50 protein-coding genes and 1 pseudogene (1 of these 51 cut by a window edge) are annotated in these 47,911 nt (G+C 68.0%); 36 read left to right on the plus strand and 15 right to left on the minus strand.

Features of this window, described 5'->3' with window-relative positions:
• A protein-coding gene (gene acs, locus ACN0TP_RS14180; RefSeq protein WP_417219964.1) for an acetate--CoA ligase crosses the window boundary here: on the minus strand, window positions 1-739 show its 5' portion. Its footprint begins 1,244 nt before the window's first position; only the first 739 of its 1,983 coding nucleotides appear in the window; the start codon lies at window positions 737-739; its stop codon lies beyond the left edge, outside the window.
• A 249-nt stretch (window positions 740-988) separates the two neighbouring features.
• Here acs and ACN0TP_RS14185 point away from each other — a divergent pair, with 249 nt between their 5' ends.
• From ACN0TP_RS14185 to ACN0TP_RS14195, 3 genes are read left to right on the plus strand one after another with little or no spacing between them, the layout of a single operon-like run.
• Window positions 989-2,224: a hypothetical protein gene (locus tag ACN0TP_RS14185; RefSeq protein ID WP_417219966.1), complete on the plus strand. Its 1,236-nt coding sequence runs from the start codon at window positions 989-991 to the stop codon at window positions 2,222-2,224.
• 23 nt (window positions 2,225-2,247) lie between these two features.
• Window positions 2,248-3,042, plus strand: coding sequence for an endonuclease III (gene nth, locus ACN0TP_RS14190; protein WP_417219968.1), 795 nt, complete (start codon window positions 2,248-2,250; stop codon window positions 3,040-3,042).
• Entirely contained in the window at window positions 3,039-3,767 is a 729-nt protein-coding gene (locus ACN0TP_RS14195; protein WP_417219969.1) for an NUDIX hydrolase, read from the plus strand. Before nth ends, ACN0TP_RS14195 begins: the two co-directional genes overlap by 4 nt.
• A gap of 6 nt (window positions 3,768-3,773) precedes the next feature.
• Here the strand turns inward: ACN0TP_RS14195 and ACN0TP_RS14200 are convergent, their stop codons facing one another.
• Entirely contained in the window at window positions 3,774-5,486 is a 1,713-nt protein-coding gene (locus tag ACN0TP_RS14200) for a bifunctional 3'-5' exonuclease/DNA polymerase (RefSeq protein WP_417219970.1), read from the minus strand.
• A gap of 131 nt (window positions 5,487-5,617) precedes the next feature.
• On the opposite strand from ACN0TP_RS14200, the gene ssd reads away from it, so the two are divergent.
• From ssd to ACN0TP_RS14235, 7 genes are all read left to right on the plus strand, one after another.
• Window positions 5,618-6,739: a septum site-determining protein Ssd gene (ssd, locus tag ACN0TP_RS14205; RefSeq protein ID WP_417219972.1), complete on the plus strand. Its 1,122-nt coding sequence runs from the start codon at window positions 5,618-5,620 to the stop codon at window positions 6,737-6,739.
• On the plus strand, window positions 6,736-7,998 hold the full coding sequence (locus ACN0TP_RS14210) for a TadA family conjugal transfer-associated ATPase (protein WP_417219973.1): 1,263 nt from the start codon (window positions 6,736-6,738) through the stop codon (window positions 7,996-7,998). The genes ssd and ACN0TP_RS14210 overlap by 4 nt, the downstream gene beginning before the upstream one ends.
• Window positions 7,986-8,825, plus strand: a complete 840-nt coding sequence (locus tag ACN0TP_RS14215) for a type II secretion system F family protein (RefSeq protein ID WP_417219975.1) — start codon at window positions 7,986-7,988, stop codon at window positions 8,823-8,825. Before ACN0TP_RS14210 ends, ACN0TP_RS14215 begins: the two co-directional genes overlap by 13 nt.
• Window positions 8,822-9,373 carry a type II secretion system F family protein gene (locus ACN0TP_RS14220; RefSeq protein WP_417219976.1) on the plus strand — a complete coding sequence of 184 codons (552 nt, stop codon included), beginning with the start codon at window positions 8,822-8,824 and terminating at the stop codon, window positions 9,371-9,373. Before ACN0TP_RS14215 ends, ACN0TP_RS14220 begins: the two co-directional genes overlap by 4 nt.
• Window positions 9,374-9,520: 147 nt before the next feature.
• On the plus strand, window positions 9,521-9,736 hold the full coding sequence (locus ACN0TP_RS14225) for a DUF4244 domain-containing protein (RefSeq protein WP_417219978.1): 216 nt from the start codon (window positions 9,521-9,523) through the stop codon (window positions 9,734-9,736).
• Between the two features lie 10 nt (window positions 9,737-9,746).
• Window positions 9,747-10,127, plus strand: a complete 381-nt coding sequence (locus ACN0TP_RS14230; RefSeq protein WP_417219979.1) for a TadE family type IV pilus minor pilin — start codon at window positions 9,747-9,749, stop codon at window positions 10,125-10,127.
• On the plus strand, window positions 10,117-10,551 hold the full coding sequence (locus tag ACN0TP_RS14235; RefSeq protein ID WP_417219980.1) for an Rv3654c family TadE-like protein: 435 nt from the start codon (window positions 10,117-10,119) through the stop codon (window positions 10,549-10,551). The genes ACN0TP_RS14230 and ACN0TP_RS14235 overlap by 11 nt, the downstream gene beginning before the upstream one ends.
• Here ACN0TP_RS14235 and ACN0TP_RS14240 read toward each other — a convergent pair.
• Window positions 10,548-12,878 carry a DEAD/DEAH box helicase gene (locus ACN0TP_RS14240; protein ID WP_417219982.1) on the minus strand — a complete coding sequence of 777 codons (2,331 nt, stop codon included), beginning with the start codon at window positions 12,876-12,878 and terminating at the stop codon, window positions 10,548-10,550. The genes ACN0TP_RS14235 and ACN0TP_RS14240 overlap by 4 nt on opposite strands.
• A gap of 40 nt (window positions 12,879-12,918) precedes the next feature.
• Window positions 12,919-13,584 carry a GNAT family N-acetyltransferase gene (locus tag ACN0TP_RS14245; RefSeq protein ID WP_417219984.1) on the minus strand — a complete coding sequence of 222 codons (666 nt, stop codon included), beginning with the start codon at window positions 13,582-13,584 and terminating at the stop codon, window positions 12,919-12,921.
• 220 nt (window positions 13,585-13,804) lie between these two features.
• On the opposite strand from ACN0TP_RS14245, the gene ACN0TP_RS14250 reads away from it, so the two are divergent.
• Window positions 13,805-14,731, plus strand: a complete 927-nt coding sequence (locus tag ACN0TP_RS14250; protein ID WP_417219986.1) for a rhodanese-related sulfurtransferase — start codon at window positions 13,805-13,807, stop codon at window positions 14,729-14,731.
• Here ACN0TP_RS14250 and ACN0TP_RS14255 read toward each other — a convergent pair.
• Complete coding sequence (locus ACN0TP_RS14255; protein ID WP_417219987.1) at window positions 14,686-15,249, minus strand: GNAT family N-acetyltransferase; 564 nt, start codon at window positions 15,247-15,249, stop codon at window positions 14,686-14,688. The two genes, ACN0TP_RS14250 and ACN0TP_RS14255, sit on opposite strands and share 46 nt — an antisense overlap.
• Between ACN0TP_RS14255 and ACN0TP_RS14260 the strand changes: the two genes are divergently transcribed.
• From ACN0TP_RS14260 to proC, 6 genes are all read left to right on the plus strand, one after another.
• On the plus strand, window positions 15,248-16,978 hold the full coding sequence (locus tag ACN0TP_RS14260; protein WP_417220039.1) for a methyltransferase: 1,731 nt from the start codon (window positions 15,248-15,250) through the stop codon (window positions 16,976-16,978). The genes ACN0TP_RS14255 and ACN0TP_RS14260 overlap by 2 nt on opposite strands.
• A gap of 11 nt (window positions 16,979-16,989) precedes the next feature.
• The gene (locus tag ACN0TP_RS14265) at window positions 16,990-17,631 is read left to right on the plus strand and encodes an ArsR/SmtB family transcription factor (RefSeq protein ID WP_417219989.1); all 642 of its coding nucleotides are present in this window, start codon (window positions 16,990-16,992) and stop codon (window positions 17,629-17,631) included.
• A 130-nt stretch (window positions 17,632-17,761) separates the two neighbouring features.
• Entirely contained in the window at window positions 17,762-20,503 is a 2,742-nt protein-coding gene (gene topA, locus ACN0TP_RS14270; protein ID WP_417219991.1) for a type I DNA topoisomerase, read from the plus strand.
• A gap of 17 nt (window positions 20,504-20,520) precedes the next feature.
• The gene (locus tag ACN0TP_RS14275; protein ID WP_417219992.1) at window positions 20,521-21,540 is read left to right on the plus strand and encodes a Ppx/GppA family phosphatase; all 1,020 of its coding nucleotides are present in this window, start codon (window positions 20,521-20,523) and stop codon (window positions 21,538-21,540) included.
• A 17-nt stretch (window positions 21,541-21,557) separates the two neighbouring features.
• Window positions 21,558-22,385, plus strand: a complete 828-nt coding sequence (locus ACN0TP_RS14280) for a sugar phosphate isomerase/epimerase family protein (protein ID WP_417219993.1) — start codon at window positions 21,558-21,560, stop codon at window positions 22,383-22,385.
• Between the two features lie 33 nt (window positions 22,386-22,418).
• On the plus strand, window positions 22,419-23,288 hold the full coding sequence (gene proC / locus ACN0TP_RS14285) for a pyrroline-5-carboxylate reductase (RefSeq protein ID WP_417219995.1): 870 nt from the start codon (window positions 22,419-22,421) through the stop codon (window positions 23,286-23,288).
• A gap of 29 nt (window positions 23,289-23,317) precedes the next feature.
• Here the strand turns inward: proC and ACN0TP_RS14290 are convergent, their stop codons facing one another.
• Both ACN0TP_RS14290 and ACN0TP_RS14295 read right to left on the minus strand, forming a co-directional pair.
• The gene (locus tag ACN0TP_RS14290) at window positions 23,318-23,989 is read right to left on the minus strand and encodes a potassium channel family protein (RefSeq protein WP_417219997.1); all 672 of its coding nucleotides are present in this window, start codon (window positions 23,987-23,989) and stop codon (window positions 23,318-23,320) included.
• Window positions 23,982-25,376: a TrkH family potassium uptake protein gene (locus ACN0TP_RS14295; protein WP_417220040.1), complete on the minus strand. Its 1,395-nt coding sequence runs from the start codon at window positions 25,374-25,376 to the stop codon at window positions 23,982-23,984. The genes ACN0TP_RS14290 and ACN0TP_RS14295 overlap by 8 nt, the downstream gene beginning before the upstream one ends.
• A gap of 176 nt (window positions 25,377-25,552) precedes the next feature.
• On the opposite strand from ACN0TP_RS14295, the gene ACN0TP_RS14300 reads away from it, so the two are divergent.
• From ACN0TP_RS14300 to ACN0TP_RS14330, 7 genes are all read left to right on the plus strand, one after another.
• On the plus strand, window positions 25,553-26,749 hold the full coding sequence (locus ACN0TP_RS14300; RefSeq protein ID WP_417220041.1) for an acetoin utilization protein AcuC: 1,197 nt from the start codon (window positions 25,553-25,555) through the stop codon (window positions 26,747-26,749).
• A gap of 56 nt (window positions 26,750-26,805) precedes the next feature.
• On the plus strand, window positions 26,806-27,417 hold the full coding sequence (locus ACN0TP_RS14305) for an ArsR/SmtB family transcription factor (protein WP_417219998.1): 612 nt from the start codon (window positions 26,806-26,808) through the stop codon (window positions 27,415-27,417).
• Between the two features lie 156 nt (window positions 27,418-27,573).
• Window positions 27,574-28,914, plus strand: a complete 1,341-nt coding sequence (gdhA, locus tag ACN0TP_RS14310) for an NADP-specific glutamate dehydrogenase (RefSeq protein ID WP_417220000.1) — start codon at window positions 27,574-27,576, stop codon at window positions 28,912-28,914.
• 85 nt (window positions 28,915-28,999) lie between these two features.
• Window positions 29,000-29,548, plus strand: a complete 549-nt coding sequence (locus ACN0TP_RS14315) for a flavin reductase family protein (protein WP_417220002.1) — start codon at window positions 29,000-29,002, stop codon at window positions 29,546-29,548.
• Between the two features lie 299 nt (window positions 29,549-29,847).
• Entirely contained in the window at window positions 29,848-30,933 is a 1,086-nt protein-coding gene (locus tag ACN0TP_RS14320) for a 3-deoxy-7-phosphoheptulonate synthase (protein WP_417220004.1), read from the plus strand.
• A gap of 135 nt (window positions 30,934-31,068) precedes the next feature.
• Window positions 31,069-31,281 (plus strand): helix-turn-helix domain-containing protein, encoded by a 213-nt coding sequence (locus tag ACN0TP_RS14325; protein ID WP_417220006.1) that lies wholly within the window; start codon window positions 31,069-31,071, stop codon window positions 31,279-31,281.
• A 127-nt stretch (window positions 31,282-31,408) separates the two neighbouring features.
• Window positions 31,409-31,507, plus strand: coding sequence for a 30S ribosomal protein bS22 (locus ACN0TP_RS14330; RefSeq protein ID WP_003792170.1), 99 nt, complete (start codon window positions 31,409-31,411; stop codon window positions 31,505-31,507).
• A gap of 110 nt (window positions 31,508-31,617) precedes the next feature.
• Here ACN0TP_RS14330 and ACN0TP_RS14335 read toward each other — a convergent pair whose 3' ends face one another.
• Window positions 31,618-32,436, minus strand: coding sequence for an HAD family hydrolase (locus ACN0TP_RS14335; RefSeq protein WP_417220008.1), 819 nt, complete (start codon window positions 32,434-32,436; stop codon window positions 31,618-31,620).
• Window positions 32,437-32,523: 87 nt separating this feature from the next.
• Here ACN0TP_RS14335 and ACN0TP_RS14340 point away from each other — a divergent pair, with 87 nt between their 5' ends.
• Both ACN0TP_RS14340 and ACN0TP_RS14345 read left to right on the plus strand, forming a co-directional pair.
• On the plus strand, window positions 32,524-32,778 hold the full coding sequence (locus ACN0TP_RS14340) for a glutaredoxin family protein (protein ID WP_417220010.1): 255 nt from the start codon (window positions 32,524-32,526) through the stop codon (window positions 32,776-32,778).
• On the plus strand, window positions 32,778-33,425 hold the full coding sequence (locus ACN0TP_RS14345; RefSeq protein ID WP_417220011.1) for a redox-sensing transcriptional repressor Rex: 648 nt from the start codon (window positions 32,778-32,780) through the stop codon (window positions 33,423-33,425). The genes ACN0TP_RS14340 and ACN0TP_RS14345 overlap by 1 nt, the downstream gene beginning before the upstream one ends.
• 22 nt (window positions 33,426-33,447) lie before the next feature.
• Here the strand turns inward: ACN0TP_RS14345 and ACN0TP_RS14350 are convergent, their stop codons facing one another.
• Window positions 33,448-34,257, minus strand: coding sequence for a hypothetical protein (locus ACN0TP_RS14350; RefSeq protein ID WP_417220012.1), 810 nt, complete (start codon window positions 34,255-34,257; stop codon window positions 33,448-33,450).
• Between the two features lie 171 nt (window positions 34,258-34,428).
• Between ACN0TP_RS14350 and ACN0TP_RS14355 the strand changes: the two genes are divergently transcribed.
• The 6 genes from ACN0TP_RS14355 (at window position 34,429) to ACN0TP_RS14380 (ending at window position 39,625) form a co-directional block, all read left to right on the plus strand.
• The gene (locus ACN0TP_RS14355; protein ID WP_417220014.1) at window positions 34,429-35,091 is read left to right on the plus strand and encodes a histidine phosphatase family protein; all 663 of its coding nucleotides are present in this window, start codon (window positions 34,429-34,431) and stop codon (window positions 35,089-35,091) included.
• A gap of 4 nt (window positions 35,092-35,095) precedes the next feature.
• The gene (locus tag ACN0TP_RS14360) at window positions 35,096-35,719 is read left to right on the plus strand and encodes a TlpA family protein disulfide reductase (protein WP_417220016.1); all 624 of its coding nucleotides are present in this window, start codon (window positions 35,096-35,098) and stop codon (window positions 35,717-35,719) included.
• Entirely contained in the window at window positions 35,719-36,510 is a 792-nt protein-coding gene (locus ACN0TP_RS14365; RefSeq protein WP_417220043.1) for a cytochrome c biogenesis CcdA family protein, read from the plus strand. The genes ACN0TP_RS14360 and ACN0TP_RS14365 overlap by 1 nt, the downstream gene beginning before the upstream one ends.
• Complete coding sequence (gene resB, locus ACN0TP_RS14370; protein ID WP_417220017.1) at window positions 36,510-38,183, plus strand: cytochrome c biogenesis protein ResB; 1,674 nt, start codon at window positions 36,510-36,512, stop codon at window positions 38,181-38,183. Before ACN0TP_RS14365 ends, resB begins: the two co-directional genes overlap by 1 nt.
• A 17-nt stretch (window positions 38,184-38,200) precedes the next feature.
• On the plus strand, window positions 38,201-39,241 hold the full coding sequence (gene ccsB, locus ACN0TP_RS14375) for a c-type cytochrome biogenesis protein CcsB (RefSeq protein WP_417220019.1): 1,041 nt from the start codon (window positions 38,201-38,203) through the stop codon (window positions 39,239-39,241).
• A 138-nt stretch (window positions 39,242-39,379) separates the two neighbouring features.
• Window positions 39,380-39,625: a hypothetical protein gene (locus ACN0TP_RS14380; protein WP_417220020.1), complete on the plus strand. Its 246-nt coding sequence runs from the start codon at window positions 39,380-39,382 to the stop codon at window positions 39,623-39,625.
• Window positions 39,626-39,640: 15 nt separating this feature from the next.
• Here ACN0TP_RS14380 and ACN0TP_RS14385 read toward each other — a convergent pair whose 3' ends face one another.
• Window positions 39,641-40,066, minus strand: coding sequence for a PLD nuclease N-terminal domain-containing protein (locus ACN0TP_RS14385; RefSeq protein WP_417220022.1), 426 nt, complete (start codon window positions 40,064-40,066; stop codon window positions 39,641-39,643).
• A 54-nt stretch (window positions 40,067-40,120) separates the two neighbouring features.
• Between ACN0TP_RS14385 and ACN0TP_RS14390 the strand changes: the two genes are divergently transcribed.
• Window positions 40,121-40,390, plus strand: coding sequence for a DUF4229 domain-containing protein (locus ACN0TP_RS14390; RefSeq protein ID WP_417220024.1), 270 nt, complete (start codon window positions 40,121-40,123; stop codon window positions 40,388-40,390).
• A 12-nt stretch (window positions 40,391-40,402) separates the two neighbouring features.
• Here the strand turns inward: ACN0TP_RS14390 and ACN0TP_RS14395 are convergent, their stop codons facing one another.
• The 3 genes from ACN0TP_RS14395 to ACN0TP_RS14405 are packed head-to-tail and all read right to left on the minus strand — an operon-like array spanning window position 40,403 to window position 43,423.
• Window positions 40,403-41,299 (minus strand): 1,4-dihydroxy-2-naphthoate polyprenyltransferase, encoded by an 897-nt coding sequence (locus tag ACN0TP_RS14395; protein WP_417220026.1) that lies wholly within the window; start codon window positions 41,297-41,299, stop codon window positions 40,403-40,405.
• 43 nt (window positions 41,300-41,342) lie between these two features.
• On the minus strand, window positions 41,343-42,461 hold the full coding sequence (locus ACN0TP_RS14400) for an AMP-binding protein (RefSeq protein WP_417220027.1): 1,119 nt from the start codon (window positions 42,459-42,461) through the stop codon (window positions 41,343-41,345).
• Window positions 42,462-42,469: 8 nt separating this feature from the next.
• A complete protein-coding gene (locus ACN0TP_RS14405; RefSeq protein ID WP_417220029.1) occupies window positions 42,470-43,423 on the minus strand; it encodes a 1,4-dihydroxy-2-naphthoyl-CoA synthase in 954 nt (317 codons plus the stop codon).
• Window positions 43,424-43,563: 140 nt separating this feature from the next.
• On the opposite strand from ACN0TP_RS14405, the gene ACN0TP_RS14410 reads away from it, so the two are divergent.
• Window positions 43,564-45,000 carry an amino acid permease gene (locus tag ACN0TP_RS14410; protein WP_417220031.1) on the plus strand — a complete coding sequence of 479 codons (1,437 nt, stop codon included), beginning with the start codon at window positions 43,564-43,566 and terminating at the stop codon, window positions 44,998-45,000.
• Here ACN0TP_RS14410 and ACN0TP_RS14415 read toward each other — a convergent pair.
• Complete coding sequence (locus ACN0TP_RS14415; RefSeq protein WP_417220033.1) at window positions 44,991-45,500, minus strand: PaaI family thioesterase; 510 nt, start codon at window positions 45,498-45,500, stop codon at window positions 44,991-44,993. The genes ACN0TP_RS14410 and ACN0TP_RS14415 overlap by 10 nt on opposite strands.
• Window positions 45,501-45,531: 31 nt before the next feature.
• On the opposite strand from ACN0TP_RS14415, the gene ACN0TP_RS14420 reads away from it, so the two are divergent.
• Both ACN0TP_RS14420 and ACN0TP_RS14425 read left to right on the plus strand, forming a co-directional pair.
• Window positions 45,532-46,068, plus strand: a complete 537-nt coding sequence (locus tag ACN0TP_RS14420; RefSeq protein WP_417220035.1) for an SRPBCC family protein — start codon at window positions 45,532-45,534, stop codon at window positions 46,066-46,068.
• Window positions 46,069-46,353: 285 nt separating this feature from the next.
• Window positions 46,354-47,829: an RNA-directed DNA polymerase gene (locus ACN0TP_RS14425; RefSeq protein ID WP_417220036.1), complete on the plus strand. Its 1,476-nt coding sequence runs from the start codon at window positions 46,354-46,356 to the stop codon at window positions 47,827-47,829.
• Here the strand turns inward: ACN0TP_RS14425 and ACN0TP_RS14430 are convergent.
• A pseudogene (locus tag ACN0TP_RS14430) lies at window positions 47,826-47,911 on the minus strand (ATP-binding protein); the annotation flags it as partial. The gene ACN0TP_RS14425 and the pseudogene ACN0TP_RS14430 sit on opposite strands and share 4 nt — an antisense overlap.

The following is a 47,911-nucleotide window of genomic DNA, read 5'->3' on the forward strand; positions in this document are numbered from 1 at the left end:
CGGCGACCACGTCCTCCCACCACAGATCCAACCCGTCGGTCCAGGCGACGTCCTCGCCGTTGCGCTTGACCACCAGCACGTTCTGCACGGATCCGGCGCAGTTGGCGACGGCCTCGTCGACAGCCGGCTTCAGCGGGCTGGGCTTGCCGCGGCGCCAGGTGCCGTCAGCGGTGACGACCAGCTTGGCCTCGGCGTCGTCGATGCGGCTGCGCAGGGCATCGGCGGAGAACCCGCCGAAGACCACCGAGTGGATGGCACCGATGCGGGCGCACGCCAGCATGGTGATGACCGCCTCGGGGATCATCGGCAGGTAGACGGCCACGCGGTCGCCCTTGGACACGCCCAGGGAGCCGAACGCGTTGGCCGCGCGCTTGACCTCCTCGGTCAGCTGCGCGTACGTGTAGGTGCGGGTGTCGCCCGGCTCGCCCTCGAAGTGGATGGCCACCCGGTCGCCGTGGCCGGCCTCGACGTGGCGGTCCAGTGCGTTGTAGGCGGCGTTGACCTTGCCCCCGACGAACCACTTCGCCACCGGCGCCTGCGACCAGTCCAGGGTCTGTGTGAAGTCGGCGTCCCAGGTCAGGACCTCGCGGGCCCGATCGGCCCAGTAGCCCAACCGGTCATCGGCGGCCCGCTGGTAGAGGTCAGCCTGCGCCACAGCCTGGGCGGCGAAACCGGCGCTGGGGGCGAAGCTGCGGTCCTCATGGGACAGGTTGTCGAGGGTGGAGTGCTTGTCCGACACGATGTCGATCCTTTCGGAGCGGGTTATGGGGTGCTGTGAGTCAGGCTACAACCGATCACCGCTCGACGTGTCCTCGGTCACCCTGCAAGACGCCGACCGCGCCGATTCTGCGGTGAACGGTTGGTTCCCGGGGGACCGGGGGCAAAAAACCTGGCCGAATCTGCCTCCGGGTTCCGCCGGTCCTCTATAGGCTGGGAACCGAAGCAGATTGCAGCCCGTCATCCCGAGGTGGCGGCGAAAGGAGTCATCGTGGCCACATCCTCCGCCGATCCGTCGGGGACAGCCCCGTCCCTGGCCGGCCCGTTCACGTTGCGCGAGGTCGTGGTGATGGCCGGCGCCGTCCTGCTGCTGATCGGATCCGTGCTGCCCTTCCAGGTCGCCGGCGGTTCCTACGCCAACGTCTGGACGTTCCATACGACGGCGTTCAACCAGTTCGTGACCCTGGCCCTGCCGCTGGTCATCGGCGTGGCCTTCGCCTGGCGCCGGCTGGCCGGCCGCACGCAGGTCACCGCAGGGTCGCTCACGCTGGACCAGCTGGCCTCGGTGGTGTCGCTGCTGGGCATCCTGTATTTCTTCATCTCCTCGGTCATGTCGATGAACCCCGCCTTCCTGCTGGGCCTGCTCGGTTCCCTGGTCATGGCCGGGGGAACCGCGGCGGCCCCGTACATCCCGGGCTTCGTCCTGGACTTCGCCCCCGGGAAGGGTGCCCTGCTGACCCGCCCGATCCGCCCGAGCGCACCCCGTACGCCCCGCGCGGCCGACGCAGCGACGTCGGTACCGTCGGAGAACCACGCACACGGGTACACCGCATCGTCACAGGACGGCGCGGCAGAGACCGCGTCGCCCACCGTCGCCACCGGCCTGGCCGCCAGCCACAGCACGACGCCGGAACCCACCCCAGGTGCCTGGCCGCGCCCCGGTGCCCCGGCGGAATCCTCCGCCGCAGCGAACGCGGAAGCTGCTGCCGCGCCCACCGCGGAACCCGTCGCGGAGGCTGCTACGGAGCCTGCTACGAAGCCCGCTGCCGAGTCCGCTACGGACTCCGCTGCCCAACCGACTGCCGAACCCGTGGCAGGGACCGCCGCCGACGACGCACCCGCCGCCGACGATGCCCACGCCCCCGCAACCACCGTCGGGAACACCGTCGAACCGCAGGCCGCCCGTCCGGCGGAGGAGACCGCACAGGTCTCCGACCCCGAATCGTCCAACCCGGGAGCGGAACCGCAGGCATCGGACGCGGAACCGGAGGAGTATTCCTTCACGGCCACCAGCTCCGGCACCCAGGGGCCGGCGCAGCAGGCCTTCTGGTTCGCGGTGCCCGATCGCCGCACTGCGGTCAGCGAGAGCACCGGCCGCAATGCCTTCGTCCTCGAACCGGGCGAATGGATCCTGGCCCTGGAGGACCGCGGCTACGAGTTCCTCGTCCAGGACTCCGACGGCACCGTCGGCGTCCTGCGCGACCTCGGCCGGATCGAACGGGCCTGAGCATGCCGTCACCGGGTCCCGCCATGCCCCGTCCGCGGGGCGGGGAAACCGTCATCGGGCTCAAGCGCAGGGCCCGCAAGATCAACCGGATCCTCGGCGAGGCCTACCCCTATGCCGTCCCGGAACTGGACTTCACGAACGCCTTCGAGCTGCTCGTGGCCACCATCCTCTCGGCGCAAACCACCGATGTGCGGGTCAATGCGATCACCCCTGCACTGTTCGCCGCCTACCCGACACCCCAGGCGCTGGCCGAAGCCGACCTGGAAGCCGTGCAGGAACTCATCCGCTCCACCGGCTTCTTCCGCGCCAAGGCCAACAACATCGTCGCCATGGCCCGGGCCATCGTCGACGAGCACGACGGCGTGGTCCCCGGGCGGCTCCAGGACCTGGTCACCCTGCCCGGGGTGGGGCGCAAGACGGCCAACGTGGTGCTCGGCAATGCGTTCGGGGTCCCCGGGATCACCGTGGACACCCACTTCCTGCGGCTCTCCCGCAGGTTCGGGTGGACCGAGGAGACCGACCCGGTGAAGGTCGAACACGCGGTCGGTGCCCTGTTTGAGAAGCGCGACTGGACCATGCTCTCCCACCGGGTGGTCTTCCACGGACGCCGGGTCTGCCACGCGAAGAAGCCGGCCTGCGGTGCCTGCCCCGTCGCCACCTGGTGCCCGTCCTACGGGGAGGGGGAAACCGACCCGGAGAAGGCGGCGAAACTGCTCAAGTACGAGCTTGCCCCCGGTCGCGAGGACCTGCTGGAGTCGATGCGCGCGGGCAGGACCCGACGGGAACTGCGCGCCCTGGGACACGGGCTGGGAGCATGAGCACCTCCGGTTCGCGGGCGCACCCCACGCTGGACGCCCGCCGCGACCTGCTCGCGGTCATCGAACGCCACCGCCCCCTGGTGGAAGCCGGAGACGACGGCATCAGCAAGGTGCCCGCCTCCTGGATGTTCGAGGGCATGGACCAGGCCACCGCCCGCCGTGCAGCGGTGCTGGTGCTCTTCGGCCGGCTCGACGACGTCGACGCGGCGGCGGATGCCACCACCGTCCCCGCCGACCTGGACCTGCTCTTCGTTGAACGCGCTGCCACCCTGCGCCAGCATGCCGGGCAGATCGCCTTCCCGGGCGGGACCATCGACGCCACGGACGCCTCGGCGGTCGCCGCTGCCCTGCGGGAGGCAGAAGAGGAGACCGGGCTCGATCCGGCCGGCGTGGAGGTCCTGGGCGAACTGCCGGCCGCCGAACTGCCCGTCACCAACTTCGTCGTCACCCCGGTGATCGGCTGGTGGGCACGACCCAGCGACGTCTTCGCCGTCGATCCCGGTGAATCGGCAGCCGTCTTCCGTGCCCCCGTGGCCGACCTGGTGGATCCGGCCAACCGGTTCCAGGTCGAGATCCGCCGCGAGGGCCACACCCACCGCTCCCCGGCCTTCGACATCGATGGCCGGACCATCTGGGGTTTCACCGGCATCGTGCTGGCCCGGCTGCTCGATGACCTGGGCTGGAGCCGCCCGTGGGACCACACCAGGGTCGGGCCCCGCCCCTGACCCGGGCTATTTCGCGTCGGCGTAGGAGCGGACGGTCACGACGCCGACCGGGAACTGCACCGGGATGCGCCCGAACATCAGCACCGCGGCCCGTTCCGCTGCCTCCTGCACCATCACCGACACCCGCTCGGCTGCCTCGGCGGGCACGTGCAGCATCACCTCGTCGTGCAGGAAGAAGACCAATTCGCCGTCGTCCCGTCCGGCCGCCTTCGCCGCCCGCAAACGCAACCGGATCTCCGCCAACCAGCACAACGCCCATTCGGCTGCGGTTCCCTGGACCACGAAATTGCGGGTGAACCGGCCCCGCGTCCGGGCAGCGCCATCGGCCCGGCGCTGTTCCTCCGCCGAGGTCGCCCGCTGGCCGGCGAGCCACCGTTGCGACGCCGCCGGGGAGCAACGGCCCAGCCAGGTGCCCACCACGCCGCCGGCCTCCCCGGTGCGGGCCGCCCGTTCCAGGACGCCGATCACCGCCGGGAACGTGCGCGTCAGCTGCGGCATGAGCCGCCCGGCCTCCCCGGTCGTGGAACCGTACATGGCCCCGAGCATCGCGATCTTCGCATGGGCCCGGTCGCCACCGAACCCCAGATCGGCGATGCCCTGGTAGAGGTCCTGGCCACGGGCGGCGTCGGCCAGTGCCGTATCGCGGCCCAGGGCCGCCAGGATCCGCGGTTCCAGCTGGGCGGCATCGGCGACGACCAACACGTTCCCGTCATCGGGGCGGACCGCGTCGCGGATGGTGTGCGGGATCTGCAGCGCCCCGCCTCCGCGGGAGGCCCACCGGCCGGTGACCACGCCACCGACCACGTATTCGGGCCGGAAACGGCCCCCGTGCACCCACGCTTCCAGCCAGGCCCAGCCGTTGGCTGTGTGCAGCCGGGAGAGCTTCTTGTAGCGCTGGAGCACCTCCAGTGCGGGGTGCGAATACTCCCGCAGTTCCCACTGGCCGGTGCTCTTGGCGTCCACGCCGACCCGGTGCAGGGCGCGCAGCAGCTCCTGCGGGGAATCCGGGTTCAGCTGGGGCGCACCCAGGGCGGTGCGCAGTTCGGCGGCCAGCTCCTCGAGCCGGGCCGGACGTGTTCCCGGGGCCGTGCGCGGGCCCAGCTCGGCGGCCAGCAGCGCCTCGTGCACGTCGGGGCGCCACGGGATGCCGTGGTGGCGCATCTCGGCGGCGACCAGTGCACCGGCCGACTCGGCTGCGAGCAACAGCTGCAGCCGACGCCCCGCAGCGGTGGCCGGGACGGCCCGGCGTTGTTCGAGGAACTCGGCGGCCACCGCCTCCACCGAGGTCTTCTCGTCCGCCGGCTCCGCGAACAACGCATCCTGGTTTTCCGGCACGCGGGCCGGCGGCAGGCCCACCGCGGGATCGATGTCGTCCCGGTCATCGCCGTCGGCGCGCAGCCCGGCGGTGTATGCGGTGTCGGCGGCAGCCGTGGCGTGGCGCAGGATCGTGCGTGACAAGGCCAGGTCGCAGGCACGCTCCACGGTGCACCCGGCGGCCAGCAGCCGCGGATACCAGTCGGCGGTCCGCGCCCAGACCCAGCGCGTCCGGCGGGCCTCCAGATCCCGCACGAACCCGGCCACCTGGTCCCGGAACAACACCACGGGCGGGCCCTGCGGCGCACCGGCCTCGTCCAGCAACTGCACGACGGCGGAAGCCGCCCCCTGTTCGGGAGCCGCCTGGGCGGTGGAGTGGGTGGCGATGACTGCGTAACCGGGCACGTGCCCATTCTTGCAGGGCGCTGACCCCGGCGTTCCCCTCACACCCCACGCGTGGTGGGCGCACGGGCCTCCCCGTCCACAGCGGCGGGCCGCCCGCCACCACTGCGCCGGCGCCAGCGGAGGGTGGTGACATGAACGAGTCGCCCGCCTACCTTCCAGCACCGCCGGCACCGGCATCCGGCGACGGTGCGGCCACCACCTGCCTGCTGGTCACCCGTGACGACGGACTCGCGGACCACGTCGCCCTCATTGCCGCGGCGTGCGGGGTGGTGTTGGCCGTTGAACGCCGCCCACCGGACCGCTGGCCCGCCGGATGCACCCTGGCCCTGCTGGGCCCGGACGCCGTCCTGGACGCGTCGGCAGCGGGACCGCGCGTCCCCGTGGTCCTCGTCGGATTTGCGTCGGACCGGGACGGCCTGTGGCGCGTCGCGGCCCGGCAACCCGGAGTCCGTGTGGCGATCCTGCCGGAGGCCTCCGCCTGGCTGGGGGAGTTCCTGGGGGAGCGGGAACTGCACGCGGGGCACGGGCGCCTCACGGTCTTCGCCGGGGGCACCGGTGGCACCGGAACGACCACGCTGGCCGTGTTGACTGCCCTGTACGCGGGCCGGAAGGGGACGCGCAGCCTGGTCGTCGACGCCGACCCCCACAGCCGGGGCATCTGGGCCCTGCTGGGCCGCCCGGCCGCCGGCGGCGTGGGCTGGGAGGACCTGATGCGCTCCCGCGGCCAGATCGCCCCCGGGCACCTGGCAGGGATCCTTCCCCAGGTGGGCGGCACATCGGTGCTGACCTGGACGCACGGGCAACCGGCGCCGGTACGCGGGGCGATCCTCCACGAGGTGATCGCAGCAGCACGCAGGAGCTTCGATGCCGTCGTGGTCGATGCCGGGAGGAGCGCTGGGCTGGGGGAGACGCTGGTGCAGCTGGCCGACTCGGTGCTCGTGGTCGCCTCGGCGGCCGTCCCCGGCTCCCCGCAGGCCTTCACCCCCGTGGGACCCGATGCGGGAACCACCTGGCGGATCGTGGTGACAGGAAGCCTGCCGGCCGGCATGGACGCGCCACGGGTGGCCGCCGCCGCCGGGCTGGAACTTCTCGCCTACGTACCGCCCACCCCCGCACTTGCGACCGCATCGGCCGAAGGCCGCCTGGGTTCAGTACTGACGCGTCCGCGCATCCGCCGCCGGGTCGAACCACTGCTCGGATGGAGTCTTCCCGCGGAGCGGCCCGCGTCCGGATACGAGGAGCTGGCATCATGAACGGGCAGCTGCCCGGCGCCCCGGACGCTTCGATCCGGCCCAGCGGCCGCCGCCGGTGGGAACCGGACCCGCCAGGTCACGGCAACGGCCCGGGCGGCGGACTGGACGAACGCGTGCTGGACGAGGTGCGACGGCGCGCGGTGAACGGGGAGGGCCCCCTGACCGGGGCCGACCTGGCCGGCGCCGTCCGGGCCTCGGGACTGGTGGTCGGCAGCGGCAGCGCGGCCCAGGTGATCCGGGCGCTCCAGGAGGACCTGCATGGACTGGGACCGCTGCAGGCGGTTGCCGACGAGCCGGGGACGACCGACGTGCTCGTCGATGCCCAGGGGCTGGTGTGGAGGGACGGGGACGACGGCCTGGCACCGACCTCCGTGCGCTTCACCGAACCCGAGCAGATCAGGACCCTCGCCGTCCGCCTGGCCGCCTCGGGCGGTCGTCGCCTGGACGGTGCCCAGCCGTTCGCCGACGTGGTCGTGGGACCGTACCGGATCCACGCAGTCCTGCCTCCGATTTCGGCGGGAGGACCGTTGATCTCCGTGCGCATCCGCGCGGGAAAATCCGCCGGCCTGGGATCCGTCCTGGCGGGCGGGGCCGCCAACCCCTGGCACGCTGTGTTGCGTTCGGTGATCCGGGCCCGGATGAACTTCCTGATCAGCGGCGGCACCGGCAGTGGAAAGACCACGCTGCTCGGTGCGCTGCTGGGCGAAGCCGCTCCCACGGAACGGCTGCTCATTGTCGAGGACGCCCGCGAACTCGAGCCGGCCCACCCCCACGTGGTCAGCCTGCAATGCCGCACGGGCAACATCGAGGGCGCCGGCGAGGTGGGGATGACCGACCTGGTCCGCCAGGCACTGCGCATGCGACCCGACCGGCTGGTGGTCGGCGAATGCCGCGGCGCCGAAGTCGCCGACTTCCTGACCGCGATGAACACCGGACACGACGGTGCAGGTGGCACGGTCCACGCGAGTTCGGCCGACGCGGTCCCGGCCCGGCTGGCTGCCCTGGCCTCGTTGGCCGGCATGTCCGGGCCGGCGCTCGCCGTCCAGGCCTCCAGTGCGCTGGATCTGGTGATCCACATGGGACGGCACGGAGGGCGGCGGGCGCCGCGCGAACTGGGGCGGCTGGTGGCTGACGGCCGGGGATTTCTCGCAGTATCGCCGGTCATGGGTATGGACGATGAGTTGCGCCTGCACCCCGGTCCGTCGGCGGAATGGTTCGCCCGCGTCCTGGCAGAACGGTCCATCCCGTGTCCGTGGTGATCCTGATGGCTGCGGCGTTCGCCGGCATCGCGTCCTGGCTGGTTCCGGCAGGCCACCGGTGGCCCCGGGAACGACCGGCCCCGGCCGCGGCACGCAACGGTGGGTCCAGCCGCCGGTGGTCCCTTCGGCCCGGCGGCCACCGGCCCGGTCGCCTCGACGTGGACGCCCACGTGGCGGCCTTCCGGCACCTGGGTGCGTTGTTGCGTTCGGGCCGTCAGCCGGCAGAATCCTGGGCACTGCTCGAAACGACCTGGGCCGGGCGCCTGGCCTCGGCGGGGGCCGACGGAGACGACCACGGATCTCCGCGGCGCCGAGGCGCCGGCGGGGAGGCGGGGGCGACGGCCGCGGCGAACGACATCGTGGAGGCCTGCCGGGCTGCACTGGTCGCCCACGAAACCGGTTCCGGCCCGTCAGCTGGCATTGAACGCCACGTGCGTTCCGCTCCCGGCTACGGGCACGCCTGGGAACGCTTGTGCTGGTGCATCCGGCTCTCCGAATCCACCGGTGCCCCGCTCGGTGACCTGTTGAATCGGTTGGCCGGTCAACTGGAGTCGGAACAGGACGCCCGCCGGGCCCTGGAGGCGACCCTGGCTGGCCCGCGCATGACCCAAAAGCTGCTGGCCTGGTTGCCGGCCCTGGGGATCGGACTGGCCCAGCTCATGGGTGCGGATCCGTTCACCCTGCTCACCACGACAACCACCGGCAGGGTCTGCCTGGCCATGGGCGCTGCCCTGTGGTGGGCCAACGCGCTGTGGTGCCGGCGCCTTCTGGGGACCGCCGGGCCGGCCCGACGGGTCAGCGCCGCACGGTCGCGGGCCGTGGCATGACCATTGCCATCGCAGCGCTGCTCGCCGGCCTGGCCGCCTGGTGCTGCATCACCCCACGAGCCAACAGGCACCCTCCCGCGGGCCGCCCATCGCCGGACACGGGTGCCCTGCCGAGGCCGGATCCGCCGGCCGCCGCCGACGTCCCGCTGCTGCTCGAATTGGCGGCCACCCTGCTCGATTCGGGATTGCCGGTGGACGGCGTCCTGGCGACGCTGGCCAGGGACGTCGAACCGTGCCGCGGGCTGGGGCACGTCGTGCGGTCCCTGGAACTGGGCGTGGGATGGCAACGGGCCTGGCAAACGTCTCCACCCACGCTGCGGCGACTCGGTGAATCCCTCGCCTTCGCCCAGCTCACCGGGGCAGCGACCGCGGATCTGCTGCGCGCGGCGGCGGAACAGGAGCGTCGTGCCGAGGCCCGCCGGGCAGAAAAGCGGGCAGCGGAACTGGGGGTGAAGCTGGTCATTCCACTGGGCATCTGTGCCCTGCCGGCGTTCATTTGCCTGGGAATTGTCCCCGTGGTGATGGCCCTGCTGCCAGCCGCCGGGTAGGTTCCCGCTCGCGCACCGACCCCTCACAGGCCCTGGGGAGGCGGTGTTGTCCAGAAGCCGACGTCGCCGGGCCCGACGGCGGACCCGGCACCTCAGAGTGGAAACAGGCCCCGCCGGGGCCGCTATGGATGAAAGGCAGGACAGAAGATGAACGGGAAAGAAGCGGGCAGCCGGGACACGACGGCCGGCCGGGAGCCTGACGGCGACCCGGTGGATCCGGGCGAGGAGGGCATCGCCACCGCAGAATTCGCCATCGTTGCCCTGGCGGCCGTCGGATTTGCCGGTTTGCTGGTCAGCATCCTGAGCAGCGGCGACGTGCGGGAGCTGCTCATGGGCCTGGTGCGTCAAGCGCTGTCCTTTTAGGACCGGGACCATGTCGGACGGAACCGAACACGGCAGCAGCACGGCGGAATTCGCCGTGCTGCTGCCGGCCGTGGCAGCCCTGCTGGCGGTGGCACTGGGAGCCGGAGTCTGCGGAACCACGCAGGTGCGCCTGGAACAGGCGGCCCGGGCCACGGCCCGCGAACTGGCCAGGGGAGAGACGACTGCCTCGGCGCTCGAAACCGGACACCGGCTGGCGGGGGAAACGGCAAGCATCAAGATCGGCAGCGCCGGCCCGTATCGCCGGGTGGAAGTGAGCACGCAGTTTGCGCTGCCGTGGTTCGGAGGCCCCGAGCTGTTGAAGCTGTCGGCGCGTGCCGAGGCCAAACCCGAAGGACCAGGCGGAGGGGTGGCGGGTCCTGGTGGACGATGAGGCTCTCGCATCGAGGCGTCCGGGGTTCGCCCCGTGGGCGGCACAAGCCGGCTCGGGAACCGTTCTCGTCGTGGCGTTGGTCGCTGCGGCGGTCTTCGGGCTCATGGCCGTCCTTGCCGTCACCGCGGCTGCGTCCGCAGCGGGTCGGGCCGCCAGCGCCGCCGACCTGGCGGCCCTGGCGGCGGCCGATGCCGCCCGTGGCCTGACCGGGGGTGAGCCATGCACGGTGGCCGCGGAAGTTGCGGCCCGCAATGAGGCACGGCTCATCGACTGTGGCAGATCGGGGCCCGGCGGTGCCATCGTCGACGTCTGGACCTCGGTCGATACCGGGCCGGGAACGATCTGGCTGTCCCGCCTGGGGCTCGATGCCAGCGGCAGGGCACGAGCCGGACCGCCGCAGGGGACCTGGCAGCCGGGCGGTTAGGCTGCTGCGGCCGGGGCATGACGCAACATCAGCCCCAAGAGGGTGACGGCGCCGGCCTTGTCCAAGGGGTTGTTCCGGTTGCCGCATTTGGGGGATTGGACGCAGGAGGGGCAACCGGTGTCGCACTCGCAGGCCATGATCGCCTCGCGGGTCGCGTTGAGCCAGGTGGTGACGCGTTCGAAGGCACGTTCAACGAATCCTGCACCGCCCGGGTAGCCGTCATACACGAAAATGGTCGGCATCCCGGTGTCCATATGTAGTGCGGTGGATACACCGCCGATGTCCCAGCGGTCGCTGGAGGCCACCAATGGAAGCATGCCAATGGATGCATGTTCCGCTGCGTGCAGGGCGCCCGGGACGGCATCCGGCAGCAGGCCGGCGGCGGCCATCTCGCGCTCCGGCACGGTGAACCAGATGGCCTTGGTGAACAAGTCCCGGGCCTCCAGTTCCAGGGGCTCCTCGCCCAGCACCTCGTTGCTGGCCACCGCCTTGCGTTGGAAGGAGACGACCTGGGTGGTGACCTTGACGTCCCCGAAATGCACGCGGATGGGACCCCAATCGCGGGTGTGCTGCGCCTCGAGCACCTCGATCGTGGTGATGTCCCGGGCCTGCGTGTAGTAGTCGGGGGTTGCCCGGTTCACCAACACGCAATGGTCCTGCTCGTTGAGCTCCTCGACCACGTACGTCGAACCCTGGTGCACGTAAACGGCACCGGTGTGGGCCTGGTACTGGGTCTGCGGGGAATCCATCGTGCCCAGCAAGGCGCCGGTCTGTGCGTCGATGATGTTCATCGGCCCGCCGCCATCTGCCCGCAGGTTCACCATCGATGCTGCATTTTCGGGATGCGTCCAGAACCAACCCGAGGGACGGCGGCGCAGGTATCCGCGTTCAACGAGCGAGTCGAGCAGCTCGGCGGCGGTGGGCCCGAAAAGCTGGACCTCCTCGAGGCGCAGTGGCTGTTCGGCGGCCGCAGCACACAGGTGCGGACCCAGGACGTAGGGATTGGACGGATCGAAGACCGTGGCCTCCACCGAGGTGTCGAAGATCGCCTCCGGGTGGTGGACCAGATACGTATCCAGCGGATCGTCGCTGGCCACGAAGGCAGCGAGGGCGTCCTGGCCGGCGCGCCCGGCGCGACCGATCTGCTGGAAGAACGAGGCCCGGGTTCCCGGCCAGCCGGCCACCAGCACGGTATCCAGGCCCGCGACGTCGATCCCCAGTTCCAGTGCCGATGTCGAGGCGATGCCCAAGAGCTCTCCATCGCGCAGCTGGCGTTCCAGGACCCGCCGTTCCTCGGGCAGATAGCCGGAGCGGTAGGCGGCAATCCGGCCGGGAAGGCCCGGATGGACCTCGTCGACCAGGCGGCGGGCGATCGTGGAGATGGTTTCGGCCCCTCGCCTGGACTTGATGAAGGCAATGGTCCGGACGTGGGCGCTGACCAGGTGCGCCAGCAGATCAGCGGTTTCGGCGATGACCGTCCGGCGTACCGGTGCCCCGTTTTCCCCGCGTGAATCGGTCAGCGGCGGTTCCCACAGGGCGACCACTGTCTGGCCATGGGGTGAGAAATCCGTGGTCACTTCCATGGCCTCGGCGCCAATGAGCTGCCCAAAGGACCTGCCCGGTTCCGAACTGGTGGCCGAAGCGCCGATGAACACCGGGTTGGCCCCGTAGTGCTCACAGATCCTTCGCAGGCGCCGGATCAGGTTGGCAACATGGGAGCCGAAGACACCCCGGTAGCTGTGGGCCTCGTCCACGATGACGTAGGTGAGCCGCCGGAAGAAGCGGGCCCAGGCGGGGTGGTTGGGCAGGATGCCGAAGTGGAGCATGTCCGGATTCGTCAAGACGAAGTTCGCATGGTCGCGGATCCACCGGCGCTCACCGGGGTCGGTGTCCCCGTCATAGGTGGCGACCTTCAGCGTGGGCAGGCGCAATCCGTTCAACGCCGATTGCTGGTCCGCTGCCAACGCCTTGGTGGGGGCGAGGTAGAGCACGACGGCGCCGCTGGCCTCCAGGGTCACGGTGGGATCCAGTGCTGCCCGGTGGACAGCATCCAAGGTCGGCAACTGATAGGCCAGTGACTTTCCCGAAGCCGTGCCGGTTGCCACGATGGTGTGGTGTCCGTCGTGGGCCTGCCGGGCCGCCTGCACCTGGTGCAGCCATGGCCTGTCAGCACCGGAACGGGCGAAGGCCTCGACCACCTCGGGATGGGCCCACTCGGGCCACGGGCCGTGCACGGCCGCCCGGGCCGGTACGACGCGGACGTGCGTCAGCGGCTCCGGGGAGACGCCATGCCCCAGCTGGGCGATGAGTGGATGGTTTTCGGTCACCTCATCATGGTCGCATCAACGACCGACATCGTGGCTCCGGTTAGTCCCGCTGGCCCTCGAGCGTCACGATCGTGCCGATCGGGGTCCACCCGAGGAACTGGTAGAGCGCCTGGCCGTCGACCGAGGCAACCAGCAGGCCCTCCTCGACGTCGTGCTCCATGGCCAGCGACACCAGGGCGCGCATGACCAGGCTGCCCAGGCCCTTGCGACGGAAGTCCGGGGCGGTGATGATCCGGTCGAAGACCGCGAACTCCTCGACCACTGCAACATGTCCGCTGGCCGCGACCACCTCGGGGTCCTCTTCGAGATGGATGGAAACGTAGGAGTGCTTGCCGTCGCGCTCGATCTCGATGGTGAATCCCTCGGCCGGGCGGGGGGACTCGACATCCTGGCCGGCCATGTCGGCGACCATCAGCGCCTCCTCGGCGGCGACGACGCTCAGGCCAGCGGCCCGTGCCGCCTCGCTGACGGATTGGGAGTCGCCGGTGACGGCGGTGAGCCGACGTGCCGGATGCTTGTTCAGGGTCTCCCCGACGGCCACGAGTTCCTCGGCTGTCGGTTCATGGATGATGTATTCCCAGTCGCCACTGGTGTCATGGCGCAACGCTGCATGGACGCGCCCTTCCTGGCGGCTTTCATAGCCACGGGCGCCCACCCAGCCGGTGACCCAGGTGCCAATCAGATTGTCGTTCGCAGTCGATCCCATGTCCCAGACACTACCCGGTACGGGGGTGGTGGGGGGAGGCGGGGACGTAACTGTTGCCATTCGGTAGTGAATTGTTAACATCCTTCCCGGGCTTCGGGTCGGAGCGGTGAAATCCCGTCATGTGGCGCTCTGCCGGGCCCCCGGAGCGGGGACGACGACCCGGGACGGGTCGCCCGGCGACGGCTCGGTCATGACCATGTCGGCACATTACGATGAAGGGATGGCCCAGCACCGTATTGTCCTTTTCTACGCCTTCGCTCCGCTTGCCGACCCGGAGGCAATCCGCCTCTGGCAGCGTTCGCTGCTTGAGCAATGGGGACTACGCGGCAGGATCCTGATCTCCAAGGACGGGATCAACGGGACCGCGGGTGGCGAGATCCGCGCGGTGAAGCAATATGTGAAGGCGACCCGGGAGTATCCGGCGTTCCATCGCATGGACATCAAGTGGAGCGACGGGTCGGCCGAGGATTTCCCGAGGATCTCGGTGAAGGTCCGCGATGAGATCGTCTCCTTCGGTGCCCCGGGCGAGCTCACCGTGACCGAGGAGGGTGTCCAGGGCGGAGGAAGGCATCTGAGCCCCGAGCAGGTCCACGAACTGGTTGATTCCCGGCGGTCGGCGGGCGAGGAAGTGGTGTTCTTCGACGGGCGGAACGCCTTCGAGGCGCAGATCGGCAAGTTCAAGGGGGCCGTCGTCCCAGCGGTGGAGACCACGCATGACTTCATCCGCGAACTGGACTCGGGCAAGTACGACGACCTCAAGGACAAGCCGGTGGTCACCTACTGCACGGGAGGCATCCGGTGCGAGGTGCTCTCGGCCTTGATGGTCAACCGGGGTTTCCGCGAGGTCTACCAGCTCAAGGGCGGCATCGCCCGGTACGGGGAAAAGTATGGTGATGCCGGGTTGTGGGAGGGCTCGCTGTACGTCTTCGATCGGCGCATGCACCTGGAGTTCACGCCGAACGCGGTGACCGTCGGCCGCTGTGTGGGATGCGAGGCACCCACCAACAAATTCGAGAACTGCGCCAACCTGTCATGCCGCAAATTGAGGCTGTTCTGCCCCACGTGTGCCGCAGACGACGCCTTGCGCCTCTGCCCCGACTGCTATGCCTCCGGCCACCAGCCGGTGGAGGCGTCGACCACCGCCTGATCCGCTTCCTCGACGGCGAAGACCTCGAAGCCCCGGGCCCGGTAGTTGGCCAGTGCAGCCGGCCCGTCCAGCGAACACGTATGGACCCACACGCGGTGGACCGGGGCAAAACCCTGCCACCGGGTGTGCAGGTCCCAGGCCCGTGTCGTTCCCTCCGCCAGCAGCAGGCCGCCGAATCCACGCCCCAGCTGCTCGGGGAAGAGCCCGAAATAGACGATCTCCACCACGCCCTCGGGCGAACCGGCGAGCTCGAGGTATCCGGCCGGAGCCCCGTTGGTCCAGAGCACCCATGTTTCGCTGCCCGGGCGTGTGATGATGTCGGCCCATTCGCGTCGTGTCAGCGGCAACCGGTCGGCCCAGTTCCACACGCTTCCCACCGACCGGTACAGGAATTTGCTGAATTCCGGGGTGATGGCGTCGACGCGCTCGATGCGGCACCCCGCGGGCAGGGTTGCGCGGGAGGGACGTAGCTCATCGACTGATCGCATGTGCAGCGATGTCGTGGTGACCTGGGGCATGGCAGCTCCTGCAAGTGGGGGTGAATGCACCGGAAGCCTATCGGCCATTAGGATCGGCACCGTGAATACTACGGACCCCTTCGCCGTCATTGACCACGCCCCGCGCAGCGATGACCAGGGGTTGCTCGACGCCCTGGCCGCTGACCTGGACACGGCCGACTACCACCATGAGGCCGTGACGGCACTGCTGGGCGACGCTGCACACCAGGCGCTCGGGCGCGACCAGACGGTGCCGGCCATCCTGGCCACCGACGAGCTCATCGCCCGCGGTGAAGCGACCCCGCTGGTCCACCTCGTGCGGCTCTGGCTGCTGGGTCTGGGCGTGGACAGCGGGGGCCTGGCCCTCGCCTTTCCGCAACTGGGCCTGGACGGAGCCCGCCACCTGGGGTTGATCGAGCCCGATGGCCGGCAATTCCGCGCCGCCGTGGACCTGCGACCGCATGCCAGCGACTCGGAGGTGGAGATCTGGGTCGCCAGCGATCTGGGGGCCCACCAGCGACCCGGCGTTCTGGCACATGACCACGTGCTGGGGATCGGGCGGGCCTCCTTGACGTTGGCCCAAACCGTGATCCGCCGACCCGTGGACCGTGCCCTGGACCTGGGGACGGGCTGCGGCATCCAGACCTTCCACCTGCTCTCCCATGCCCGCACCGTCGTGGCCACCGACATCTCCGAACGGGCGTTGGCCTTCACCCGATTCAACCTCCTGCTCAACCACAGGGGCCTCGAACTGGATCCTGGCCGGCTGTGGGACCGGGTCCAACTCCGGCTGGGCTCGTTGCTGGAACCGGTCGAGGGTGAACGCTTCGACCTGGTCGTCTCCAACCCGCCCTTCGTGATCACACCCCGGCATGCCGGTGAGCAGGCGGCCGACCAGTACACCTACCGTGACGGAGGCATGGCCGGGGACGCGCTCATCGAGTCCCTGGTCCGTGGACTGCCCGGCGTTCTTGCCCCCGGTGGGACGGCACAGATGCTGGGCAACTGGGAAATCCGGGCCGTCGGGCAGGACACCGCCGACGGCGTCATCGACCACGACATGGTGGATAACTCAACCAGTGACAATACGACCCCTGCCTGGGCTTCGCGGCCCAGGAGCTGGGTCCCGGAGCAGACGGAGGCCTGGTTCATCCAGCGCGACCAGACCGAGCCGGAGGTCTACGCCGAAACGTGGCTGCGCGACGCCTCCCAGGGCAGGGACCGTGCCGCCTATGCCTCAGCCTACGCGGACTACCTCGCCGATTTCGCCGCGCGGGACGTGGAAGCCATCGGCTTCGGCATGCTCTGGCTGCGCCGCCCCGCCAAGCCGGGGCAATTGACCTTCGGCACCCGCTTCGAGGAGATCACCTACCCCCTGGAACAGCCCATCGGCCCGCACCTTGCGGCGCAAATCGATGCCACCGACGCGCTGGCCGGTCGGGACGCGGGGGAGTTGTTGCTGCAGATCGCCGAAGACGTCACCGAGGAGAGGCACCAGCGTCCGGGGGCGGAACACCCCGGGGTGATCCTCCTGCGCCAGGGCGCCGGACTGCGCAGGACCACCATGCTGTCCTCTGCGGAGGCCGGATTCGTTTCCGCCTGTGACGGCGAATACTCCGTGGGCGTCCTGGCGCGGGCCGTCGCCTCCCTGGTTGACGGCGACTCCGAGGAGACCGTGGAGAACCTACTGGCCAGTGTTGGCCGACTCGTTACACAGGGGTTCCTCACGGAAATGCGAAACAAAGGCTAAAGTTTTTCCACATGACGCAGAACACATCCGTGGGACGCCCTCCGGACGACAAGGGCATCCGACGCCACACCGACAACCCCGTGGTCATCAGCGATCCCCAGGCGATCCGGGCCCTGGCCCACGAGGCACGCCTGGAGGTCCTGGAGGAACTCTTCGCATCGCAGACGACCCGCACGGCCACCGAGCTGGCCTCGCGGTGCAATCTCACCCCCAGTGCGATGAGCTACCACCTGCGGGCGCTGGAAAAATACGGCTACGTCGAACGCGCCGCCAGCGAAGGCGATGGCCGTGAGCGACGGTGGAAAGCCGCAGGCGACCAGCTGGTGGTCGGGTCCCTCACCGATTCCATCGCCGCGAAGAATGCCTTCCTCAATGTCCAGCTCAACGCCTTCCGTGAACGGCTCACCGCGGAGATCAACCGTCGTGACGCCGAACGCAAGGCGGGAATCGACCCCGCCCCGGGGCGTGCCCCGGTGCTGACCACTGGCATGGTCTTCCTGCGCAAGGAACTGCAGGATGAGTTCGCCAAACGCGTGTACGCCCTGGTCGATGAATACGAGGCGATGGCCGTTCCGGAGGAACGAAGCGTCGAGGGTGAACGCGTCTACTACATGCTCTCCTTCCTCCCGGAAAAGCCGGGCCCCAAAAGCTGAAACGCCGGAGGCGGCGTTGGCCACATCTGACGTCGCGGCTTGCGGTGGGTGTCCCCGAACGGGCTAACCTAGTGCAAGAATGAGCAGGCGCGCCCCGTTTGGCGTGCCGTCAGCTGCAAATAGGAGTGTTGTGCCCCCGAAGGCCAAGGAAAAAACCGGCAAGAAACTCGTCATCGTCGAGTCACCGGCCAAGAGCAAGTCGATCGCCAAATACCTGGGCGATGGCTTCGTCGTGGACGCATCCGTCGGCCACATCCGGGATCTTCCGCAGCCCTCTGAGCTGCCGGCCGAACTGAAGAAATCACCGGTGGGCAAGTTCGCCGTCGACCTGGACAACGACTTCGAGCCCTACTACGTCGTGTACCCGGACAAGAAGAAAAAGGTCTCCGAGCTCAAGGCCGAGCTCAAGGATGCCGACGAACTCTACCTGGCCACCGATGCGGACCGCGAAGGCGAAGCCATCGCGTGGCACCTGCTCCAGGTCCTCAAGCCCAAGGTCCCGGTCTACCGCCTGGCGTTCACCGAGATCACCAAGGAAGGCATCGCCCGGGCCATGGAGAACATCCGTGACCTGGACACCGACCTGGTTGATGCCCAGGAAACCCGACGCGTGCTGGACCGCTTGTATGGCTACGAGATCTCCCCGGTGCTCTGGCGCAAGGTCGCCCGTGGCCTCTCGGCGGGCCGGGTGCAGTCAGTTGCCACCCGCCTGGTGGTCGAGCGCGAACGTGAACGCATGGCCTTCCGTTCCGCCTCCTACTGGGACCTGGCCGGCGAATTCGCCACCGGAGCGGGGGAGTCCTTCCGCGCCAAGCTCGTCGGCGTCGATGGCGGACGGGTTGCCTCGGGACGCGACTTCGATGACCGCGGAGGCCTGAAGACCCCCAAGTCGGGCACCGCCGTCGTGCATCTCGACGAGGCCTCGGCCACCTCGCTGGCCACCGGCCTGCAGGACAGCACCTTCGCCGTCACCAGCGTCGACACCAAGCCCTACACCCGCCGCCCCGCGGCACCGTTCACGACCTCGACGCTGCAGCAGGAGGCCTCCCGCAAGCTGCGCTGGTCCTCGAAGTCGACCATGCAGGTGGCGCAGCGGCTGTATGAAAACGGCTACATCACCTATATGCGTACCGACTCGGTCTTCCTCTCCAACGAGGCGGTCAACGCCGCCCGGAAGCAGGCAGCCGAGCTGTACGGCCAGGATTCGGTGCCCGCGAAGCCGCGCGTCTACAAGTCCAAGTCCGACAGCGCGCAGGAGGCCCACGAGGCCATCCGCCCCGCCGGCGATGCCTTCCGGCGCCCCCGCGACGTGAAATCCCAGCTCGGTGGTGACGAGTTCCGGCTCTACGAACTGATCTGGAAGCGCACCGTCGCCTCGCAGATGGCCGACGCCAAGGGCTCGACCGCCTCCGTCCGGCTGGCCGGGGAGGCCACCGACGGCCGCCGGGCCGAATTCTCCGCCTCCGGCACCGTGATCACCTTCCGCGGGTTCATGGCCGCCTACGAGGAGGGCAAGGACACCTCGGCGCAGGAGGAAGCGGAGAACGACGCCGAACGCCGCCTGCCGCAGCTGGCCCCAGGCGATGCCCTGAACGCCGCCGACATCACCGCCAGCGGCCACGAGACCTCCCCGCCGCCGCGCTACACCGAGGCCTCGATCGTCGCCGAACTCGAAGAACGCGAAATCGGCCGTCCCTCGACCTTTGCGCCGACGATCTCCACGATCATGGACCGCGGCTACGTCACCAAGCGCGGCGGCGCCCTGGTCCCGAGTTGGATCGCGTTCTCCGTGATCCGGCTGCTCGAGGAGCACTTCGCGAAGTATGTGGACTACGGGTTCACCGCGCGGCTCGAAGACGACCTGGACGAGATCGCCAAGGGACACAAGGGCCGCTCGGCCTGGTTGAAGGACTTCTACTTCGGCGCCACCGAGGGAAGCGGCCTGCAGGGCATCGTGGAGAACCTCGGGGACATCGACGCCCGGGCGATCAACTCCATCGACATCGCCCCGGGCATCGTGTTGCGCGTGGGCAAGTTCGGACCGTACCTGGAACGGCCCCTGCCCGCAGACGCCCCCGAGGGCAGCGAACCCGAACGGGCCAACGTCCCCGAGGACCTGGCACCGGATGAGCTCACCGCCGAGAAGGCCATCGAGCTGATGGAGAACTCCGGGCCCTCCGAACGCTCCCTGGGAACCGACCCGGAATCCGGGCGGGAGATCGTGGCCAAGGACGGCCGGTATGGGCCCTACGTCACCGAGGTCATCGTCGAGCCCACCGAGGCCGAATTGGCGGCCCAGCCGGTCGAGTACTACAAGAACGGCAAGCCCAAGCCGCCGAAGAAGCCCGCCAAGGTCAAGCCGCGCACCGGTTCGCTGTTCAAGTCGATGTCGCTGGAAACCGTGACGCTCGAGGACGCGCTGAAGCTCATCTCGCTGCCGCGCGTGCTCGGCACGGACGCCGAAGGCGTGGAGATCACCGTGCAGAACGGGCGCTTCGGGCCGTACCTGAAAAAGGGCACCGATTCGCGTTCGATCGGCAGCGAGGAGGAGATCTTCACCATCACGCTGGAGCAGGCGCTGGAGATCTACTCGCAGCCCAAGCAGCGCGGTGGCCGCGCCGCGACGCCGCCGCTGGCCGAGTTCGGTCCGGACCCGGTCTCCGAGAAGCCGATCGTGGTCAAGGAGGGGCGCTTCGGTGAATACATCACCGACGGCATCACCAACATCACGGTTCCCCGCGGGACCAGCATCGAGGAGCTCACCCGTGAGCGCGCCGTCGAACTGCTGGCCGAAAAGCGCGCCAAGGGGCCCGTGAAGCGTGGGGCCCGCAAGGCCCCGGCCAAGCGGCCCGCCGCCAAGAAGAAGAAGTAGCGCAGGCGGAGGCCACGATGCGACTGGGCGTCCTCGACATCGGCTCGAACACGGTGCACCTGCTGCTCATCGACGCCTACCCGGGGGCACGGCCGACGGCTTTCGCCTCGCACAAGCGGCCGTTGTCCCTGGTGGCCTACCTCGACGAGGACGGGGCGATCAACGAGGAGGGGCAGCGCGAGCTGCTCGAATTCGTCCATGAGGCCTCGCTCTTCGCGACCCGGCACCGGGCCGAGGACCTGCTGGCGTTCTGCACCTCGGCGATCCGCAATGCCACCAACGGCCCGGAGGTGATCGAGCGGGTCGAGGCCGAAACCGGAACCCGGCTGACCGAGCTGTCCGGGGAGCAGGAAGCCGGGATGACCTACTACGCGGTGCGCCGCTGGTTCGGCTGGAGCTCCGAGCGGATCCTGGACCTGGACATCGGCGGCGGTTCGTTCGAGATGGCCTACGGCACCGATGAGTTCCCCGAAGTGGCACTGTCCGTCCCCCTGGGCGCCGGCCGGCTGACGCGGGACTGGTTGCCGGGTGATCCACCGCGCACCGCGGACGTGAAGGCGCTGAAGGCGTATGTGAAACAGACCCTGGCCGAGCCGTTGGCTGCCATCGCCGACCGTCCGCGTCCGACCTTGGTCACCGCCACCTCCAAGACCTTCAGGTCGCTGGCCCGGATCACCGGAGCCGCCCCCAGCGCCGACGGCATCCACGTCAAACGGGTCCTGCGGCTGGAGGACCTGAAACTCTGGGGCCGCCGCCTGGAGGCCATGACGGAACAGGAACGCAGCGAATTGCCGGGCGTCTCGGAGATCCGTGCCCGGCAGATGCTGGCCGGTGCGATCGTCGCGACGACGGCGATGAACGTGCTCGGCATCAAATCCGTGCGCATCTGCCCCTGGGCACTGCGGGAGGGGCTGATCCTGCGCCGCTTTGACCACCTGATCTTTGACGGGCCGTTACCTCTGGGGAGTAGCGTGGGAGTAGGCCAGGTGGAACTGGGCCAGCTGCCAGGGTTGCCCGCGCGGGAGGCCATCGAATGAGAAGAGGGAGCCAGGCAATGTCCAAGGATTCGATCCAGGTTGGATTGTCCAGTGCATCGGTGTTCCCCTTGAATGTCCACGATGCCTTCGCGGTCTCACGGGACATCGGGTACGACGGCGTCGAGGTCCTGGTCACCGGCAACCACCTCTCGCAGGATCCCCGCAAGCTCACCGAACTCAGCTCCCGTTACGACCAGCCGATCCTGGCGATCCACGCCCCCACCCTGCTGCTGACCCAACAGGTCTGGGGCGGAGCCTGGTCGAAGATCGAGAAATCCGCGGCCATGGCCCGTGACGTGGGCTGCGAGGTCGTGGTCGTCCACCCGCCGTTCCGCTGGCAGGGCAGCTACGCCACCGGCTTCGCCGACGGCGTCAAGCGCATCATGGATGACTACGGCGTGCGCATCGCCGTGGAGAACATGTACCCGTGGCGGGCCCGTGGCCGGGAGACGAAGATGTACCTGCCGCACTGGGACCCCGTGCCCCAGCCCTACGAGTTCGTGACCTGGGACTTCTCCCATGCGGCCATCGCCAATGTGGACTCCTTGAAGTCGGTGAGGCAGCTCGGCGACCGGCTCAGCCACGTGCATCTGTGCGATGGACTGGACAACGGCAAGGACGAGCACCTGGTCCCCGGCCGGGGCACCCAGCCGGTGGTCGCCTCCATGGAACACCTGCGGGACAGCGGATGGGACGGGCACGTCGTCGTGGAGGTCTCCACCCGCAAGGCCAAGGGGGCCGGCGAACGCGAGGAATGGCTGGCCGAAACACTGCGTTTTGCCCGCGAGCACCTCGCTCCGGCCTCGGCGGACACCAGCACCGACGTGACGACTCACGCCAGCTGAGCGCCCCGCGCCCCGGCATGCAAAAATGGGGCCATGTCATCTTCGAACACACCCAGCACCGACGCCCGTACCGTCCGGAACCTGGCCTTCATCGGCACCGGCAACATGAACGGGGCGATCCTGCGCGGGATCCTCGCCAGCGGGTTCGACGCCGGGAACATCACCGCCACCGTACGCGGGACGGACAAGGCCGCGGCCCTGGCAGCCGACACCGGGGTCAGGACCCTGGCCACCCACGATGACGCCGCAGCGAACAGCCACGCCGTCGCGGAGGCGGACGTCGTCTTCCTGGGCGTCAAGCCGGTGGGCATCCAGGATGCCTGCCGTGACATCGCGGCCGCCCTGAAACCGGAAGCAGTCGTCGTCAGCGTGGCCGCCGCGGTGACCACCGCCATGATCGAGGCGGTGCTGCCCGCCGGGCAGCCCGTCGTGCGTTCGATGCCCAACACGCCGCTGACCGTCGGCAAGGGGGTCGTGGCGCTGTCCGGGGGGACCTCCGCCAGCGAGGCCGACGTCGCCGCAGTCGTCGCGCTCTTCTCCGGCGCCGGCCTGGTCCGGGTGGTTCCCGAGGAACAGCTCGATGCCGTCTCGGCCGTCAGCGGGTCGGGTCCGGCCTACGCGTTCTACCTGGCCGAGGCCATGGCCCGGGCGGGCGAGGAACTGGGGCTGGATGCCGAGCTGTCCCGCGACCTGGCCCGTGCCACGGTGGCCGGCGCCGGCGCCATGTTGGACGATCCGGCGGCGGACCCCTCGCAGTTGCGCACGGCGGTCACCAGCCCGAACGGCACCACCCAGGCCGCGCTCGAGGGCTTCGACGCCGCCGGCATCCCGGCGGGCATCGCCTCCGGTGCCCGGGCGGCAGCGGACCGTGCGGCCGAGATCACCCGGGAACTGGCCGGCTGATCCGCGCCCGGCCGCTGGCCGTCTGCGGATCAGGGGCGGGCAGCGAAGCGCTCCAGCAGGTCGACGTGCCCGGAGACGATCAGCACGTCGCGGCGGGTCACCTTGGTGTCCGGTTGGGCGTAGGTGAAGTCCTCGCCCGGTGACTTCACGCCCACGATCGTCACGCCGTACTTGGACCTGACCTGTGACTCGCCCAACGTGAAGCCCTGGGTCTCCTTCGGCGGGTACATCTTCACGATGGCGAACCCGTCGTCGAACTCGATGAAGTCCAGCATGCGTCCGCCCACCAGGTGCGCCGCCCGGACGCCGGCGTCGGCCTCCGGGTAGACCACGTGGTTGGCGCCGATGCGTGAGAGGATCTTGCCGTGCGAGGGGGTGATCGCCTCGACCCAGAGGTGCTCCACGCCCAGGTCGACCAGGTTGACGGTGATCAGCACCGAGGACTCGATCGAGGTGCCCACCCCGACGACGGCCGAGGTGAAGTCCTGGGCGCCGAGCTGGCGCAGCGCATCGACGTTGGTGGCATCGGCCTCCACGACGTGGGTCAGCGAACCGGCCCACTTCTGCACCAGGTCCTGGTTGCGTTCGATGGCCAGGACCTCCCGGCCCTGCCGCACCAGCTGCTCCGCGACGGCGGCACCAAAACGGCCCAACCCGATGACCAGGACGGGGGCGTTGTGCTCCGATTTGTTCTCAGCCAATGATCGGCCTCTCTTCCGGGTAGTGGTAGAGCTGGTTGCGGTGGCGCAGGCTCAATGCCGTGGCCAGTGTAATCGTGCCCACCCGGCCGGCAAACATGAGGGCCGAGAGCACATACTTGCCCTCCGGCGGCAGCTCACCGGCCAACCCGGTGCTCAACCCGACAGTGGCGAACGCGGAAATCGAGTCGAAGAGCACGCGGTCCAGCGGCTGTCCGCTGATGCCCAGCAGCAACCCGGTGGCAACACTGACCAGGGTGGCACCGAGGACGACGACGGAAATCGCCACCCGCATGGTGCTTTCGGGGATGCGTCGGCCGAAGGCCCGGATGTCCGAATCGCCGCGCGCCTCGGCGACGATCGCCAGGAACATGACGGCAATCGTGGTGACCTTGATGCCGCCGGCAGTCGACGCCGAGCCGCCACCGGCGAACATGAGGGCATCGGTGAGCAGCATGGTGGGGGTTTCCAGTTGGTTCTGGTCCACGAGGTTGAAGCCGGTGGAGCGGGTCATCACCGAGGCGAAGAACGAATGGATGAGCTTGTCCCCCAGGCCCATGCCGCCGATGGTCGCCCGGTTGTTCCACTCCATGGCGCCCCAGCCGACGCTGCCCAGGAAGAGCAGGATGCCGGAGACGACGATCGTCAGCTTCGTGTGCAGGTTCCATTTGCGGTACCTGCCGCGATGGACGATGAGCACCATCAGGACCGGGAAGCCCAGGGAGCCGATGATCGCGCCGGTCATCAGGGGGATCAGCACCCACAGGTCGGTCTCGTAGGGGACCAGGCCGTCGGAATGCGGGGTGAACCCGGCACTGTTGAACGCGGAGACGGCATAGAAGATGCCGTGCCAGATCGCCCGGCCCACCGGTTCGCCCAGGACGAAGAAGCGTGGGGCCAACGCCAGGGCGAGCAGCGCCTCGATGGCCACCGAGGTGGTGATCACGATGCGCAGCAGCGTGCCGACCTCGCCGAGCCGCCCCACGTTCTGGATGTTCATGGCCTCCTGGGCGCGCAGCTTGCCGCGCACCCCGAGCCGCTTGCTCACCGCCAGCGACAGCACGGAGGCCAGCGTCAGGATCCCCAAGCCACCCATGAAGACGCCGACGATGATGACCACCTGGCCGAACAGCGACCAGTGCGTCGCCGTCGACACCACGGTCAGGCCCGTGACGCAGACGGCAGAGGTGGCGGTGAACAGGGCATCGTGCAGCGGGGTGAATTCACCGCTGGCGGAGGCGGCCGGCAAGGACAAGATGGTCGTGAACAAGGCAATGACCAGCGCGAAGACGACGATGGCCAGGCGTGCCGGCGACGTCGCGGCAACGGCATCCACGAAGTCGCGCGACCCCTGGAGGAAACGCGGCACGGCGTTCGCCCACGTCAGCATCGTGGGTTGCGGTGGGGACGACATGGTCTGCGGCGGCTCCGGGAAGGGTGGAATCCGGGCGTTTCCCGGCACTGTCCACAGTAAAGCACCCGGTGCAGCCTGCACCGGGCAGCAACCGCCGGTGCGACGCCGATCACAGCTCTGGACACCGGATCGCGTAACCTGAGCCGGTGAGCATGAGTACAGCGCCGTCACCACCCACCGAGGTCGTCTGGAGCGAGGACCTGATGTCCTATCGCTTCAGCGACAGCCATCCCATGCACCCTTCGCGTCTTGACCTGACCATGCGGATGATCGAGGGGCTGGGGATCCTCGAACGGGACAACCTCTCGCTGGTTGCTCCGGGCGTCGCCAGCGACGACGAGTTGGCGGCCGTCCACGATCGCGACTACATCGCGGCCGTCCGGCATGCCGGGGAGCACCCCGGTGAGGTCAACGAGGAACGCGGCCTGGGCACCGAGGACGACCCCGCCTTCGCCGACATCCATGTCGCCAGTGCCCGCCTGGCCGGTGGATCCCTCCAGGCCGCCGACTCGATCCTGGCCGGTAGCGCGCTGCATGTGGTCAACTTCGCCGGCGGCATGCACCATGCGGCGCGCGGCAGGGCCAGTGGCTTCTGCATCTACAACGACGCCGCCCTGGCCATCCAGCGGCTGCTGGACGGGGGCACCCAACGCGTGGTGTACATCGACGTCGATGCCCACCACGGCGACGGCACCCAGTCGATCTTCTGGGACGACCCGCGCGTCCTGACCATTTCGCTGCACGAATCGGGCATGTCGTTGTTCCCGGGAACCGGCTTCGCCAACGAGATCGGGGGGCCCCGCGCGCTGGGCAGCTCGGTGAACGTGGCGGTACCCGCAGGGACCACCGATGCCGGATGGCTCCGTGCCTTCCACGCGGTGGTCCCGCAACTGGTCGCCGCCTTCGGACCGGAGGTCGTCGTCAGCCAGCATGGTTGTGACGGCCACCGGGGCGACGATCTGTCCAACCTGCGCCTGAGCGTGGACGGGCAGCGACAGAACGCCCTGGACATCGCCGACCTGGCCCAGCGGCATTGCCAGGGGCGGTGGATCGCGACCGGTGGCGGCGGGTACAACCTCATCGACGTCGTTCCCCGCACCTGGAGCCACCTGGTGGCCATCGCCGGCGGACAACCGGTTCCGCTGCGGACCGAAGTCCCCGGCGCCTGGTTGGACTACGTCCTTGAGCGCTACGGCGTCCAGGGACCGCAGCTGATGAACGACGGCGCTGACCTGTGGTGGCGATCCTGGGAAGTCGGATACGACCCGGCCGACGCCATTGACCGCACGATCATGGCCACCCGCAAGGAGGTCTTCCCGCTCTACGGCCTGGACCCCTGGTTCGATTGACCCGGACGCCGCGTGGTGGCGATGCCCCGGATGGCATATGCGGATAGGGTGATGAAATGACTTCCGACGACGTCTTCTCCGTTCTGTCAGATCCCACGCGGCGCAGGATCCTCGACGCCTTGCGGGAGGGGGAGAACTCGGTCGGCGACCTGGTGCAGACCCTGGAGGTCTCCCAGCCGACCGTCTCCAAGCACCTGAAGGTGCTGCGCGAGGCAGGGGTGCTGCGGATGCGGGCCGACGGGCAGCGCCGGATCTACGCCGTCGAACCGGGATCGCTGCAGACGGCGGCGAGCTGGCTCGCCGGGTTCCCGCGGGGAACCGCTGCCGAGAACGGGACGGTGGATTCCGGGCGCGCAGGATACAAGACCATGACCCCCGCGGGCAAGACCCCCGCGGTGGCCGCGCAGGCCCCCGCTCCCGCAGAGGATGCGACGGCCCGCGCCCTGGAGGCAGCGGCGTCCTACCGTGCCATGCAGCAAGCCCAGCGGGAGACGGTGGCGGCCTCGGCCGCCGGCACCGCGGACCGGGAAGCGCCCGTCATTCCGGGAAACACCAACACCTCCCAGCAGCTGGGCCGGACGGTGGGGCGCACCGTCGAACAGGTGACCGGACGGGCCCAGGACCTGTTGGAGCGGCTCCAGAAACCGAAGTTCGGGCGGCGCCGCTAGGGCCCCGGCGTGACCTGATCCACGTTACGGGCGGTCGGGGGCATCTTTACGACCGGTTGGGTCCGGCGGGGTGGGACGTGCAATTCTTCTATCCGGAGCGCCGACGCTCACCCGCTGGGTGCCGTCGCGCCCAGCTCACGTTCAAAGGAGTACCGCTTGGATCAGCATCTGCTCGATATCCGCGAAGACGTTTTCCACCGCAACCAGGGGGAATCCGAATTCCACCAGGCCGTGACCGAGGTCTTCGAAAGCCTTGATGCCGTCATCGGCAAGCACCCCGAATACGCCGACGCGGCCATCCTGCAGCGCATGTGCGAACCGGAGCGCCAGATCATCTTCCGCGTCCCGTGGGTCGATGACGCCGGGAAGGTCCAGATCAACCGCGGTTTCCGCGTGGAATTCAACTCCGCACTGGGCCCCTACAAGGGTGGACTGCGCTTCCACCCCTCGGTGTACCTGGGCATCGTGAAGTTCCTGGGCTTCGAACAGGTCTTCAAGAACGCGCTGACCGGCATGCCGATCGGCGGCGGCAAGGGCGGGTCCGACTTCGACCCGCGCGGCAAGTCCGACGCCGAGGTCATGCGCTTCTGCCAGTCGTTCATGACCGAGCTGTACCGCCACATCGGTGAATACACCGACGTCCCCGCCGGTGACATCGGCGTCGGCGGCCGCGAGATCGGCTACCTCTTCGGCCAGTACAAGCGGATCACCAACCGCTACGAATCCGGAGTGCTCACCGGCAAGGGGATGGGTTGGGGCGGCTCGCTGCTGCGCCCCGAGGCCACCGGCTACGGCGCGGTGCTCTTCGCCCAGGAAATGCTCAAGACCCGCGGGGCCAGCTTCGACGGCCAGCGCGTTGTCGTCTCAGGTTCGGGCAACGTGGCCATCAACGCGATCGCCAAGGCGCAGACCCTCGGGGCGAAGGTCGTCGCGGCGTCGGACTCCGGCGGATACATCGTCGACGAGGCCGGCATCGACGTGGAACTGCTGCGCGAGATCAAGGAGGTCGAACGCGGCCGCATCAGCGACTACGTCGAACGCCGCGGCAGCAAGGTCGACTATGTCGAGTCCGGCAGCGTCTGGGACGTCGACGCCACCGTCGCCCTGCCCAGCGCCACCCAGAACGAACTCGATGCCACCGCAGCCAAGCGGCTGGTGGAATACGGGATCGTGGCCGTCGCCGAGGGCGCGAACATGCCCTGCACCGCCGACGCCACCCAGATCTTCCAGGACGCCGGCGTGCTGTTCGGCCCCGGCAAGGCAGCCAACGCCGGCGGCGTGGCCACCTCGGCGCTGGAGATGCAGCAGAACGCCAGCCGCGATTCGTGGAGCTTCGGACACACCGAACGCCGCCTCGAGGAGATCATGGTCGGCATCCACACCACCTGTGCGACGACGGCCGACGCGTACGGCAAGCCCGGCAACTACGTGGCCGGCGCCAACATCGCGGCGTTCACCAAGGTCGCGGACGCGATGCTCGCCCTGGGCGTCATCTAAGGAGCACCGCCCCGGACGGCACCACGATGAAGGGCCACCCCGCCGACGCTGCGGGGTGGCCCTCGATGTCTGCCACAGTAGTGGCATGGAGAATCCAGAACCGCTGCCTGGCCACCGGATCGACCCCGGGGCCGTGGACCAGGAAGACATCGACGCCTACCGGCTGTTGGCCGGGGACATCGCCGCGGGCACCGCGGTGGTCGCCACCCGCCACCACGGGCACGACATCGCCGCGACGGTAACCGGCTTCCTCGACGTCTCCTACGACCCGCCGACGATGCTCGTCAGCCTCTACGCAGACGGCCGTATCGCCGAGGCGGTGGAAGCCGCCGGGACCTGGACCTTGTCGCTGCTCACCGGCGGGCAGGAAGGCACGGCGAACTGGCTCGCCAGCCCCGGGAACCCGGTCCACGGGCTGCTCAACCAGGTCCATTTCAGCCGCTCACCGGTCTCCGGTTCCGCGGTCATCGACGGGGCCATCGCGTGGTTTGAACTCAGGACGACGGCGGTGCACCCGGTGGCCACGCATCTGGTCGTGGCCGGTGAGGTCGTGGCCATGGGCGGCACCGGGGACCCACACGCCGAGAACGACCCCCTGGTGCATTTCTCCCGGGAGTACCGCCACCTGCGCTAGGCGCCGGTGGAGGCACCGGCGTCGTTCCGCGTCATATTCGGCACCGGACGCGGGCCGGCGTCCGGGCCGGCGTTAGGCTGGATGCATGACAACCCGTTGGTATGCGTATTTTGCGTCGGCTCTGGAGGAGCCCACGGCACGCTGATTGCGCATACCCACCTCCAGAGTCGACAGGGCCGGAACCCAGGTTCCAGGCCCTTTGCCATTGAAACGGCGGCCCTGGACGGTGTGGTCACACTCCGGTAGCGAACCCGGGGCCGCAGTGGAAGGGCACGACGCCACCACCGAAAGGCCCCGAGATGACCACCACCGGCCAGGAAACCGCAACCGCAGCGAACACCGACGAGCACATCGTCGGCTACTCGCCGCTGCCCACCCCCGCCGAGCTGCGCACCGAACTGCCCGCCGGCCCCGACGCGCAATACACCGTGGCCCGGGCCCGCGGGGAAGTCCGTGCCGTGCTCTCGGGCCTGGACGAACGGCTGCTGGTCATCGTTGGCCCGTGTTCCATCCACGATCCGGTGGCCGGGCTGGAGTACGCCCGCGCCCTGGCTCGTGCCGCGGCCCGTCACCGCGGGGAACTACTGGTGGTGATGCGGACCTACTTCGAGAAGCCGCGGACCACCCTGGGCTGGAAGGGGCTGGTCAACGATCCGGGGCTGGATGGCAGCCACGACATGGAGACCGGGCTGCGGACGGCCCGGCGCTTCCTGCTCGACGTCGCGGCGCTGGGCCTGCCGGCGGCCACCGAGTTCCTGGAGCCGGTCACCCCACAGTACCTGGGGGACCTGGTGTCCTGGGGTGCGATCGGCGCCCGAACCGCTGAAAGCCAGATCCACCGGCAGCTGGTCTCCGGGCTCTCGATGCCCGTCGGGTTCAAGAACGGAACCGACGGGGGCCTGCAGGTCGCCCTGGATGCCTGTGCCGCGTCGGCCTCCGGGCAGGCATTCCTGGGGATGGACCCACTGGGCCGTGCCAGCATGGTGCGCACGGACGGCAACCCGGACGTGCACCTGGTGCTGCGCGGAGGGGCGGCGGGGCCGAACTACTCGGATGCCGACATCGCGGCGGCCGGCCGGGCGGCGACCTCCGCCGGAATCAACCCCCACCTGGTGGTCGACGCAAGCCACGCGAACTCCGGCAAATCCCACGAACGCCAGGCGGTGGTCCTCCACGAGCTGGCCGCGAGCATCGCGGCGGGGCAGGACGCGGTGGCCGGGATCATGGCCGAGAGCTTCCTGGTGCCCGGCGCGCAGAAGATCGTTGCCGGGGCGCCCCTGGTGTACGGACAGTCCGTGACGGACGCGTGCATGGGATGGGACGCCACGCAGGCGGCGCTGGAGACCCTGGCCGCCGCCGTGGTGGCGCGCAACACGGCCAGATGACGGCGGGGAGTGCCCCGGGTTTCCCAATCTTCACACCAGCCACTAGGGTGGGGTGCTAGATGGTACTGCGCGCGGGTCGATCCGGGCGATGCCTCGCTGGGGTGTTCCTTTCAGCCAGTTCAGGAGAAATTGCCGATGGCAGACGCTAAGAACTTTTCGAACGCGCGTTTCATGACGGTGGCCGAGGTCGCCGAGATGATGCGTGTCTCGAAAATGACCGTGTACCGGTTGGTGCACGCTGGCGACCTTCCGGCAGTGCGTTTCGGCCGTTCCTACCGAGTGCCGGAAACCGCAGTCGAAGCCTACCTGAACACGGCACGCGTGGACGGGGCATCGGAGACCGCGTGAAAGCGTGGTCCGCACCGGTCCCTTGGGCAAGGTAACCTGTTAAGGAACATTTAACGTCCGCGATGGTTGCCGCCTGCTCCCCGCGTGGCCGTCAGCAGTAATCAATCACCAGTCTGTGAGGAACCAAATGGGCTCAGTTATCAAGAAGCGCCGCAAGCGGATGGCCAAGAAGAAGCACCGCAAACTGCTTCGCAAGACGCGTCACCAGCGTCGCAACAAGAAGTAGCCACGCTGCGGGACCAGTTCCCGCGTGACGGCGAACGACGGCGGGACCACCTTCGGGTGGTCCCGCCGTCGTCATGTCCGGGGGAGTTGGCCGCGAAGGGGCGGCCGCGTTCAGCCGTGGAAGCGCCGCTTCATCATCTTCAGGCCCCGCCACAGCCCGTACACGGCACCCGAGTAGGTGGCCGTCCGCAGTCCGATCGTCGCGGCCCGGCGGCCACGGCGGAAGTCGTAGACCGGCCAGTGGTGGGCCAGCGCATGGCGTCGCAACCTGACGTCGGGGTTGATCGCCACGGGATGGCCGACGGCCGTGAGCAGCGGGATGTCGTTGTGGGAATCGCTATAGGCCCAGCTGGCCGACAGGTCCAGTCCTTCCCGTGCGGCCAGTTCCCCGACGGCGGCCGCCTTGGCCGGCCCATGGAGGATCTCACCGACGAGCCGGCCGGTGTAGACGCCCTCGTGCTGGTCGACCACCGTACCGAGCGCACCCGAGAGACCCAGCTTCGAGGCGATCACATCCGCGACCTCCAGGGGCGTCGCCGTGACCAGCCACACGGGGCGGCCGGCATCCAGGTGGGCCTGGGCCAGTGCACGGGTCCCCGGCCAGATGCGGCTGGCAATGAACTCGTCGTAGATCTCGTCACCCAGCGCCGTCATGTCATCGACCAGGATGCCGGCGGCCAGGGCCAACGCCTGGTCCCTGACCCGATGGACCGAGGCCAGGTTCTCCCCGCGGACCAGGAAACTGGCCTGCTGCGCGCCAATCCAGAGCGCATGGCGGAGGCTGAAGGCGCCCCGGCTGTACATCTTGCGGGCGACGGCGAACAAACTCGCTCCCCGCATCATCGTGTTGTCGACGTCGAAGAAGGCCGCGGCACGGCCGGAGGGACGCGGCGCTTCGGGCGCTGCGGCTGATCCGGACTGCTCTGGCATCTGGTCAGTGTATCCGGTGGGCCCACCGCATCGGGCCCCGCCGGTCATCAGGTGGGTCCGCGCCTGACAGGGCGGTAGGTTTGGAGCATGGAATCTTCGGAAAGGGAACCGCGCGTCCGGTTGTTGACCAGGACCGGGTGCCATCTCTGTGCGGCAGCACGCCACACCGTGGAGACCGTGGCAGGCCGACATGGCGTGGCCTGGGCCGAGGAACTCATCGACGATGATCCGGAGCTGGTCCGCCGCTATGGCGAAGAGGTGCCGGTGCTGCTGGTCGACGGGGTCCAGCGCGACTTCTGGGTGATAGATCCGCAGCGGCTCGAGAAGCTGATCGGCACCTGATGCCCGGCGAAAAGATCCTCCCGGAAGCCACGCTGGGACGCATGACGTTGTATTTGCGGGCCTTGGAATCCCTGCGTGCCGCGGGGCAGGCCACGGTGTCCTCCGACGTGCTCTCGGCGGCCGCCGGAGTGAACCCCGCGATCCTGCGCAAGGACCTGTCCCTGGTGGGGACCTTCGGCACCCGCGGCGTCGGCTACCGGGTGGAGGTGCTCGCCGAACGCATCTCCACGACGCTGGGCCTTGACCGTGATTGGCGCGTGGGCATCCTCGGGGCCGGCAACCTCGGCCGGGCCCTGGCCGGGTATGCCGGCTTCCAGGGTGGTGGTTTCACTGTGTGTGCCATCTTCGACATCGCGGAATCGACGCTCGGGCGACGTCTCGGGGACCTGGTCGTCCGCCACGTGGACGAACTCGCCGCGGCCATCGGTGAGCTGGGCATCAACGTGGCCATCCTGGCGGTGCCAGGTGGCGCAGCCCAGGAACTCGCCGACCGGGTGGTGGACGCCGGGATCACCAACATCCTCAGCTTTGCCCCGGTGGTCCTGCAGGTCCCGGCCGGGGTCCGCGTGCGGAAGGTGGACATGGCCCGCGAACTGCAGATCCTGGCCTACCACGCAGCCTTGGGCGTCGACCGGGCCGGGGACTGAACCGCCCGGTCGACCGCCCCGGCTACTGGCGGAATCCGCCGTGCTTATGCAGGGCCACGGCCCCGATGAACTCTGACGACGGGCGGAGCCAGGCGCACACGATGCCGGCGACTCCCAAGGCGATGGCCAGGAAAGCCAGCGGGTCGAAGGCGGACAGCAGGCCCACCAGGGAGATGACCGCCAGGACGGTTCCGGTGATGCGCGCCCCATTGCTGCCCTTGCGGATGAAGGCCGCAATCAGGGCGTAGATGCCCGCGCCGATGATCATGATGAACAGGACGGCGATCTTCATCGGCCCGATGAGCGATGCCATGTCCAGTCCGGCGTCACGCAGTTCCTTGTCCATGGCAGGATCCTGGGTGCTCATCGCCTGGTTGACGGCATCGAGGATGACCGAATCGGGTACCAGCACCAGAACGAGTCCCTGGATCAGCGTGATCAGACCGGCGGCCATGATCAGCCAGAACGCTGCAGTCACCGTCCCCGGACGGGCCGGTCGTGGGCCGGCGGCGCCTCCGGGCGCACCCGGTCCGCCGAACGGCTGTTGCGGATAGCCGTAGTGCTGCTGTTGCGGAAATCCCTGGCCCAGCGGCGGAAGATTCGGCTGCCCCGGCTGCCCGTACCCCGAAGGAGCTCCGGGCCCCGGCTGCCCGTAGGCACCGTAGGCAGGTTGCGTCGGACCGGGCTGGTTGGCCGGCGATCCAGCGCCCGACCCGTGCTGGGGCTCGGGCAGCCGCTGGCCGAACTTCGGGGGATCCGGAACCGGGGGAGTGCCCTCTCCGTGCTCTGGACGGGGTTCCTGGCCGGGGTCCCGTGGAGTGGGGGTGCTCATGAGATGTCCTCCGTTGATGTTGCTGATGTAGGGCTTGACCCCAACACTAATGTGCCCACCCCGGGCGGTGGCATCATCACGAAGGCTGAATTCCCCCGGTTCGGCGGCCACGGTGAGTGGAATCACCGCCCGGTTTTAGGCGTGGAAGCAAAGGTTTGAGAGACTGGGGGCATGTCTGCTGCCACCGTCCACCTGCTCCGCCACGGCGAGGTCCACAACCCGGACAAGGTGCTCTACGGCAGGCTCCCGGAATTCCACTTGTCCGAGCTCGGCCACACCATGGCCGAACGGGCCGCCGCATACTTCACGGCCCAACGCGACGCCGGTGCCAACATCGTGCACCTGGTCGCCTCGCCGTTGGTCCGTGCCCAGGAGACGGCCGCCCCGACTGCTGCGGCACTCGGCCTGGAGATCTCGACGGATGAACGGATCATCGAGGCGGAAAACCACTTCCAGGGCCTATCCGGCGTCAAGGGCCACCTGGCCCAGCCACGCCACTGGCCATACCTGCTCAATCCACTGCGGCCGTCCTGGGGGGAGCCCTACCGGGCCCAGGTCGAACGCATGATGGCCGCGGTGAAAGACCACCGCGACCGGGCCGTTTCACTCGGCGGCCCCGGAGCCCAAGCCGTGCTGGTCAGCCACCAGCTGCCCATTTGGGTAACGCGCTTGGCCGCCGAAAACAAGCACCTGTGGCACGATCCCCGGCGGCGACAATGCACGCTGGCGTCGATCACCAGCCTGGATTTTGAGGGGGAACGGCTCGTCGCCGTTCGTTACACCCAACCCTGCGCTGACCTGCTGGCCAACGCGGCAAACATCCCCGGAGCCTAACCACATGCCGTCCCACCCCGTTTCACCCCTGCCCGAGCGCCGCCAGGTATTGCGTGCTGCCGCCCTGCTCGCAGCGGTCATCCCCTTGGCAGCGTGCTCGAAGGCCGACGATCCGCTGGCCGAACAGGCGCGGGCCGGTAACGGCAAGAACTACATCGCCGGTGATGGGTCCGTCCAGGAATACGGCCTGGAAACGCGTGGCGATCCGCTGGACCTGAACGGGACCACCTACGAGGGCAAGCACATCAGTGCGGACCAGCTCCAGGGAAAGGTCACCGTCCTGAACTTCTGGTACGCCGCCTGTGCCCCCTGCCGGTTGGAGGCCCCGCACCTGTCCAAGCTGAGCAAGGCCTTCGCCTCGAAGGGCGTGCAGTTCTTCGGGGTGAACGTCCGCGACGAAAAGGCCACAGCTGCTGCCTTCGAACGCACCTTCAAGATCACCTATCCCTCGATGCCGGATGCCGATGGGTCCATTCTGCTGTCCATGACGGAATACGTCCCCCCGCAGGCCGTGCCCACCACCTTGGTCCTGGACCGGCAGGGAAGGGTGGCGGCACGGCTCCTGGGCGAAGCCGACGAGTCAACGCTGAAGGCGCTGATTTCCGACCTGGTCTCCGAGCCGGCGTGATCGCCGGCACCGCCACGGCGCTTCCGGCGCTCTTCACCCAGGCCAACCCCTTCGCAGAAGCCGTCCAGGACGGCTCGCTGCTCTTGTCGTTGCCGGTCGCCGTCCTGGCCGGTCTCGTCTCCTTCCTGTCGCCATGCGTTCTCCCATTGGTCCCCGGCTTCCTCGGGTACGTCACGGGGCTGACCGGTGCGGATCTGGCCGACCAGAAACGCGGACGCATGGTCACCGGAATCGGCCTGTTCGTCCTGGGCTTCAGCGTGGTCTTCATGCTCGTGGGCGTCGTGTTCACCAAGGTTTCCGTCTGGCTCATCCACGGAGGCGACTGGGTCACCCAGATCCTGGGACTGGTGGTCATCGCCATGGGCATCGTGTTCATGGGCGGTTTCGGCTGGCTCCAGCGCGATAGGAAAATCCACCGCCGCCCTCCTGCCGGGTTGTGGGGTGCACCCGTCCTGGGCATGACCTTCGGGCTCGGATGGGCACCGTGCATCGGCCCGACGCTCTCCGCCGTCCTGGCCATGAGCATCGGCCCCGACGCCAACGTGACGCGTGGGGCCTTGCTGACCTTCGCCTATTGCCTGGGGCTGGGTGTGCCGTTTCTGCTCATCGCCCTGGGCTTCCGGCGCGCCGCCGGTGCCCTCGCCTTCTTCAGGCGCCACCAGCGCGCCGTCATGCGCGCGGGAGGCCTGCTGCTGATCGTCCTCGGTGTCCTGATGGCCACCGGGCTATGGGGCGAGTGGGTCCTCCAATTGCAAACGTGGTTCACCAACGAGGTAAGGATGCCGATCTGATGGCATTGAGCAGAAAAACCGATCAGCCGCCGTCGTCCGGTCCGGAACGGGGCAGGAAACGCTCCCGCGACGACGTCACGGTTCCCGCGCTGGGGCCCTGGGGCATGGTGCGCTGGGCCTGGACCCAACTGACCAGCATGCGCACCGCGCTGTTCCTGCTCCTGTTGCTGGCGGTCGCCACGGTGCCCGGATCGCTCTTCCCCCAACGGCCGGTGAACCCCACCGAAGTCACCGCCTACCTCGACAACAAGCCCGTCCTGGGCCAGTGGCTGGACACCTTCCAGCTGTTCGACGTCTTCTCCTCCGTCTGGTTCTCGGCCATCTACCTGCTGCTGTTCATCTCGCTGATCGGCTGCGTCTTCCCGCGGGCCAAAAAGCACTACAAGGCATTGCGGACGCCACCCCCACGCACTCCGGTCCGGCTCTCACGGCTTCCGGAGAACGGCACCCTTGAGGTCACCGGGCGTGCAGCGGAACTTGCGGATGGGCAGATCCTCACCCGTTCGGCCGCCCTGCTGAAGAAACGCGGCTACCGCGTCGAAGAGCGCCCCGACGGCAAGGTCCCGTCGGTCGGCGCCGAGCGCGGCTACATCCGGGAAGTCGGCAACCTGGTCTTCCACTTCTCGCTGATCGGCGTGCTGGCTGCAGTCGCCATCGGCGGGGTCTTCGGCTACACCGGCCAACGCATCGTCGTCGAAGGGGAGTCCTTCGTGAACACGCTGGTCTCCTACGATTCGTTCAACCCGGGCACCGGCTTCAAGGAGGGCGCCTTGAGCCCGTTCTCCGTCAAGCTCGACAAGTTCGACGTCACCTATGACCGCGAATCCACCACGCACTTCGGCCAGCCCATCGATTTCCACGCCCAGGTGACGACCACCGAGCCGGGCAGCGACCCGAAGAAGCAGGATCTGCGCGTCAACCACCCGCTGCGGATCGGCGGCACGGCCGTCTACCTGGTCGGCAACGGCTACGCCCCCGAGATCACCGTCCGTGACGGCAACGGGGACATCTCCTACTCCGGCCCCGTCGTCGCGGTTCCGCAGGATGACGTCTTCACCTCGCTGCTGGTCCTCAAGGTCCCAGACGCGCGGCCCGACCAGCTCGGCTTTGTGGGGTTGTTCCTCCCGACGGCCGGCGTCAACGCGTCCGGGGTCGGCATCTCATTGGACCCCAGCCCCGTGCTGCCCCAGCTGCAGCTCAACTCGTACTATGGCGATCTCGGCCTGGACGCCGGCGACCCGCAAAACGTCTTCGTGCTCGACACCGACAAGCTCACCGAGCTCAACAGCCGCAACCTCGACGCGGGCGGCCTGGTTGTCAATGCCGGGCAGACCGTGAAGCTGCCGCAGGACAAGGGCTCCATCACCTTCGACGGAATCAAGCGCTATGCGGCCCTGGACATCCATCACGACCCGGGCAAGCTGCCCGTGGCCATCTTCGCCGCACTGGCCCTGCTGGGCCTGGCCGTCTCGCTGTTCACCCCCCGACGCCGTGCCTGGATCAAGGTCCACCCGGCAGGGGAGGGGCCACGCGAGGACGACAGCCAGGGCGGGCGTATCATCGAATACGGGGTGCTGGCCCGCGGGGAGGACCCCCGCGTCCGGCAGGAGGCACGGGAGCTTCGCACACTTCTTGAGCGCGAATTCACCGGCACCGACCGGACCGAAGTTTAGGAGACAGAGGAACACGCATGCCAACGATCAATGAACAGCTCGGCGCATACAGCGACCTTTTCATGCTGCTGGCGGCCATGGCGTACGCCATCGCCTTCATTGCCTTTGCCTGGGATCTGGCCAAATCAAACCAGACCATCCGGGAGCTCGAATCGGGACTGCTGGCCGAAGAGGCCAAGCAGCTGGCCTCCGTGGGCGCCGCGACGGCCACGACCCACCAGGACCGCGGCCCGCACGCCCCGGCTGCCGACGACGGCCTGCTGGTCAACGAGTCGATGAACTACGTGCGCCAGGCGGGCAAGCGCACCGCTGCCCGGGTGGGCGTTTCCGTGGCGTGGATCGCCGCGGCCATTCATGTGTTCGCCGTGGTCTCGCGGGCCATTGCCGCCGGCCGCGTCCCGTGGGGCAACATGTATGAGTTCCTGACCACCGGTGCGATGGTCGTGGCCCTGGTGTTCCTGGTGGTGCTGCTGAAGAAGGACCTGCGTTTCATGGGAACCTTCGTCATCGGCCTGGTGACGCTCATGCTCTGCGCCGCGACCATGGGCTTCCCGACGCCTGTCGCCCACCTGGTACCGGCACTGCAGAGCCCGTGGCTGATCATCCACGTCTCCATCGCCGTGCTGGCCTCCTCGCTGTTCACCATCACCTTCGCACTGAGCGTGCTGCAGCTCTTTCAGGCGGACCGCCAGTCCAGGCTTGCCGCCGGCAAACCCGACAAGCTCTCGTTCCTGCGGATGGTTCCCAGCGCGGCAGCCCTGGAGAACTTTGCCTACCGGATCAACGCAGTGGCCTTCGTGATGTGGACGTTCACCCTCATGGCCGGTGCCGTCTGGGCCGAAGCAGCCTGGGGCCGGTACTGGGGCTGGGACACCAAGGAGGTCTGGACCTTCGTCATCTGGGTGGTGTTCGCCGGATACCTGCATGCCCGGGCAACCCGCGGCTGGACGGGAACCCGCTCCGCGTGGCTGAGCATCATCGGCTACCTGTGCATCGTCTTCAACTTCACCGTGGTGAACCTGTACTTCAACGGCCTGCACTCCTACGCCGGAGTCTGACCGCAGCAAAAGCGAGGCCCGGTTCGGAGCAGCAGCTCCGTGCCGGGCCTCGCTGCATCCGGGGAGAGGGCCCGGCTGGCGCGCCCGGACCCGTGGGCGGGCGACCTCGTACCGGCCGCGGTGGCCTACGCTGGTTTCATGACTTCCACGCCAGGACCCGACCGTCCGCTTCTCTGGGTGCGCACCGCGGCCCTTCCCCTGGTACTGGCCATCCTGGCCATCCTGGCCATCGCCGCCGCGCTGGTTTCCACGTTTCTGACGGCGCTGGTGGCCAAGCTCGTGCTCCTGGGCCTGGCGTTGATCCTGATCCTGGCCTGCGGCGTGAGCCTGGGAGTCCTCATATACCGCATCCGGAAATCCCCGGCGTCGAAACCCACCACCTGATCCCTGCGGTGGTGGCTAGGCGGTCGGTGGGTTCGAATCCCGGTCCGAGGGCAGTTCGCCGCTTTCGTTCGGGGGACGCCGGTCCTTTCGTGCCTGGTCCTCGCGGGCCTTCAGTTCCGCCTCCCGGCGCCGCAGTTCCTCGTCCTTGGCGCGCTGACGGCGCTGGGTTTCGAGCGTCCGCAGGAAATCGGGGTCGTCGTCGGGGGCGCCCGAGCCGCGTGTCGGCTGCTGCCCGGTCGCCGGTGCGGAGCCTCCATCGGTGGGACGCCCCAGCCAGAACCACAGGCACGCGCCGACGAGGGGCAACAAGATAATGGCCACGATCCACCCGGGTTTGGCGATGCTCCGAACCCGGTGTGCCGGTGTCTGCACGCACTGGATCAGGGCATAGATGGTGACGGCCAAGGCCACCAAAGCACCGAGCATCAAATTTCTGACCATGCTTCCAGTGTAGTGAAGAATCCGGCTCGCAGGTCCAGCCGGTAGAATTGGGGGGTGCAGTTCATCAAGTACACCATCATCCGCTTGGTTCTCTTCTTCGCAGTGTTCGCTGCGTTGTACTGGGGGCTGGGCTTTTCGCTGTTCCTGGCGGGCGTGCTCGCCGCCGTGGTGGCGTTCTGCGTCGCCTACTTGTTCCTGAATCGACTGCGCTCAGCCAGTGTCCAGCAGGTGCAGACCAAGGTTGCCGACCTGCGCAACCACCCGGGTTCGCACAAGGGATCGCTGGAACGCGAGGATGAGGAAGCCGAGGACCGCTACCAGTAGCCCCTGCCCGGCTCAGCCGTGCTGGCGGAGCACCACTGTGATGACCATGCCCACGGCAAACAGGATGCTGTATCCCAGGTTGATGAACCCCGTCTGCTTGAGGACGGGGATCAGTGCCTTGCGGTCGCGGCTCTTGAGCATGACCCACGAGGGCATCAGGCACAGTGGGGCCACGAGCACCACGAGCATCAACCAGGGATACTCACGGACCAGCAGCAGGGGAAGCAGGATCGGCAGCGCCAGCATCAGCACGTAGGAGACGCGGGCCCACTCATCGCCCAGGCGGACCGCAAGCGTCCGTTTGCCCACCTCGCGGTCCGTCGGGATGTCCCGCACGTTGTTGGCCATCAACAACGCAGTGGCGATCAGACCCGTCCCGCAGGCCCCGATCCAGGCGGCCGCGGGAAGTTGGAGGATCTGGGTGAAGGTGGTTCCCAATGTCGCCACCAGGCCGAAGAACAAGAAGACGAACACATCGCCCAGCCCCTGGTATCCGTAAGGGCGTTCACCGCCGGTGTAGCCCCAGGCAGCGAAGATGGCCGCCACCCCGACCAGCAACAGGGGCCAGGCCTGGGAGAGCAGCACCAGGGCCAGGCCCGCGACCGCTGCGGCGCCAAAGCAGGCGAAGGCGGCGGCCTTGACCTGGGCCGGTTTCGCCGCGCCGGAACCGGTCAGCCGCAGCGGACCCACCCGGACATCATCGGTTCCCCGGATGCCATCGGAGTAGTCATTGGCGTAGTTGACGCCGATCTGCAGCAAGAGCGAGACGAGGGCCGCCAGGAGGGCGCGAAACCACCAGAAATGGCCGTCCACCCCGTAGGCCGCTGCCGTGCCGATGATGACGGGGGCAACCGCCATCGGGAGGGTGCGCAGCCGGGCGCCTTCGATCCATTGGGCGGGCGTGGCCACAGGTGGTTCCTCTCGGTAGGATGCTGGCGGTTTCTCCAGCGTCCTATTCTCTCCCCGCGCCAGCCAACAGGGAAATTGCCGCCTGGCGGTCGGGTTTGCCGCCCGGCAGCACCGGCAGGTCGGCGACCGCCAGCAGCCGATGTGGAACCGCAGCCCGCCCCAGCGCGGCCCGGACTGCATCGCGGATGTCGGCGGCGTGGGCCCGGCCCGTGACCAGTGCGCCGACCGCCGAGCCCCATTCGGGGTCCGGCACGCCGACCACCAGGGCGGAACCAACGCCCGGCACTGCCTCGATCGCCGTGGCAACGGCCCCGGCCGAGACCTTCACCGCCCCCGTGTTGATCACGTCGTCGATGCGGCCTTCCACCGCCAGGGTCCCGTCGGTGTAGGAGCCGAGGTCATCGGTGGTGAACCAGCGGGTTCCCTCGCCGTCGACGGAAAAATGCGCGTCGGTCAGTTCAGGGTTCCCCAGGTAACCGCCGGCGACCACGTCGCCGCCGAGCCGGATCCTGCCCTCGACGGTGGCGATGCGCACCCCGGGCAACGGCTCGCCGTCGTACACACAGCCGCCACATGTCTCGCTCATCCCGTAGGTCCGGATGATCTTCAGTCCGTGCGTGCGGGCTGCGGCGCGCAGTGGTTCCGAGGTGGCCCCGCCACCGAGCAGGATCGCGTCGAAGCGGCGCAGGGCCGCGATGGCCCGCTCCGCCGGATCCTCCAGCAGCCGGGCCAGCTGGGTGGGGACCAACGAGGTGATCCGCACCCGGTCGGTCAACTCCCCGGCGGCCGCGGTGAAGGCCTCGGGGGTGAACCGGGCCTCCAGGTCCATCGCCCAGGGGCGGGTCCCCGCATACAGGCTGCGGGTCAGCACGGCCAGGCCGGCCACATAGTGCACGGGCAACGCCAGCAGCCACTGCCCCTCGGCACCGAGGCGTTCTGCCGTCGCCATCGAGGAAGCGGCCAGGGAATCGATGGGCAGCACGGTCCGCTTCGGTGTGCCGGTGGATCCGGAGGTCCGCACGACGGCGGCACTTCCCTCGGGGGCGTCCCCCGCCTGGTGGAGGCGGTGGCTGCCGGGGGATTCGCCCGGCAGGACCTCGACGGCGGGGCCCTCCTCGTTCAGTGCGGCTGCCAGGGCGGACAGGAGCGGGTCGAGGTCCATGCGTCCGCCTAGAAGTAGTAGGGGTGGGATGACCAGTCGGGCTCGCGTTTGCCCAGGAACGCGTCCCGGCCCTCGACGGCCTCATCGGTCATGTAGGCCAGGCGCGTGGCCTCTCCGGCGAAGACCTGCTGGCCGGCCAGCCCGTCGTCGGCCAGGTTGAAGGCGAACTTGAGCATGCGGATGGCCTGCGGGGACTGCCGGGCGATGTCGGTCGCGTATTCCAGGGCGACCTCCTCGAGGCGCTCGTGGTCCACCGCCTCGTTCACGGCCCCCATCGTGACCATGTCCTCCGCGGAATATTCGCGGGCCAGGAAGAAGATCTCCCGGGCATTCTTCTGGCCGATCTGCCGCGCCAGCAGCGCCGATCCGTAGCCGGCATCGAAGGAGCCGACCGTCGCGTCGGTCTGCTTGAACTTGCCGTGTTGGCGCGAGGCGATGGTCAGGTCGGACACGACGTGCAGCGAATGCCCGCCACCGGCGGCCCAGCCGTTGACGACGGCGATGACCACCTTGGGCATGGTGCGCATCAGCCGCTGCACCTCCAGGATGTGCAGCCGTCCGGCGCGGGCCGGGTCGATCGATTCGGCGGTGTCGCCTTCGGCGTAGCGGTAGCCGTCGCGGCCCCGGATGCGCTGGTCGCCGCCGGAGCAGAAGGAATGCCCGCCGTCCTTGGGGGAGGGCCCGTTGCCGGTCAGCAGCACCGCCGCAACGTCGGAGGTCATGCGCGCGTGGTCCATGGCGCGGAAGAGCTCGTCGACGGTGCCGGGGCGGAAGGCGTTGCGCACCTCTGGGCGGTCGAAGGCAATGCGCACGGCGGGCAGATCGCGCACGATCGTGCCGTCGGCGTCGCGTTCGACCTGCCGGTGGTAGGTGATGTCCTCGAAGTCGAAGCCCTCCACGACCCGCCAACGGGTCGGGTCGAAGAGATCGGATACCTGGTCGGGAAGGGATGCAGTGCTCACCCGCACCAGTCTAGACGCGGGGCCGGTCCGGGGGCTGACCAGGACGATTAACGGCGGCGGGGGTGAGCCGGACTACACTATCGTGTCCCCTCGAACCACCCCGGCCATCTCGCAGTGCCCGGAACCCGGAAGGAATCGGCGTGCCCCACCCCGAACACCACAGCACGGCAACGGCGTCCATCACCGCCGAGGGCTACAAGAAGACCCTGACCCGCCGGCATGTCCAGATGATCGCGATGGGTGGGGCCATCGGCGTCGGGCTCTTCATGGGTGCCGGCGGCCGGCTGGCCTCGACCGGTCCGTCGCTCATCTTCTCCTACGCCATCGCCGGGCTCATCGCCTACTTCCTGATGCGCGCCCTGGGCGAGCTGATCATGTACCGCCAGTCCTCGGGATCCTTCGTCAGCTACGCCGGCGAGCTGTTCGGGGCCAAGGGCGCCTTCCTGGCCGGCTGGATGTACGTGCTGAACTGGATCATGACCGGCATCGCCGAGCTGATCGCCATCGGGTTGTACTTCCAGTTCTTCTTCCCCGCCGTCCCGATCGAGGTCTCGGCCATCTGCGCGCTGGCCCTGCTGGTGGCCGTCAACCTCTTCAGTGCCAAGGCCTTCGGGGAGTTCGAGTTCTGGGCCTCGGCCCTGAAGGTCACCGCCATCGTGCTGTTCCTCATCGTCGGGGTCGTCATGGTCGTGATGAACACCCAGATCGGCGACGGCCACGCAGCGGTCTCCAACCTCTGGGCCAGCGAGGGCGGGATGTTCCCGCGCGGTTTCTTCGTCTGCATCCTGGTCCTGAACTCGGTCGTCTTCGCCTACAACGCCATCGAACTGGTGGGCATCACCGCCGGCGAGATGGAGGATCCGGCGCGCGAGGTCCCGCGGGCCATCCGGGCCGTCGTGCTGCGCATCGTGGTCTTCTACGTCGGATCGGTGACCCTGCTGGCCATGCTGATGCCGTGGGACCAGTACAAGGCCGGCGAAAGCCCGTTCGTCACCGTGTTCGACCAGCTGGGCGCCGCCTGGATCGGCGACGTGATGAACTTCGTGGTCATCACCGCGGCCCTGAGCTCCTGCAATTCGGGGCTGTACTCCATCGGCCGTGTCTTCCGCGCGATGGCCAACAACGGGCACGCCCCGCAGTGGCTGGCCCGGATGAACAGCCGCTACGTTCCGTGGGCGGGCATCGTCACGGTCGGCGTCGTGTACCTGGTCGGCATCCTGGCCAACATCTGGCTGGGCGGCTCGCACGCGTTCGACCTGGCGCTGAACACGGCATCCATCGGTGTCATCTTCACCTGGGGGACGATCTTCGCCTGCCAGCTGATGCTGCGCCACCGCAAGGGCAGGGTCTCGTCCCTGCCGATGCCCGGCGCGCCCTGGACCAGCTGGGCCGGGATCATCTCGCTGCTGGTCATCACCGTGCTGATCTCCTTCGACAGCATGTCCGATCCCGCCACCGGCGAGGTCTACCACCTGGGTCTCTACACCATCGCCTGCATCCCGGTCATCGCCCTGGCACTATGGATTGGCTGGCTGCGGGTCCGCCGGAACCAGCCGGCGAACGAGTTCTATTCCTGATGCCGCAAGGCAAAGAACGACGCCGTGGCGCTGGCCAGGATGTGCCCGGAGCCATCGTGGACCTCGCCGGCGGCGATCGCGGAGGAGCGCCCGTAGTGCTCCACCCGGCCCACGGCCGAGACCACTCCCGAGTCCACGGTCATCGGCCGGCGGAACCGCACGTGCAGGTCGGTGGTCGTCCACGTCGTCCCGGCAGGGGAGAGGGATTCCACGCTGAACCCCAGGGCCGTGTCCAGCAACGTGGACAGGAAGCCGCCGTGGCCGGTGCCAATGGTGTTGAACTGCTGCGACTGCGGCACCGTCTCCAGGCGCACGATCCCCTCATCCGCCTGCACCGTGTGCACGCCCAGTGCCTGCAGCAGTGGCGATTCCGGCAGGTCCCCGGAGATGATGGCCCGCAGGAAATCCAGGCCCTGGCGTGATCCGGATTCGCGGCGCAACCGCTCGGAAACCGCGTTGACCTCGGTGTGCTGGGGCTGGTTTTCGTGCAAAGTCGGCATGGCCATATCGTAGGCGCGGTAGGCTCCGGGCATGGAATCGTTGCGTACCCAACAGGATGTCAATGCGACAGGGGATGTTCTCTGGAGCGTGCTCCAGGACGGAGCCCAATACTGCACCTGGGTTCCCGGTGTGGAGGACGTCGAAGGCGACGTCGAGGACGGGCAGGCCATCACGCTGGTCTCCGACGGCGGCCGCGAGCGGACCTCGGTGAAGATCGAGGCCACCACCAATCGCCGCCTGATGACCTGGCGTACCGGTGCCGGTCTCGGACTGGATAGCACCGAGCTCACCTTCGACGTCGCCGATACCGGGTTCGGCTGCACCGTGGTGTTGACGCGCACCGACGGCGGACTGCTGCACGGGCTGTTCGGCGCCGACGGCGACGGGGACCCGAAGGAGCGCCTGGAGGCCCTGGCAGCAGCGCTCGCGGCCGCCGGCGAGGCGCGGGCCAGCCGCCGGGAAACCCGTCGTGCCGTGGAGGACGAGCCGGGTGGCGCCGGCCCGGCGGATGCCCCCGGATCGGCGTTGAACCCCGGTGCGGCCGCAGTGGAACCCGACGGCGACTGAGACCCGCAGGACCAGACGCAGCGGGCCCGGAACCATCGCGATGATGGTTCCGGGCCCGCGATTCCCGCGGTGCTGCCGGTCAGCTCGTCTAATTGCGCCGGGAGCCATGCTGGCACGTCTGAGTTCGGCTACGCCTTAGCGGAATTTCGAGGCGCCTTGGGACTGGCATGGCCTATTTTGGAATACCAAACAGGTCTGACTCATAGTCACTGTGGAACGATTTTGAAGAATGGGTGTCGAGTATCGTTGGCAGTTGGAACTTCATGAGCTTAGAGGGGGGGCAAATTGAGGGAAGTCTTGCCGAGATCCAGCGATATTCGCAAGATCTATTTTAGGATTCAGCGGGGAAAGAATATTATTCCCAACCACGCTGCGTTGACGCCTAAGTTTAATCTGGAAATCACTCGTGCAATGAATCGTTTGAATTCTGAGACGGATGTTGCGGCCAGTTCTCAGCTGGAAGCACAGATATACGACCTCCTGGAGCGGAAGCGCGGTTATGAGGATCAGCACTTCGAGAAAATGCGGGATGAACTTGAAAACACGATTCTAAATCCGCCACACCACGTTCGTCTGCGCTACAGGCGTGAAAACGGGCGTCTCATCACTACGTTTAGTAAGCCGAGTTCCGCTCTGCTTCTTTTGGATAGATATGTATCGCTTACGCTAAAGCGTTGTTTTCGGGTCGAGACAAAAGGACGAGACCAGTGCATTAGGGTCCTCCTTAACGCACTGAACATCTCCAAATCAAGCAAACGGCCTGCGCATCGATCGATCATTCGCACCGATATCACCGATTTCTACGATTCGATTTCTCATCGGCTATTGCTGGAAAAACTTGAAGACCACTCTGGCGTTCCGCGTTTTGCCAAGCAACACATTCGTCGAGTGCTTGAAGGGTATGCAAAGGCACATGGACGAGATCGAGGGATTCCGCAAGGCATCCCGTCCTCAGCGGTACTTGCAGAGATATACCTCGAGATATTCGACCAGAAACTCCAAGGAGCACCTGGAGTGGTTGCCTATTTGAGATACGTGGACGACATCTTAGTGGTGGCCGAATCGAGTCGAGGCAAACATACACATCAACTTCTAAACGACCATCTTAGGAAATTAGAACTCACCGAGAACGCAGGAAAGCTTCTGAAACTGACCCACCCGTCACCGTCGGCCACAGAAATGGATTTCCTTGGGTATTCGTTTAAATTTGAGGCAAAGACTTCGCAACTGTGTGCAGTTGATATTTCCCAAGGGAAACTGCAGCGGTACTTGGCCGCAATTTCAAATATTGACAATCATGCATCACGGATTGCCTGCTGGGCAGATGAGAAGGCTGTAATTCTATTGCTCTCCAGCTTCGAATATCTCCTTTTCCCTCACGCCACAAGGCCGGCCCTAGAGGGAATGCGCATCGTGACTGGACTGGCCTACAGTGCGCGGTTCGCATTCGGGCCACTGAGCGAGCAGCAAAATCTTCGTGCCGTTATAGCTGGTTCCCAAAGGTGCTTGGGGATCCTCCTGAGCCGTCTGAAAGGTGGTAGTAAGGTCGTCACAATACCGACTTGTCCGCATTGTAAGGCGCCAGTTTCCAGATGGACTGAACTTAGTGGGCTGGAACGCGATGTCCGATTCGAAAAGATGATGAAGTTCCCCGCCAAGGAACATCGGGAGGACGCAGTTCGAGAGAAGGTCCAGCGAATCTTATGGAATGTGGAGTTTGGCGCTTTTTGGCGGTGTTCTGTGATCGTTTCGTGTCGCTAGTTGCCGATGACGAGGATGCTGGCGGCGGCCTCGATGACGTCGTCCGTGATGGTGTCCAGTTGGTTGATCTTGAGGACCCGGT

This window comes from Arthrobacter sp. (assembly GCF_048266065.1).
GTDB lineage: Bacteria > Actinomycetota > Actinomycetes > Actinomycetales > Micrococcaceae > Arthrobacter_H.

Excerpts from the sequence above, each read along its gene's own strand:
- nth (WP_417219968.1), top strand. The coding sequence starts at position 2,248 with ATGCCCCGTCCGCGGGGCGGGGAAACCGTCATCGGGCTCAAGCGCAGG.
- ACN0TP_RS14415 (WP_417220033.1), bottom strand. The coding sequence starts at position 45,500 with ATGCCGACTTTGCACGAAAACCAGCCCCAGCACACCGAGGTCAACGCG.
- ACN0TP_RS14420 (WP_417220035.1), top strand. The coding sequence starts at position 45,532 with ATGGAATCGTTGCGTACCCAACAGGATGTCAATGCGACAGGGGATGTT.
- ACN0TP_RS14250 (WP_417219986.1), top strand. The coding sequence starts at position 13,805 with ATGGCCCAGCACCGTATTGTCCTTTTCTACGCCTTCGCTCCGCTTGCC.
- ccsB (WP_417220019.1), top strand. The coding sequence starts at position 38,201 with ATGCCAACGATCAATGAACAGCTCGGCGCATACAGCGACCTTTTCATG.
- ACN0TP_RS14230 (WP_417219979.1), top strand. The coding sequence starts at position 9,747 with ATGTCGGACGGAACCGAACACGGCAGCAGCACGGCGGAATTCGCCGTG.
- ACN0TP_RS14340 (WP_417220010.1), top strand. The coding sequence starts at position 32,524 with ATGGAATCTTCGGAAAGGGAACCGCGCGTCCGGTTGTTGACCAGGACC.
- ACN0TP_RS14280 (WP_417219993.1), top strand. The coding sequence starts at position 21,558 with ATGTCCAAGGATTCGATCCAGGTTGGATTGTCCAGTGCATCGGTGTTC.
- ACN0TP_RS14265 (WP_417219989.1), top strand. The coding sequence starts at position 16,990 with ATGACGCAGAACACATCCGTGGGACGCCCTCCGGACGACAAGGGCATC.
- ACN0TP_RS14295 (WP_417220040.1), bottom strand. The coding sequence starts at position 25,376 with ATGCTGACGTGGGCGAACGCCGTGCCGCGTTTCCTCCAGGGGTCGCGC.
- ACN0TP_RS14330 (WP_003792170.1), top strand. The coding sequence starts at position 31,409 with ATGGGCTCAGTTATCAAGAAGCGCCGCAAGCGGATGGCCAAGAAGAAG.
- ACN0TP_RS14300 (WP_417220041.1), top strand. The coding sequence starts at position 25,553 with ATGAGTACAGCGCCGTCACCACCCACCGAGGTCGTCTGGAGCGAGGAC.
- ACN0TP_RS14225 (WP_417219978.1), top strand. The coding sequence starts at position 9,521 with ATGAACGGGAAAGAAGCGGGCAGCCGGGACACGACGGCCGGCCGGGAG.
- resB (WP_417220017.1), top strand. The coding sequence starts at position 36,510 with ATGGCATTGAGCAGAAAAACCGATCAGCCGCCGTCGTCCGGTCCGGAA.
- ACN0TP_RS14385 (WP_417220022.1), bottom strand. The coding sequence starts at position 40,066 with ATGGTCAGAAATTTGATGCTCGGTGCTTTGGTGGCCTTGGCCGTCACC.
- ssd (WP_417219972.1), top strand. The coding sequence starts at position 5,618 with ATGAACGAGTCGCCCGCCTACCTTCCAGCACCGCCGGCACCGGCATCC.
- ACN0TP_RS14260 (WP_417220039.1), top strand. The coding sequence starts at position 15,248 with ATGGCAGCTCCTGCAAGTGGGGGTGAATGCACCGGAAGCCTATCGGCC.
- ACN0TP_RS14220 (WP_417219976.1), top strand. The coding sequence starts at position 8,822 with ATGACCATTGCCATCGCAGCGCTGCTCGCCGGCCTGGCCGCCTGGTGC.
- ACN0TP_RS14210 (WP_417219973.1), top strand. The coding sequence starts at position 6,736 with ATGAACGGGCAGCTGCCCGGCGCCCCGGACGCTTCGATCCGGCCCAGC.
- ACN0TP_RS14345 (WP_417220011.1), top strand. The coding sequence starts at position 32,778 with ATGCCCGGCGAAAAGATCCTCCCGGAAGCCACGCTGGGACGCATGACG.
- ACN0TP_RS14360 (WP_417220016.1), top strand. The coding sequence starts at position 35,096 with ATGCCGTCCCACCCCGTTTCACCCCTGCCCGAGCGCCGCCAGGTATTG.
- proC (WP_417219995.1), top strand. The coding sequence starts at position 22,419 with ATGTCATCTTCGAACACACCCAGCACCGACGCCCGTACCGTCCGGAAC.
- ACN0TP_RS14305 (WP_417219998.1), top strand. The coding sequence starts at position 26,806 with ATGACTTCCGACGACGTCTTCTCCGTTCTGTCAGATCCCACGCGGCGC.
- ACN0TP_RS14400 (WP_417220027.1), bottom strand. The coding sequence starts at position 42,461 with ATGGACCTCGACCCGCTCCTGTCCGCCCTGGCAGCCGCACTGAACGAG.
- ACN0TP_RS14355 (WP_417220014.1), top strand. The coding sequence starts at position 34,429 with ATGTCTGCTGCCACCGTCCACCTGCTCCGCCACGGCGAGGTCCACAAC.
- ACN0TP_RS14380 (WP_417220020.1), top strand. The coding sequence starts at position 39,380 with ATGACTTCCACGCCAGGACCCGACCGTCCGCTTCTCTGGGTGCGCACC.
- ACN0TP_RS14350 (WP_417220012.1), bottom strand. The coding sequence starts at position 34,257 with ATGAGCACCCCCACTCCACGGGACCCCGGCCAGGAACCCCGTCCAGAG.
- ACN0TP_RS14320 (WP_417220004.1), top strand. The coding sequence starts at position 29,848 with ATGACCACCACCGGCCAGGAAACCGCAACCGCAGCGAACACCGACGAG.
- ACN0TP_RS14335 (WP_417220008.1), bottom strand. The coding sequence starts at position 32,436 with ATGCCAGAGCAGTCCGGATCAGCCGCAGCGCCCGAAGCGCCGCGTCCC.
- ACN0TP_RS14195 (WP_417219969.1), top strand. The coding sequence starts at position 3,039 with ATGAGCACCTCCGGTTCGCGGGCGCACCCCACGCTGGACGCCCGCCGC.
- ACN0TP_RS14315 (WP_417220002.1), top strand. The coding sequence starts at position 29,000 with ATGGAGAATCCAGAACCGCTGCCTGGCCACCGGATCGACCCCGGGGCC.
- ACN0TP_RS14255 (WP_417219987.1), bottom strand. The coding sequence starts at position 15,249 with ATGCCCCAGGTCACCACGACATCGCTGCACATGCGATCAGTCGATGAG.
- ACN0TP_RS14275 (WP_417219992.1), top strand. The coding sequence starts at position 20,521 with ATGCGACTGGGCGTCCTCGACATCGGCTCGAACACGGTGCACCTGCTG.
- ACN0TP_RS14245 (WP_417219984.1), bottom strand. The coding sequence starts at position 13,584 with ATGGGATCGACTGCGAACGACAATCTGATTGGCACCTGGGTCACCGGC.
- ACN0TP_RS14325 (WP_417220006.1), top strand. The coding sequence starts at position 31,069 with ATGGCAGACGCTAAGAACTTTTCGAACGCGCGTTTCATGACGGTGGCC.